The organism is Clostridium grantii DSM 8605, from assembly GCF_900129965.1.
GTDB classification, from domain to species: domain Bacteria; phylum Bacillota; class Clostridia; order Clostridiales; family Clostridiaceae; genus Clostridium_AF; species Clostridium_AF grantii.
Genome location: NZ_FQXM01000002.1, coordinates 57,672 through 115,342, shown reverse-complemented (window position 1 = coordinate 115,342; position 57,671 = coordinate 57,672). Strand labels below are relative to the sequence as shown.

The window sequence follows — 57,671 nt, the reverse complement described above, 5'->3', positions numbered from 1 at the left end:
TAAATCTTTCTCAATAATATCCTCCGGAACATAAAAAATATCTTCTTCTAAAAAGCTTTTTAAGGTTTTTGTTTTAGGATAAGAGAATACATCAATTACATTTCCTTCTTCTACCACTTCCCCTTGTTCCATAACAGCTACTTTATTGCACAAACTCTTTATAACCTTCATTTCATGAGTAATTACTACAATTGTTATATTATATTTTCTATTAATATCCTGTAGAAGATTTAAAATAGATTGAGTTGTATTAGGATCTAATGCTGAGGTAGCTTCATCACATAATATTATTTCTGGGTCATTAGCAAGTGCTCTTGCAATACCTACTCTTTGTTTCTGTCCCCCAGATAATTGTGAAGGATACGATTCTTTTTTATCAACCAAATCTACAATTTCCAGTAATTTATCTACTTTTTTATTAATTTGTTCTTTTTTCATACCTGATATTTTTAAAGGGAATGCAATGTTTTCATAAACAGTTGAATTCATAAGTAAGTTAAAGTGCTGAAAAATCATCCCTATTTTTTTTCTCATTTTTCTTAGTTCAGTAGCACTAACTTTGGTAATATCTTTACCCTCTATTAAAATCTCTCCACTAGTAGGTTTCTCTAACATATTAATACATCTTACTAAAGAAGATTTCCCTGCCCCACTCAACCCAATGATTCCAAAAATATCTCCTTTATCTACTTCCAAATTTATATTTTTGAGAGCTTCAAAAGATTGTTTTTCTGAAATATAAGTCTTACATAATTCTTTAATTTCTATCAAAATACTTCCTCCTTTTTCATAAGTTATAATAATAAAGCCCTCTTTCAACGAAGAAAGAAGACCTTATTTAATCATCTTTCAGCTAAGCTGTAGGAATTAGCACCATGCCATATATAGCTGGTTGCTGGGTTTCTCAGGGCCTATCCCTCCACCTCTCTTGATAATTTATCTTTGGTTTTTATTTGAATATATTTTTAAAAATAAAAAACTTCTTTCGCACTAAAAGAAGTTATGTTTTCGTAACATTATCTTTCAGCTAACGCTGTAGGATTTAGCACCATACGTTCATCGTTGGTTGCTGGGTTTCTTAGGGCCTATCCCTCCACCTCTCTTGATAATTAATATTCAATTTGATTTCTTTTAGATTATAAAAGATATTATTCTACTTGTCAACAAAAATATAAAATTAACATAAACAGTTATAACCTTTTTTCTCATACATTTTAGCATCAGCAATTTTAACCAAAGAATTGAAATCCTTACCATCTTTAGGATAAGAAGAAACCCCATAACTAAAACTAAAATTTATACTTTTATTCTCTAGTTCTACATTACTTTTCAAACACAACTCCCATAAATACTCCATCTTTTCTATTACTTTCTCTTCTTCTGAATAAAGCATTAAAGCAATAAATTCATCACCTCCCAATCTAGCTACTATATCCGAAGCCCTTAAGTTATTTTTAAGAAAACCTGAAAAAGCCTTCAGCACCTCATCTCCAACAAGATGTCCATATTTATCATTCACCGCTTTAAATTTATTTAAATCCATCAAAACTAAACTGAACTTTTCTTCATATCTAGAAGATCTTTCTAATTGTTCTTTGAACAAAGTTTCAAAATATCTTCTATTACATATACCTGTTAACTCATCAAACCTTGATAAAGTTATAGTTTTTTCATAAAGTAAATGTTTTTCAATAGCAAGAGCCGCTTGAACCCCTAAATACTCTAAAATTTCTAAATGTTCCTCATCAAATATATTTTTTTCTTCACTATCTATGCTTAGTAATCCATACATTTTGCCATTAATTTTTATTGGAACACTAATATTTGCATTAATACTAGTCTTACCAGCGCTATCGATAACACCTGGAAAAATAACTTCTTGCACTTCATTTATATCGTTTATAATAGTTGCTTTTTCTATTTTTCCATTAGTTTTTTTATATATAAAAGATTGTGATAAGTGTATTTTAAAATTTTCGGCTAATTCCTTTTCAAATCCTCTATATGCAGAAATAGTCAAATAATTATTTTCATCCAAAACTAAAATACTTCCAATAGTACTTTGTTGTATTGATTTCAATGCATTTTCTAGAATCAAATCAAAAAGCGTGTTTAATTCATTAATTTCCATTACTGAATGTAATATTTTTAAAACTGAATCTCTTATTTTTATCTCATCTTTTAATTTTTCATTCATTTCTTTATATTCTTTTAGCTCATTCTCTTGTTTTTGAATTTGTTCTTTATATTCTTTCAAATCAATCTACGCTCCCCTAATCTTTATAGTAAAATTATATCACAAACTATATGCAATATAAAAGTTATGAATTTAACTTATATATATATTGATATTTATATGACATTGTTGCTATAATAAGGTTAGTTTGTAATTCTACTTCCATTATAAATTTATTATGTAAAGGAGATTTTAATTTTCATGCCTCGTATATTATTTATATCATCAGAACTAACTGGTCATGGTCATAAAAGTATCACTGAAGCTATCTGCAATAAAATAGGAGTTATATCACCAGATACTGAAATAAAGATTATAGAAGGTTTCGATTTAGCTGGAAGACTTGGTCAAGTCGCGGGTAAATCATATATTCCTTTAACCATATACGCCAAACCTGTTTGGGGTGTTTTTTATAAGCTAGCTTCATTAAAATATGATAAAATAAATAACTTTACATCAAAAGTTATAAGGAAAAAATTTTTAGATATTATATATTCATTTAAACCTGATATGATAATTTCCGTCCATGCTGCCTTTGTAGGTTCTATTGTTAAAATTATTCAAGAAGAATCTTTAGATATTCCAGTTGTAACCCAAATAGCTGATCTAATTTCCATATCCCCTTTATGGACAGATCCAAATGCAATGTATACAATATGCCCTACTCTTGAAGCTGTAGAAAGAGTTAAATCCTACGGAGTTCCTGAGAATAGAATTATGCTATTTAATCTCCCTGTTAGAGATAACTTCTGCCAATTAAAAAAAGAAAAATACTCTTCTACAAATGAGAAAATAACTTTTTTAATCATGAATGGTTGCGAAGGTAATGGACATGTTAAAAATACTGCCGAAATCCTACTTTCAAATTTTAATTGTAAAGTAATCATTATTACTGGAAGAAATGAGAAATTAAAAAAACTATTAAATTTAACTTTAAAGTCAAATTATAAAGATAATATAGAAATTCTTGGCTATGTTAATAATGTTGAAAAATATATGATTAATTCTGATGTTTTAATCGCACGTGGCAGTCCAAATGTATTAATGGAGGCAATTAATTGTTGTCTACCTATCATTGTTTCAGGTACCTTTCCAGGACAAGAAAAAGAAAACCCTGAATTTATTCTTAATAATAAATTAGGTTTGTATTGTGACAACTTTAAAAACTTACCTTCCACTGTAAACCAATTAATAGATAATAATTGTATTCTATTAAACCAAATAAGACAAAACCAATCAAATTATAGAGATCTTCAGGTTTCCGAAAAAATATCTAAGTTTATAATTGATAACTTAGAAAAGGTCATATAATTTATAACAGTTAGGAGAATATTTATGGAAACAAAAATAAATATCCATGGCGCTCTTCCTTTGAAAGAAAACAAATATACATTGCTTTATTTGTTTTTTATTTCGAATATATTAAAATGTATTTATTTTCAATTTACTACTGGATTAAATAATCTTCCTTTAGTATCCAGAAGTAATTTTAATATGCTTTTAGGAACTCTCAGTTCACTATTCTTTATTTTTTTCTTAATAATACTCATCCCAAAAATAAATATAAATAAAAAAATTATTGTATTTTCTTTTTTAATATCAGTTTTGCTATTGGTGGACACTAATTTTTTTAGGTACTATAGAAAATTAATTAGTATACCTGTTTTTTCTAGCTTCGATTTCAATCTTGTTACTAGTGTTAATAATTCAATTTTAGGATTATTTAAATTCACTGATATTATTTACCTAATAGATCTACCTTTTTTATTTTACATAAGCAAAGAATTCAATAAAACTCATTTATATAGAAAAAGAATAAAATATTCGTTTCAATACTCATTTATTTTTTTGTGTATATCCTTTTTTCTATTTCAAACTAGTTACCACATATCTAACATTCAAAAACATACGGATAATTCTAGATATGTAACTAGGAAAATGGGTCTTTTATATGCTCATTATTATGATATAAAATATTATTTTGAAGACAAAACCAATAATACAATCGTTAGTAAGAGTGACTTGAGCCTCCTTAATAATTATTATGAAACTAAAAATTATAATTCACAAAATAAATATTACGGTATTGCCAAAAAAAAGAACTTAATTGTGGTACAAGTAGAAGCTTTACAAGAATTTATTATAGGTAAAACTATTAACGGCAAAGAAATAACCCCTAATATAAACAAACTTTTAAAAGAAAGCATCTATTTCAACAACTTGTATTATCAAATTGAAGACGGAAGTACTTCAGATGCAGAGTTTTTATGCAATACCTCTCTTTATCCTTTAAAAGAGGGTTCTGTGTACTATAGATACGCAGAAAATAACTATCCTTCCCTAGCTAAGTTAGTTAATGAAAATGGTTATAATTCATATGTATGCCATGGTTTTTCATCAATTTTTTGGAATAGGCGTCAAATGTACGAAACATTAGAATTTGATAAATTTATTGATTCCTCTTACTATAACATGGATGATCTTATGGGTTGGGACAACACTGCTTTAAGCGATATTTCATTTTTCAAACAAACCTTTGATAAGTTTGATACTTCCAAACCTTTTTACAGTTTTTTAATAACCCTTACTACTCATTATCCTTTTGAGGGATTTGAAGAGTACGGTTTTAACGTTGGTGCTTATGAAGGCACTTTCATAGGTGATTATATAAAAGCTGCTCATTACGCTGATCAATCAATAGGCGTATTAATAAACGAATTAAAAAATAGGGATTTATACGAAACCTCCGTCTTAGCAATCTATGGAGATCACTTTGCAGTACCCTTAAATAAAAAAACAGATTTATTGAATTATTTAAACTTGGAGTATTCTGATACGGAATGGATTAAGCTTCAAAAGGTCCCTTTAATTTTACATTACTCAGGTTTAAATGAAGGAAGTGTTAATAATACCACTGGTGGACAGATTGACATAATGCCCACTATGATAAATTTATTAGGTTTGGATTCTAAATACTCACTTGGTAAAGACTTATTAAACTGTACTTACGGTTATGCTGTTCTTCGTAATGGTTCCATAGTTACTGATGATTATTATTATTTCAGTGACAAAAAAATAGTTTATAATATTGAATCAGAAAAAGAATTAAATATATCTAATTACAAAAATATAATTGATAAATATCAACAAGAACTTAAAATTTCTGATATCATAATTTCAAAAAATCTTTTGGACAGGTTAAATTAAAATTTTCATTTCTGTAACAAATGTGACATTGTTTTTTTTATTTTTTATGTTATACTATATACATAATCCTCAGTTAAGCACTGGGAATTAAATAAAAAAGAAAAATACTAGGAGGTATTTCAATATGAAAATAGTAAAAGAAAATACAATTGGCGACGTAGTAAGAAATTATCCAGAAACAGTTCAAACTTTAATGAGTTTTGGTATGGGTTGTGTTGGATGTCCATCAGCTCAAGCTGAAACATTAGAAGAAGCTGCTGCAGTACACGGTTTAGACGCTGACAAATTAATAGAAGCTTTAAACAACGCTATAGCTTAATAATTACTAAACATACAAAGGCTTCCCTAAATATGGAAGCCTTTTTTATTTATTTAGTTCATATTCCCAAGTGTTTATCCCACCAAAATCATATACATTTCTATATCCTAAGTCTATAAGTTTTTTACTAGCAGTTTTACTTCTGTTGCCACTTCTACAATATACCAAGATTGTAGAATCTTTATTTGGTATTACTTTATCTACTTCTAGTTCTATATTGTCTACTGGTAGCAATACTGAATTTTTAATATTTCCCTCATTATACTCATCAATAGTTCTAACATCCAGTACAATTACATCTTGAGTATCCATCAACTTTTTAGCCAAAGCTTGATCTATTTTTATATAAGTTACATCTTCATTATCAATTATTTTATATAAATTTACTTTTAAAGGCCAACTCTCCATAACTTCTGCATCCGCTTCAAACTTAACCAAATTACCTACTTTAAAATCACTAGAAATATTATCCATAACTTCAATTTCATCAGTAATATTTAAAGAAATCAAATCTCCATTATTCAAATCCCTAACAATAAAATTGTATCCATCCGTTTTTTCTACTATCTTTCCTTGAAAAACCAACCCTTTTTTATTACTTTTTTCATTCCCAATATTATAGCTCTTGCATCCTACTACAAGGAAAGTTGAAATTATTAAAGTAAGCATAATTATTTTTTTCATAATCTCCCTCTTTTCTTTATATACTTAAATACAGGTTTTCTTTAAGAGTATTATACATTGTAGTTTTGTATTGTCAACTAAAATCCAATACACACTAAAACTCTATAATAAATTAAATATATATTAATTCAAATAATAAATTTAGTGAAATTTTCTTAAAAAAACTAATAATAGTATTTGACACTTTGAGAAAAAGGATTTATAATTAAGATAGTGCAAACGATTGCGCAACAAATTTAAAATATAATCTTTATTTTATGGAGGGGTATTATGAAAAAAACAAAAAGACTTTTAGCTTTAGTAAGTGCGTTAGTTTTATCTGTTGGGGTTTTAGCTGGATGTGGTAGTAATAATAGCAATAACTCAAACACAAAAAATGAAGGAGCTGAAACTGAAGCACCTGCTGAAAAAGTGGAATTTGATATTTTTCAGTTCAAAGTTGAATCTAAAGATGCTCTAGAAGCTGCCGTTGATACTTATGTTTCTGAAAACCCAAATGTTACAATTAATGTACAAACTGTTGGTGGTGGAGATGATTATGGTGCTGCTTTAAAATCTAAATTTGCTTCTGGTGAAGAACCTACTATTTATAACATTGGTGGAACACAAGATGCTTTGGATTGGGCTGAAAAACTTGAAGATTTATCATCAGAACCATGGATCTCCCAAGCTTTTGACGGTTCATTAGATGCTGTTTCTCTTGATGGAAAAGTAGTTGGAATGCCTTTTAATCAAGAAGGTTATGGATTTATTTACAATAAAGGAATATTTGAAAAAGCTGGAATAGATGCAGCTTCTATAAAAACTTTTGCTGATTTGCAAAAAGCTGTTGAAACATTAGATTCTAAAAAGGCAGATTTAGGACTTGATGCTGTTTTTGCTTTACCTGGTAAAGAAACTTGGGTAACAGGTTTGCATTTATCTAATGTAGCTTTCGCTAATGAATTTGATACCGTTGTTGATGCTTTTAATGCTAAAGAAATTGGATTTACTCAAAACGAAGGTTTACAAAAACTTTTAGATTTACAAATCAAATATGCATTTAAACCTGATGGTAAAAACGGTTCTATAAATAGCGTTGATTACTCAACTCAAGTAGAACAAAAATTCTCTTTAGGTACAGTTGCTATTATTCAACAAGGAAACTGGGCATTCGGTTCAGTTGATGGAATTGACTCAGAACTTGCTCAAAATATAGGAATTTTACCAATGCCTATCGATGGTGTAAAAGAAGGTTCTATTCCAGTTGGTATCCCAATGTATTGGGCTATAAATAGCACTAAAGATGATGCTCAAAAAGCTGCCGCTAAAGATTTCTTGAATTGGTTATATACCTCAGATGCTGGTAAAGATATGATTATCAATGATTTTAAATTTATACCTGCTTTTAAAGGTTACGAAGCTGATAATTTACAACCAAGTGATCCATTAGCTAAAGAAGTATTAAGATACTCTAACGAAGGAAATACAATGCCTTGGGTATTCATGGGATACCCTACTGGATGGGGTATGGATAAATTAGGTGCTGATATCCAACTTTATATCGCTGGCGATTTAACTTGGGACAAATTAGTAGAAAATGCTAAAGCAACTTGGGCTGAAGCAAGAAAATAATAAGAAAAGAATCAATTAACTAAAAGAAAATAATCCTGGATAAGTTTAATAAAGCTCCTCCAGGATTTTTCTAATAACAATAAATTAATTTTAAGTTAGGAGTGAGTGCATATGAGAAATAATAAGATCTCATTTTGGATATTCGTTGCACCTGTATTAATTGCTTTTACAGTAGTTCAACTTATACCACTACTTTCAGGCATATACTATTCTTTTACGGATTGGAATGGAATTAGTTCTTCTATTCATTGGATAGGCTTTGAAAATTATATAGTTGCTTTTAAAGATGCGACTTTTGGTAAATCTTTTTGGTTTACTACTAAATTTACAATAGCATCTGTTATAGTTTTAAATATTTTAGGATTTGGCTTGGCTTTATTGGTTACTAGAGAATCAAAATTTAGTAATGGCTTAAGAACAATATTTTTTATGCCAAATCTTATTGGTGGACTTATACTAGGATTTATATGGCAATTTATTTTTACTCAAGTATTTGCAACTCTTGGAAAAGCAACAGGTCAGAGTTGGTTATTGGGTTGGTTATCTAACGAAACTACGGGCTTTTATGGACTTATTATATTAATGTCTTGGCAAATGGCAGGATATTTGATGGTTATTTATATTGCTGCTTTACAAAATATTCCACAAGAATTAATAGAGGCTTCTCAAATTGATGGTGCTACATTACTTCAACGAACTAAGCATATAGTAATGCCTTTAGTTAGACCAGCTTTTACAGTAAGTTTATTCTTAACTTTATCAAACTCCTTTAAACTTTATGATCAAAACTTATCTTTAACAGGCGGTGGTCCAGCTAATCAAACTCAAATGTTGGCAATGAATATATATAACACTGCATTCAAATTTAACTTAATGGGAGTAGCTCAAGCTAAGGCTGTAATCTTCTTCTTTATAGTTGGATTAATAACAATTACTCAAGTATATATGTCAAAGAAAAATGAGGTGGAAGTATAATGAAAGAAAAAAAACAATTTAAAATAAAAAATTTACCAATAATACTTTTAAGCCTGATGTTAGCTTTATTATATCTATCCCCTTTCTATATAATTATATTAAATGCCTTTAAAACTAAGAAAGAGCTTTTTCAAAGTACTTTAGCTCTACCTTTAGCTTGGAATTTTGATAATTTTGTTGAAGCCTTTGATAGACTAGATTATTTAAAAGCATTAAGGAATTCTTTATTTGTTGTAATAACAAGCGTTATCGTCATAATATTATTCACTTCAATGGCAGCTTGGATGCTTGAAAGAACAAAATCAAAAGCAAGTTCTTTCATATTCTACTTGTTTATTTCATCAATGCTAATTCCCTTTCAAGCAGTTATGTTACCCCTTGTTAGAGTAATGGGTAAATTGAATTTATTAAATATGGGTGGTATAGTATTTATGTACTTAGGTTTTGGTACTTCATTATCCGTATTCCTTTACCATGGTTTTCTTAAAGGTATACCTAAAGAGTTAGATGAAGCTGCAATGATTGATGGCTGCAACAAATTTCAAACCTTTTGGAAAATTATATTTCCATTATTAAAACCTATTTCTGTTACAGTTGCAATTTTAAATACAGTTTGGATATGGAATGATTTCTTGTTACCTTCATTAGTAATAAACAAACCCGACACACAAACAATACCACTTAGAACCTTCTTCTTTTTTGGAGAATACACTAAGCAATGGCATTTAGCTTTAGCTGGATTAATACTAGCTATAATACCTGTTATTATTTTCTATGCTGTAGCACAAAAACATATAATAAAATCTATAACAGCCGGGAGCATAAAATAAGAGTTTTGTTTATCAAAACTCTTATTTTTTTACTGATTTTTAACTAAATTAATATTAATTAATTTTAAATTTATCTAAAATTCAAATATTTCTATTCTATTCTTAAATGAATCTTAATAAATATAATATGAAACATAATTTAGAAGGGCTTAAGTATCACTTTTATTTTCAGTTTTCTAGTATTGTTTTTTCATTTTACTTACTTTCTTACATAAGCATTAATCTTCTAATGTAACCCGATCTTACATCTATCAGAAAGGAGTGTTAATTTGAATTTTTCATTAGTAAAATTAGAAAAATCAAATATTTATCAAAAATCTAAACCCATAAAATATATTATTATATCCTTTATTTCAATCTTTTTTTTGCTATTTTTAATTATAGGATATCAATTATTAAATTATTATGAAGCATCAAAAATTTTGTCCAATATAGATTATTTAATTGAAACTAACAACTTCAATGATGCTTTTAACAAGTTACAACATTTTAATAATACTTATACATATAATACCCTTAATAATAAAGCCAATGATAAAATAAATAAACTTCAATCCATATCACAAACTGAGTTTATTAAAGGCATTAATTATATCAACATGACCTCTTCTTACGATTTAAATGAACTTGAATTGTTTTTAAAAAATTTTCAAGAAACCTACTCATTTTCGAATAATATAAGTGATATCAATGAATTATCCTCTCTTGTAATTGATTATAATTATAACAAAACCAAATTAGAGGAAAAGGAGCTTATAATAGAAAATTTAAATAAAAACGGTAATCTTGTAGACCTTATTGAAGAGTATATTACCGAGTCCGAAAAACTCTATTGTTTATCATCGGAATATTTAGAATCAAATAGCAAATCTTCCATACTTGAAATAATTAAATCCTTGGAAGAAAATTATTATTATTACGAAGATATGGAAATAAAAGTTGATGCAATTAAAACTTCTGATACATCAAACATATTTTTTACTAAGGAAGAATATGATTTAGTAAAGAGTTTAATTCACAGTTGTGTTTCACCTACTTTTGCTATATACGAAAATATATCACTGCTAGAAACTCCAAAACAATTGAATAAATCCATTAAAAATGATTTGAACCAGTACCACATTCTTAAACCTAAAGTAAATTCAGCTCTCAGTGATACAAAATCTTTTCTGGATAATATATATAAAGAAAGAGATCTATATCTTTTAAAAAAAGATTCTTCGTATAATAAGATCAAAAACTACAATTTCCAAAATTTAGTTAATTAATTTTGTATTTTGTCAAAATAAGTTTATTTTTTTTGTAACACTCATAAATAATCAGTAAATTCTGATATAAACATTGACATTTTTCTTTGCCCGTAGTAAGATATACAACAATAAACAAAATATTGTAAGTTTATACACTTCAATCAAAAGCCATGATAGGGATAAGTAAACATTTGATACTTTACAGAGAGTGGGGTTGCTGAGAGCCCATGAGTTATTTTTTGTTGAACCTCACCCTGGAGCTGCAAGCTGAAATTAATAGTAAGCTGTGCCGGCCTAGCCGTTATTCAAATAAGTTATAAATATGGGTGGTACCGCGATAGACTTCTCGCCCCAGAGACAGTCTGTCTTTTTTGCGTTCAATATAATTTTTATAAACACCTTTTATTTTATATTTTTTATTGATTAAGCAGTATAAATATAAACAATATCTATTTTCGGACTATTAAGAACAAGTTTATTAAAGGGGGATTATTATGAAAAGAAATAAAATCAAATGGAGGACATTAATATGATCGGTTCTGAAGCAATTGTAAAATGTTTAGAGAAAGAGAATGTTACTAAAGTATTCGGATATCCAGGTGTACCTGTGGTTCCACTTTACGAAGCTCTAAGAACGTCTAGTATAGACCATATTTTAGTAAGACATGAACAAGCTGCCGGTCATAGTGCTTCCGGATATGCTAGATCCACCCGAAGCATAGGGGTATGTATAGGGACTTCTGGACCAGGCGCAACAAATCTAATAACAGCTATAGCAACTGCTTATATGGATTCTATTCCATTGGTGGTTATTACAGGTCAAATTGAATCAAATCTTATAGGAAAAGATATTTTTCAAGAAGCAGATACAATTGGGGCAACCGCATCTTTTACAAAACATAATTACTTAATTAAAGATGTAAATGATATTCCAAGAATTTTTAAAGAGGCTTTCTACATTGCAGGAAGTGGTAGAAAAGGCCCTGTTTTAATAGATATTCCTCTAGACATTCAAAAAATGGAAATTAATTTTGAATATCCTGAAGAAGCCAACATTAGAGGTTATAAACCTACTACAGAAGGTCACAAATTACAAATACAACGAGCAATTCATCGTATAGAAAAAAGCAAAAAACCTCTTGTTTGTATTGGTGGTGGTATAATTTCTGCAAATGCTGAGGATGAGTTAAAAGAATTTATAAACAAATCCCATATTCCTGTAGTTCATACTTTAATGGCTAAGGATGGAATAAACTCTAACTCTAACTATTATATAGGTTTAATTGGCACTCACGGAAAAGCTCATGCTAACAAAGCAGTAAAAGAAGCAGATTTAATCATCTTGATAGGTACTAGAGTTGCTGATAGAGCCACTGGTGGCTCAACTTTCGCTAAAAATGCAGATCTTATACACATTGATATTGATCCTGCTGAAATAGGAAAAAATTTAGGAACTTCTATTCCTTTAGTCGGTGATTCAAAATATATTTTACAAGAAATAAATAAAGATATAAAAGTTATTGATACCGAGGATTGGATAAAAGAAATAAATTTAAACAAAAGAGAATCTCCAAATTTTGGAATGAATGATTATGTATGTCCTAAATTTGCTTTAAATCTTATATCAGATATGATTGAAGATGATGCAATAATAACTACAGATGTTGGACAAAATCAAATATGGACTGCTCATCATTTTCATATTTATGGCGAAAGAAGATTTCTAACTTCCGGTGGCTTAGGGACAATGGGCTATTCCATTCCTTCAGCTGTAGGCGCTAAAATTGGAAATCCTGACAAAAGAGTTGTAGCAATTTGTGGTGATGGTGGTTTTCAAATGTGTATGTTTGAATTAGGAACTATTCTTGCAAATAATTTAGATATCATCATATTACTCTTTGAAAATGGTGTGCTAGGCATGGTAAATGAATTTCAAAATAAAGTCTACAAAGCAACAAATGGAATTGATTTAATCAAAAATCCTGATTTTATAAAATTAGCTGAAGCTTACAATATAAAAGGACGAAAAGTATATGAAAATAGTCAATTAAAGGATGTAATCCATGAAGCTATGAATACTGAAGGCTCTTTTTTAATTAATTGCTTGGTATCAAAAGATCAAAAAACTCTTTAAGGAGGAAAATATGAATACTTACGTTTTATCTGTATTAGTAGAAAATCAACCTAGCGTTTTAACTAAGATCTCTGGCCTTTTCAGTAGAAGAGGATATAATATTTATTCATTAACTGTTGGTCCCACCGAGGACCCCTCCCTTTCTAGGATGACTATAGTTGTCATTGGTGATGAATACATGCTTGAGCAAATTAATAAGCAACTAAATAAATTAATAGACGTAATAAAAGTTGTTGTTTTAGAAAGTGATAAATCTGTTTATAGAGAGCTTGCATTAATAAAGGTTTCTGCATCTGATGCTGCTGCAAAATCCTCTATTAATGAGGCTGTAAATATATTTAGATGTAAGATAATAGATATGGATACAAAAAGCATGACTATTGAGGTTACTGGTGACCAAAACAAAGTAGAAGCATTCATAAATCTAGTTAGACCTTATGGTATAAAAAAGATTGCAAGAACAGGATTAACCGCCCTTGAAAGAGGAACTGCTTGCTCAAAATAACCTTTGACAAGATGTTTTACTTATGATAATCTTAATCAGTAAGTAAATTACAAATAAAATTTTTGGAGGCTTTACAATGAAAAACGGAATAGTAAAATGGTTTAACAACGAAAAAGGATTTGGATTTATATCAGTAGACGGAGAAGAAGATGTATTCGTACATTTCTCAGCACTTCAAGGAGATGGATTCAAATCTTTAGAAGAAGGTCAAGAAGTTCAATTCGAATTGACAAATGGCGCTAAAGGTCCACAAGCTGCTAACGTAGTTAAACTTTAATTATCATATAAATAATTAACACATTTATATATAAAAAGAGAAGGTAATGAAAATACCCTTCTCTTTTTATTATTTATTTATACTTTACTAAAACATAACCTTCTAAATAATCAATTAAAGTAACCTCTTCACTTTTTTTATTTCCACTAACATTAGTTATTATTACTTTAATTTCTATATCATTATTTTCATCCTTTATCATTAAATCTTCCTTTGGTATTAACTCATCTTCCCTATTAAATCCATACTTTTTATTTAGCTCATCTACAACTTGTGACAAGTTCAATGTGAAAATTTCACTACTACTACTACTACTACTAACTATCAGCTTATTATCCTCATCAATATTAAAACTTAAACCCTCTTTATTATTTGAAGATAATCCATTGTTATATTTATCAAATTTATATATTTCTGAAAATCCCTTTGTGTCTATTGGATAAACATCTGCTCTATAGTAATAGAAATTACCAATATTATCATTACTTCCATAATACTCTTCAAACCCAAATACCTTCTTCATATCACTCCTATTATAGTCATCTGGTAGATATTCTAACTTATCTAGGCTATGTGAACTATCAAAGTAACTAATTATCCCTGTGATTTCCTTTTGGTCTTTTTCTGATACCTTAGAATTTTGATGCATAACTTTTCCTTCATTTAACATATCATATTTAGAAACTATTTTATAAAATCTATTATTTTGACTTTTTATAGATATATTAAAAGCACTTAATGGTCCAACAACTGCTATGATGCATATTAACGCCAAACTAATAAACAAAACAATATTATTTTTTCCTTTATTAAAAGCTATAAAAATCATGGCAAAGGTTGCCCAAAGCCCTATAATTAAAATGAAATATCTATTTTCAGTTACTCCAAATTCGCTTATACGTATACTTATAGATACAAACATCATTGCTAGTAAAGGTAGAATTATTTTAGTTACTCCCTCTGTAAATATCCTTACCCATCTACTAAAATTCCTTAAAGGCCAAATCAAGAAAACTGTAACTATACTAATGGCTGCATAAAAAACAACTAAATAAGATACTATTCCACTAGGCCACACTCCTGTAATAATAATCTTAGCAAAATACAAATATAAAACCACAGTGTAAGCCGTAATTAACGGTAGTACTATATAAGATAATAGAATCTTTAAAACCATATTATAATCCTGGTCATCAAATTTATCTTCTATCTTAGGGTATCCATATAAAAAATAAATTGGTGCAAATATGTTCCATGCTATTATCCACGAATAAATATAAAGATTTTCACTCATTCCTTCATATAGTAAAGATTTAACTGCAAATAAAATTGCCATTAATCCCAAGCCTAATACAATTGTATAAAATATACTTATAAGTAACCTTGAAATAACTTTTGTTATATAGATCTCAAAGTTATTTTTACTATAGTAATAAGGCATGAGTAAAAAAACTAAACCAAATGCTACTGAAAGCAACAATAACCTTACCATCGGTTGCATTTCTATGTCTTTTAAAAGAAAAGAATAATAAAGATAAACAAATAAAATTTCACTAATCCATATTAAAGGAAAAATCCATTTAAATAATCTATTATAAAACCTTTCTATAATATTGCTAATTCCTAAGGTAAATGGAACTGATAAAAATAAAACAGCTGTTACCCTATCTAGTTTTTCAGAAATATCTTGAATCTTATCATAGGGGGTCTCTATGCGAAAAATAAAAATTGCTGCTAGTATTAAAAATATTATTATTGTACTAGGGAATCTATAAAACGTACTATAAACTGCTTTTGCTGATTTCATTATCCATTGCTTCATATTTAATCTGTTTTTTTTCATCTTTCTCACTCCTCGTGTGTTAAATATATAGTTATTGAAGTAACTGCTTTTATTCTGAATTTTCTTTTAATTCACCTTAATTATACCATATTGTTTTTAGACAATAAATAAAAGAGGAACAAAGTTCCTCTTTTATTTATACTTCAACATACTATTCCATATTTCACAAGCTTAATCCAGAAATAATCTACCTCATCAGGTAACATTTCTTTAACTGGTGATAATCTGTCTTCTTCACATTTTTTTATTGCTTCTTCTATTAACCCAATATATTCTTTAGGTACTATATTTTCAATTCTTTTTATATCTATTTTCATACCCTCTTTTAAAGATTTCACCACATGATCTTCTGCTGTTCGAATTTTCAAATCTCTTTCTTCTATAATCTCATCCATGGTTTTGCCCTCTGCAAACATTTCGTAAGTAATTATGTGCGTAGGTGTTTTATTACTTTTATAACCCTCTCTTACCTTATCGGAAGCGAAAGAATCTTCATAAATTCTTTTTCTAAAAGAACCAACATCTAAATCATTTTCGTTAATATAGGACTCTATTTCTTCAATGAATTTTTCTCCATATTTTTCATACTTAACTTCTCCAACACCTTTGACATTCAAAAACTCAGGTTTATTCAAAGGCATATATGTTGACATTTCTTTTAAGACAGCATCAGAAAACACAATATAAGGTGGTATAGACTCTTCTATTGAAATTTCTTTTCTTAAATTTCTTAAAATTTGGAATAAATCATTATCTTGTTCCAATTTTGCTTGAACCTTATTCATTTTCATAAAGACAGTTTCCTGATCTTTTAATACCCCTACTGCTTTATTCGTTAACTTTAAAACCGGGTAAGCATCGTTGGTTAAGTTTAGATAGCTATCTGCGGTTAAAACATTAATCATATCAACAATGTCTTTTTTTATAAACTCTTCCATTATACCGTAAGTAGATAAAGTATTTAATCTACTCTCAGTTATTTTTTTAGCCTTTGATCCTTTTAGAACATCGGCCACCATATTACTTCCAAATCTTTGTTGCATTCTATATATACAAGAAAATATTTTTTTAGCTTCTAATGTTATGTCAACCAATTCTCTTTCATCATTACAATTGCTGCAATTATCACAACTACTATTCAATGAAAAATCTCCAAAATACTCTAATATATATTTTCTTAAACAAGTAGACGTATGGCAATAATCCACCATTAATCTTAATTTTTCATACTCATTAGCTTTTCTTTCAGGAGATAAACCGCCCTCTTCTATAAAATATGATTGAAGTTGAATATCCCTAGGTGAAAATAGAAGTATACACTCAGAATTTTCCCCATCTCTTCCAGCACGACCTGCTTCTTGATAATAAGCTTCCATATTCTTAGGCAGATTATTGTGAATAACAAATCTAACATTGGATTTATCTATACCCATACCAAAAGCATTAGTTGCTACAATAACATCAATATCATCATAAGCAAATTTATTTTGCATATCATTTCTTTCCTCATCACTAAGTCCAGCATGATAAACTCCTGCTTTAATACTATTTTTTATCAACGAATTATAAATACTTTCTGCTGTTTTTCTAGTAGAAGTATATATAATACCCGTAGTTTTTTTGTTTTTGCTCAAATAATCCAATATAAAACTTTCATTATTTACACCTTTTAATACAGAAAATTTAAGATTTTCTCTATCGAAACCTGTAATATAAACTTCTGGATTTCTTAGTTCTAATAAAGATGCTATATCTTCTTTAACCTTTTCTGTAGCTGTAGCAGTAAACGCACCTACTACTGGTCTAGGGTTTATTTGTTTTATAAAATAGGAGATTTTTCTATAACTTGTTCTAAAGTCATGACCCCACTGTGAAATACAATGAGCTTCATCAACAGCAACAAAAGATATATCCATATTACACAAAGTATCAACAAAAACCCTTGATTCAAGCCTTTCCGGTGCTAAATAAACTAGCTTATAATCACCTGAAAGCATCTTAAATATTCTATTATTAACCTCTGTTGCACTCAAAGAACTATTTATATAAGTAGCTTTTATACCCACTTCCTTTAAACTATCCACTTGATCTTTCATCAGGGATATCAAAGGGGAAATAACTACCGTAATTCCAGGAAATAAAAGAGCCGGAACTTGAAAACAAATAGACTTACCTGCCCCCGTAGGCATTACGGCAACTACATCTTTATGGTTTAAAACATCTTCAATAACCTGTTCTTGTCCTTTTCTGAAGCTGTCATATCCAAAATGTTTTTTTAGTTTTTCTCTTGCATTTTCTATCACATTAATAACCTCTTTTTTATGGCAACACTTCTATGTTGCTGTATTTATTATTCATCAAATATCAACAAATAAATTAAAACAAAAATTCTACCTCAAAATTCTCGCACTTACTGTTTTCCCTTTAATCTTCGTAGTGGCAAATTGTTTTGCCACAATACTTCCTTTATTATTCAATATATCTACATGACTCATAGTATCTTGAACATCTATAATACCTATATCTTCTGGCAAAATTCCTTGCATATTAGATATAGCACCTAATATGTCTCCTGGTCTAATTTTCTTCTTTTTACCTGAGTTAATTCTGATTTTAGATATTCCTTTGTTTACTTGGCTATTTTTATTCTTCTTTAACTTAGGTTTAGCCATAATTTCTTGCTCATTTAATTCTTTAGCTTTTAAAAATTCATCTTCACTTGGTTCTTCTATTTTCTCTATAGGTACATTTACATAATCAATTAACTCGTTGAAGAATTTGTATTCATGGGGAGTAACAAAGGTTATTGCTTTTCCATTCTCCCCTGCCCTACCAGTTCTACCTATTCTATGAACATAACTTTCTTTTTCATATGGAACCTCATAGTTTATAACATGAGTTAATTCATCGATATGGATACCACGTGCTGCAACATCTGTAGCCACTAGATATTTAAATTCACCTCTTTTGAATTTTTCCATAATTTCAAGTCTATCTCTTTGTTCCATTCCTCCATGTAAAACATCAGATGAAAATCCTTTTCTTCTCATACTTCTGCCTACATAATCAACTTCTTCTCTGGTATTGCAAAATATAATAGAGCTAAAAATTCCTTCTGTATAAATAATTCTATTTAAAAGCGAGAATTTATTTTCTTTTTCAATTTCATAATAAACTTGAGTTATTTTTTCTACAGTTAAAGTGTTACTTTCAATTTCTATAGTTTTCGGTTCTTTCATATACTTAGTACATATTCTTTGAATCTTTTCTGGCATTGTCGCTGAAAAAAGCATAGTCACTCTATCTTTTGGCAATTTTTTTATTATACTCTCTACCTCATCAATAAATCCCATACTTAACATTTTATCCGCTTCATCAATAACTAAATACTTTATCTTATCTAAAACTATGTTTTTTTTCATAATATGATCAAAAGTTCTTCCTGGGGTCCCTGCTATAATGTGAATTCTTTGTTTTAGATTTCTTTCTTGAATGTGTATAGGCTGTTTTCCATACACTGCTGTAACTCTTATTTTTTTCAATCTTCCAATATTTGAGATGTCATCTTTCACTTGAATAGCTAGTTCTCTAGTAGGTGTAAGCACTAACACTTGAGGACTTTTTTCTTCAATTTCAATTTTATCACAAAGAGGAATTCCAAAAGCTGCTGTTTTGCCACTACCTGTTTGAGCTTTCACAATAAGATCTTTATTGTCTTTAAAATTTGAAAGTACTTTATTCTGAACTTCCGTTGGGTTTTTATATCCCAAATTCTTAATGGCTTTTAAAACTTCATCACTTAATCCGTAATTTTCGAAACTTAATTTATCCAATACAATTCAACCCCATTTTTCTTCATTTAAATATAATAACATGAACAAATGTTTGTTTACTCTTATTCAGTATTATTTACCATATTTTTTATATTTATACATATTGTTTTTAATAAAAATCAACAAATTTCATTATAACATAAACCGTTGAAAATTCCTTTATAATATTTTTTTGACTTAAGTAATGAAAATAAAAAATGCAACACCAAAGTGTCGCATTTTTTCAGTCTTAGTTTTCTTCCATCAAAGATTCAAAGCCTAAACCTTCACCCCAAACCGTTAAAATTGGAGTTAAGTATACAAAAGATTGTACATCTGTTTTTGATATGAATGTTTTAATCATAGTAGCTTCTCGTGGAGTACATATACAAGTTATTTTAACTTTACTTTTCCTTGTATAACCACCTTTAATTTCATAGGTGCTTATTCCACGACGTACTTCATTAATAATAAATTTAGAAATAACTTCACTTTCCTTACTGATTATTTCTATTTTTACTTTCCTAGAACCAAAACCAAATAAAATTACATCAATAGTTTTTGCAATTACTACTTGAGTTAATATTCCATAAAGTGCAGTTCTTAAATCAAATATTAAAGTGGATAGAAGTATTATAGAAATATCCGCACTTAAAATTATTTGACTTATTCCTACAAAGGGCAAATATTTTTTATGAATAATCTTAGCTATTGAATCAGTTCCACCTTGAGAATATCCAGTTTTTAATGTGATTCCTGCTCCAATTCCAATTAATATTCCAAAGTAAATACAAGAAAGAAAAATATCATTTTCAACAAACTTTAAATTCATCTTATCAAATACAACAATAGTAGATGGTAAAAGTATAGAATATATAGCTATCTTTTCTGCTTGTTTTTTTCCTAAGGTAAAATAAGTACTTATCAATACAATAATTGAAAGAAAGTAAAAAATATAAGTATAGTTGATATTTACTACTTTTTCTAACAATATTGATGCTCCCGTAACTCCCCCTGATATCAAATTATTAGGCTTCAAAATAGCAGTTATAGCAAACGCTATTATACTACAAGATGCTAATATTGAAATATACTCTATTACCGTCTTCTTTAAATTTTTCATCTTGGTAACACTTCCTATTCGTTTGCTTATTTATAACTATTTAAAATCCTAAAATATCAAGAATTTTATCTCCAAGCTTTCTATTTTTACCTTTATACGGATAACAATGAATATGAATTGCCGGGTTAAAATTCAACTCTATAATGCCATAGTTTTCTTCTTTATAACCTTCATTCAAATTCTTAATCATCATATCAACCCCACAAATTGTAGCTCCTACTGCTCTAGCAGCAGCTATAGCTACTTTCTTGTATCCATCTGGGATATCATCTGTATAATCTATACTATCTCCCCCAGTACTCACATTAGAATTTTCCCTCAAATATACTATTTGATTATCACCAGGAATATAATCAAAGTTAAATCCTTGCGCTTCTAAGAAAATTTCTTCTGCCTCACCAAGGTTTATTTTTTCTAAGGGGGTTTTATAACCTTTGCCTCTAAGGGGATCTAGATTCTTTTCGTAAACTAACTCTTTTATGGTTTTCTTTCCATCACCACAAATATTAGCTGGAACCCTATGTAAAATTCCTACAACTTGATCTCCTATTACAAATATTCTATATTCCTTACCTTCTATAAATTCTTCAATAATAACAGAAGAATCATGACTAAATGCAATATCTATTGCTCTATTATATAGATTTTGAGAAAACTCTTCTTTGAAAATAGTAATCCCTAATCCAAAATTAGTTGACTTAGGTTTTATTACAATAGCTTTTCCTTTGAACAATGAATAATCATCTTTTGCAAGTATAATTTCATCATAATTTTTTCCTTCTGGAACTCTAATATTGTTTTTTTCCAATACCATTTTTGTTACAGATTTATTTTCCATAATCAAAACAGTGCTATAGGAGTCCAAAGATGTTTTTGTAGCTTGTTTTATATACTCGACTTTATCATCTTTAGAAAGCATAATAAAGTTTTCATTTCTATCAATTACTTCTACTTTTGTTCCTCTTTTTATTGCATCTTTTAAAAGTATTTGAGTGGATAACTCTAAATCTTCATATCCTAATAAATTAAATTGATTTATTTGATTTAAAGCTGCATATTCAATGGCCTTACCCATATGATAATCTATATAGTTTTTTTCTTTTATACCTTCGTAAATAATTGATGAATTACTTTTATGTTTGTGTTTGATTTTATCTTCAGCATTTTTTATTATTAAAGAAAAATATTCATCATTAACCCCTATTTCTTTAACCATGTTTTTCATCTCATTAATAATATTTTTTGCCCAATCATCAAAAGATACTTCTTCATCTTTACTTATCTTAATTTGCATATCTTCCTGTCTTCCAAAAGAAGCTACTAAATCACTATTCTCAAGATGGAATAGTTCTATTTTTTTATTCTTTTCTTTTTTCAATAAAGAATAAATGATAAACAAATGTATAAATTGTAAAGTTTCCAAGTCAATTCCTATTTTACTTAAAGGATTTAAGTCTAAAAACCTCAATTCTACATAATCGATTCCTTTTTCTAGTAAATATTTTAGAATATTTTTATCCTTTTTTGTTTTTAATCTAATTGGACTATAATATTCTTTTGGACTTTGAATTAATTCTGCTTCCACTAAAGCAGTTATATCTCTAGCATAAGCTTCCACACTTTCATAAGATACTATAAATTTTTCTAAGTTTCTATATCCTTTATCACTATTTCTCATTGAAGTAGCCTTAGGAACAGCATAACTATCTTCGCTAATCTTGTCTAAATTTTCTAGCTCTCTTGAGTCAAAGCTACTATGCACAGATGGACTAGCTCCGAAAAGGTAAATCAATATAGGACTATATCTATAAAAGTTTCTACATATTTTAAGATAAACATCATCCTTAAAATTCTTGAAAGAGTCTTTTTCACCCAACCCCTTATACAATGTTTCTAAAAATTTATCTGCAAAAGAAAAATTATAATGTATCCCTGATATCAATAATTTCTTTTTACCATAAACTGCTGCAATATGGTCTCTATATAATCTTTGGTAATTCCCATCAGCATTATCTTCATAATTTGCTACTGGAATATATTCTTCTTCTGGCAAATTTGGTGGCATACTTTGTGGCCATAGGTATTCATCCTTCAACTCATTTAATACAATTCGGTGAATATTTTCTAAAAATTCATAGCATTCTTCTAATTTTGTAAAAGTAGGAGTTATCATCTCTATTTGACTTTCGGAAAAATCCGTTATTATATATGGATTAGTTAATTTACTTCCAAAAGCATTAGGATGAGGACTCAATGCTAAATAACCATTTTTATCTACACGAACATTTTCTTTTTCTATACCAAAATTCCCTTGAATTAAATCCTTTTCTATCCCTAACTTCTTTATACTTTTTAATAATTCAAATTTATCTTCACTCATATTATTTACTCCTTCATACAATTTCAATCACCTTTAATCATCATTAATTATTCATATATAACTGCAAAATTATATTTATTTTACTTTAAATAACTTTGTTTTCTTCAAATACTTCAAAAGTAAGTTTGTTGTTAATCCTACTATTATACCTGTGGCAACACCACTGACCATAAGAAAAGGTAGGTATAGTAGAATATTAAGGTTTTTTATGATAAAAGCTGCCATCAACAATTGACCCAAATTATGTGCTATTGCCCCTGCTACGCTTATACCTATAGTACTTATCTTATCCTTTAAAATAAAATACATAATAAACATAACTGCAAAACTAAGCACGGCCCCAGAAAAACTATATAAGAATGTTGAAAAAGACCCTAATACAAAAGCTGTCATTATAGTTTTTAATAACACCACTGAAAAAGCTTCCTTGAAAGGAAATAAATAAATAGCTGTTAAAGTAATAATATTAGCTAATCCTAGTTTCGCACCTGGTATTGTAGTAGGTAGTGGTATAAGTCTTTCAATAGCGCTCAGTACTATTGCTTGCGCTACAAGCAAAGCAATCAAAACAATATCTCTAACGGAATTTTTAGTCTTATATTTATTTTCTTCTTTAAGTTTATTCATAATACTCTCCTATAATTCTAAGTGTCCTCTTAAAAAATCTAAAAGGACACTTTTTATTAATACTAAGGTATTTGCAGAAATTATTTTTTTTCTTTTTCTTCCTTACTTAAAACCTTTTTACTAGAAATCAATTCATTACAACTATTGCAAAAATAACTTACCGACCCGCAACCCTTAATAATTTCAATTTCTTTTAAACATTTTGGACAATATTTTTTGTCTTCCATTTTATCACCTCTATAATCTATTTCTTCAATAATCTTAACATATTTCCACTTTATATTCTATAAATTCTTAATCTTTCATCTTTAATTATATCACAATGAATATTAATTCAATATGTTGATAATTTATTAATAAATTTTTATGTTTTTTTTAATAAATTCTTGATAAATGTTAATATCTTTAGTAATATAGTATCAATATATTAATTAAAACTTAGTGATGGTGATTAAATGACAAAAGGTCAAGTTGAATCAAAAATAAGTGAAGCTGTTAGCAAGTTCGAAATAGAGTATATGGGAAGAGGACCCAAACAAATAAACACAATGATTATACAGGATTTAATCATTATACGTTTAATTGGTTTCTTAAATCCCTCTGAAAAAAAACTTTCTGAAACTATTGCTGGAGTAGAATTAATAAAAAAAGTAAGAACTACATTATTCGAAAGTGCTAGGGAATATCTTGAAGATTTATTAAAGGAAATAATTGATGTAGATATTATTAGTACCCACTCAGATATTAGTACTAAAACTGGAGAAAAAATTATAATTATAACAGTCAGTGAAAATCTACAAGAGCTTTTAACAAAATAATACTTTTGGAAGACCATTAGAAGGGTTTAAACCAGTCTTAGCGTAAGCCAACACCTATCTTTTATTTTTACGGGACAGGTGTTGGCTTTTTTATTATATATGCTTCGAGAAAAACATATACATTGATTTTTTATAAAATTATAAACAAAGGAGAATTATATGATTAATTTCACACTAAATCCACCTGCAAATATAGGTATAATAGGTGGTGGACAGCTAGGTAAAATGCTTAGTATCAAGGCAAAAAGTTTGGGTTATACTGTTACTATACTTGATCCAAATCCCTTCGCTCCCGCCATGAGCGTTGCAGATCACAAAATAATTGCGAACTTTTCTGATGTGGAATCTATAAAAAAACTTGCTAATCTTTGTGAAGTAATAACCTATGAGTTTGAGCATATAGATGCTGATATTTTAATAGATTTAGAGAATACTGGGCATATTGTTATTCCCTCTGGTAAGACTTTAAAACTTATACAAGATAAATATGAGCAAAAATCCTTTTTAAAATCTATTAATATTACTGTGCCCGAATTTTATAAAGTAACAAATAAAGAAGATTTAATAAATTGTAGCAAAAAACTAGGCTTTCCCTTTATTTTAAAAAGTTCTAAAGGTGGCTATGATGGCAAGGGTAATTGTGTTATAAAGAGTCCTACAGACTTAGATTGGGGTTTTGAACAACTTAATAGTACAAATCTGTTAGCTGAAAAATATATAAATTATTCAAAAGAACTATCTATATTAATAGCAATTGGCAAAAATAAAGAGTGCAATCATTACCCTGTGGTAGAGAATATTCATGAGGATAGCATATTACGACTTACAAAAGCACCTGCAAAAATTAGCCCAAGTATAGAAAATAAAATCCATGAAATTTCAATGAAAATTGTAGAGTCTTTAGATGATATAGGTTTGTTCTGTATAGAGTTTTTTCTAACAGCAAATGGGGAGGTTTATATTAATGAAATCGCTCCTAGACCACATAACTCTGGACACTACACCTTAGAAGCTTGTGAAACTTCTCAGTTTGAACAATTGTTAAGAATAGTCACTGGCTTACCTCTAGGCTCCACAGACTTAATTTATCCTGCAGCCATGGTTAACGTCTTAGGAAATGAATATGTAAATGGAGCTTATCAATATGCAGGTTTAAGTAAAATACTCAAAGATGATAAAATTTATGTTCACTTATATGGCAAGAAAAATACTCATTATTTAAAAAAACTTGGTCATATTACTGTATGTGATTCTTCGTTATCCCTAGCTGTAGAAAAATCTTTAAATGCTTTGAAAAATTTAGAAATTAAATCAAATGATTAAGAAAGGAAGTATATTATGAGTTTAAAAGTAAGTATAATCATGGGAAGTAAATCTGATTTAAATGTAATGTCTGAAGCTGCTGAAACTCTTAAATTATTAAATATTGATTATGAAATAATGGTAGTTTCCGCTCATAGAACACCTAACTATATGTATGAGTATGCTAATTCTTGCGTAGAAAGAGGCATATCTGTTATAATCGCAGGTGCTGGTGGAGCAGCTCATTTACCAGGCATGGTGGCTTCATTAACTAATGTTCCTGTAATTGGTGTTCCAATAAAATCTAGTAACTTAAGTGGCATGGATTCACTTTTATCAATAGCTCAAATGCCTCCAGGTGTTCCTGTTGCTACTATGGCTATAAACGGTAGTAAAAATGCCGCTTTAATGGCCGCTAAAATTCTAGCCATTCACGATAATTCCATAACTATGGCTTTAAATAATTACAAAAATAACATGGAACAAGATGTTTTACAAAATTCAATTATAGATAACTAAATTTAATTGTATATGCAACAAAAATAAGAGAGGCTAAGGCATCTCTTATTTTTGTTTAAACTTGCATCACCAATTATCAACTTTTATTCTTAATCTGTATGAATTCTTAGCAACTTCATTAAGCTTCTTTATAAGGTTATAATTAGCATATCCCCCTACTACCGCTCCTATAACTGGAACTATTTGAAGCATTTTAGCTAAATCTATATAATCTCTGTACTCTTGTTGAAAACTTCTCCAGTCAAAGCTTTCAATGTCTAATGGCAGTGTTTTTGAATATTCTTCCCAATGTAAAATTTTATCATATACTTCAAGTCTTTTCTTGCCACTAGAAAATGCTAATTGAAAGATATAAAGAATATAAAGTCTTTCTCTATAGTCTCTCACGTCAAATCCATAAATACTAGCAACTTCATAAAGAAATTTTACCTTTAAGCTAAGAAGTATTGGAAAATCAGCTAATCCTAACAGTAATCCACCTGCTCCCGTACCAACTCCGGTGAGAGTCGCTGCCTTTTGATAAAAGTTAAACTTTTCTTCTACTATTTCTTCTCTTTTTTCTAGATTTAAATCCTCTAAAGGCAATCTAGAAGTATATTTAGATCCTAAAATCACTACCTTAACCATATTTTTAATAGTAGCCGTAATTATCTCATGCGCTTTTTCTGGTATTAAGCTATTCATCTTTTTTTGAGTATTTAAGGTGATATTATTTATTAAAGATGGTTTTTTACTTATTTTAATCTGCCAAATTTTCAATTCATTTTTAACTCGGTAATTGTATTCATTCATATATATCTCTCCAAATTCAATTTCTTTTAAATTATTTTTAAATACGAATAATACTTTTTTTACACAAATAAATCAATTAAATCTTCTTCATCCATTTTGGCTATAAAATTTTGCTCACTTGCTTCATCCATTACATTATTAAAAATTTCTTTTTTCTTTTCTTGAAGTTCAAATATTTTTTCTTCAATAGTTCCTTTTGTAATTAATTTTATTACCTCTACATTTTTCTTTTGTCCTATTCTGTGTGCTCTATCACTTGCTTGATCTTCTACCGCTGGATTCCACCACGGGTCATAGTGAATTACCGTATCTGCCCCAGTAAGATTTAACCCTGTTCCACCAGCTTTTAAAGATATTAAAAATATGCTGCCATAACCTTCATTAAATTCCTGAACTAAATTTATTCTATCCTGGCTTTTAGTTTTTCCATCCAAGTATAAGTATTTAATTTTTCTTTTCTTAATATTATCTTCTATAACCTTTAAAGCACTTGTAAATTGAGAAAATATTAGTATTCTGTGATTCTCTTCTATACTAGTTTCTATAAGTTCCATTAAAGCTTCCATCTTTGCGCTAGTTCCTTCAAAGTTTTCAATAAAAATAGATGGCTCACAACAAATCTGTCTTAATCTAGTTAAAGCAGATAATATTTTAATTCTACTTTTACCAAACCCATTTTTCCTTATTTCTTCATTTATTTCTTCTTTGTAGGCCGCTACATATGATGCATATAGTTTCTTTTGTTCTTCACTTAAATCAACTATTATTTTATGTTCTATTTTTGGTGGCAATTCTAAAGCTACATCTTTTTTTAATCTTCTTAATACAAATGGTTTTACATGCCTATTAAGTTCTAATAAAGCTTTATTATCACCATTTTTAACTATAGGTGTTTCATAAATTTTTGAGAACTTACTATGACTTAGCAAGTACCCTGGCATAATAAAATCAAATATTGACCATAGTTCTGTTAAAGAATTTTCAAGGGGTGTTCCCGTTATAGCAAAATTCACTTTTGAATTTATAGTTTTAACTGCTTTTGCACTTTGAGAATTAGGATTCTTTATGTTTTGTGCCTCATCAATAAATACTGCCGAAAAACAAATATCTTTATATAGTTCAATATCATTTCTAATAAGTGGATAAGAAGTAATTATAACATCCTCATCTTTAATGTCCTTTATAATTTTTTCTCTTAAATCCTTTGAGCCTGAAACCAAAGTAGTCTTCAAATCTGGTGTGAATTTTTTAAATTCACTTTCCCAATTGTACACTAAAGAAGTTGGGCAAATAACCATAAATATATTCTTGCTATTTTCTTCAATCTTTGAATTAATAAAAGAAGCTGCTTGTAGAGTTTTCCCTAAACCCATTTCATCAGCTAGTATTCCTCCAAATTTAAATTCATCTAAACTTCTCAACCATTTAAAACCTATCTTTTGATAGTCACGAAGGGTTTTTTCTAAGTTTTTTGGTACCTTAAAGTCATTTTCATATATTTCTTTGAAATTATTTATGGTTTCTCTGAAATTTTTATTTCTTTCCACAATTATTTCATTATTGTTTTTTAATTTTTCATTTAAATATAACGCATTATACTTTGGAAGAGTAACACTAGCATTCAATAAATCACTAGATTTTATATTTAAGTATTCTATAGTTTCAGATAAATCATTAATCCCTAAAGAATTCAACAGAATAAAACCACCATTTTTTAATCGACAATAGTTCTTTTTTATCTTAATTGCATCAAAAACATCTTTTAATTCGTTATTTTCCACTCCCTCAATATTAAAATCAAATTCCAATAAATCTTTATCATTTATACGAAGAGATGTTTTAACATTTGAGGATGAGTAAATTTTTATATTCTTAAAAGAATTTGAATAAAAAATTTCACATAGCTTTTCTAATTCTTCAATTCCTACACTTATAAATTCTAATAATTGTTCTTCCTCTTCTAAAAAATATTCTTTAGAATTTTTTTGAAAAGAATAATGTTTTAATAAATCAATTATTTTATTTTCATTGGTTAAATCCCTTATAGCCACTTTTTCAGTTTTTTCATTAGATTCATTTAACGGATTTATCTTTATATCTCCATAATTAAATATAAGTTCACAAGTTATAACATCATCAATTTTGTCAAAATAAATTTCAGCTTTTAAAGCTTCATCAATCAAACCTTCTTTTACATTGTTATCCATTGATACTTCTGTAGAAATATTTTTTATAGCAGGTATAATAAATTTTGCAACTTCTTCTATATAATCTTTATTGATAGAAATTTGACTTTCTTTTCTTAAAGAATTAAATAACCCTCTATACAATTCAATTTGGGTGTTACTAGGCTTATAAATAACTTCATTATAAAAAAAATACTTTCCATCTTTTGTAAAAGGAATGGGTAATTTATTTGTTTGATTAATAACAATATTATTTTTTTCATTCTTAATATTAAATTTTAAAGGAAGTTCTTCATTTACTATTTTACAACTAGGATAATCCTCATTATGAAATTTTAAATTAAAATTTTTGTTTTCTAAAATTTCCAAAACCCTTTTTAGATGATTTTCTGGCAAATATACTTTTTTACCTTTAAATAAAAAACCTTGACTACTACCATAGTAAGATTCATTTATAGCATTAAATTCATATATATCTTTTATTATCTCTATTAGCTTTAAATCTTTTTCATTAAAATAATGTTGCTTATGATTTAAAATAAAGTTTTTTCCAAACTCAAGTTCTTCTTTTTCATTAATACTATTAATAAACTTCTTCATGTTTTTAACAATATATTGCTGTTTTTCCCCAACTTTTAATTCCAATGAATAATTTTGTTTATTATAATCCTTCTCAACACAAAGTATCACATCCATATTAAGTTCTATTTCAGGAATACTTAAGTTCCCACTGCCATGTTTGATATTAGCTATTAATTTATCTATGCTTCTTCTATTTAGTTCAATATACATTCCCTTTGAATTGAAATGTAGCTTTATTAATAATGATATTATATGCTTGCAGTGCCCTTTATACCCATAGTTATTTTCGCAAGAACAATAAGACTGTAATATATTATTCTTTGAGACTATAACAGTTGTATAAAAATCATCTTCATCTAAATACCCTTCTACATTTGCTTTTAATTTATATAGTTCTTCGCCTAAACCCTCTATAATTTCAAAATCAAAGTCTTTAATTCGATTTTCTTCATAAGTTTGCATGGCCCTTTTATAAACTATATCATTTGTAAATGACTTAATTTTATCAATACTTAAGTTAATCATAGTTACACCTCGATATTTTATTATAACTATTATACATTATTGACTAGTTTTTTGACAAATAAACAACCACAACATTCCTCCATAATTATAATGGTTAACATTGTGGTTTACTTTTTATATTTAATTCTTAAGTAGTGTGTTTTTTAAAGTGTTTTTCCACATCTATTGCAAAATCTTGATCCTTTTATTACTCTATTGCCGCACTTGTGACATACTATAAACTGTTCTATATACTCTTGTTTAAATTCTTCATTATTCACTCTTTCAGGTTCAGCATACTTTGTTTCTTCTCTTTTCTGTTCTTTGAGTTTATCCTGAGGTTGATTATTTTCTTCCTCTTGTCTTTGTATTTCTTTTATTGGATTTTCAGTTCTTTGTGTACTATCACTACTATCCACTGATAATGATTCATTGGTAGCTTCCTCTACATCTGCTCCACATACAATACAAAATGAAGCCCCTGCTCTAAGTTTACTTCCACAGTTTCCACAATTCATTAATTTCATCCTTTCCTAATTAAAATCTAACACTAACTGATTCTCTCTCTCTTCCACTATTAACTTCAAAATACCCTAGGAATGTAAATCCGAAAATTCCTGCTAAAATATTAGTAGGGAAAGTTTGAATTTTAGTATTATATTTCATAACTATATCATTATAAAATTGTCTAGCAAAAGCAATCTTAGTTTCAAGATCTGATAATTCCTTTTGAAGTGCCATAAAATTTTCATTAGCTTTCAACTGTGGATAATTCTCTGCTATTGCAAATAAATGTGTCAACGCTTCTGTAAGCCCACCTTCTCCTGCTGTTCTTTGGTCCATATTTCCCGCGTTAGATATGGTTGCTCTTGCTTGTGCTATATTTGTGAATACTTCATTTTCATGAGAAGCGTATGCTTTAACAGATTCAACTAAATTTGGAATCAAATCAAATCTTCTCTTCAACTGTACATCTATTTGTGACCAACTATTGTGCACCATATTTTTTATACGAACTAGCTTGTTGTATACAGAGATTACCCATATTAATAAAAAAGTTATAACCAAAAAGATTGCTCCTGGTATTAAAAATTTCACTATAATTCCCCCTTGTTATTCATATTAGTTGTACTATATTCTTAAGCCGACCCTTTAATCTGCTCCAAAGCTGGATCCACCGCCGCCGCCTCCACCGCCACCTGAAAATCCGCCTCCTCCACCATCACTACTGGAAGAAGAACTAGCTTTATAAGAGTTTGAAATACTATGAATAGACTCTCCCAATGTAGCTATAGCTGTTGTAATACTGGCAACAGATTCTATATTAGCTAAATTATTATCATTATATGAAGTATTATTATACATCCCATACCAACCTGTTGGGTTTGTAGTTTGAGAATTGTTAATTTCTGGATAAGCATATGGTAATTGTTTTAATACCTGCTTTGCAACCCCTAAAGCTGTAGCATAAACCAAGTAATGTTCCCACAAAATCAACTGTGGTAGTTCTGCTTTATCTAAATTAGAAAAATCTTTTAAAAATGTTTTAAAAGCTTTCCACATCATAAGTTCCTCTTCTCCATAAGCTGTTCTTCTTGGGAAAGGTGTAGAAAATATCCAAAGCATTGATGCCCCAATTGGCACCCCAAATTTAAATTCTGTCATTTCAAATTTTATCACAACCACAACCCAGGCAACTATATAAATAACCCCTATAAATCTCAATAAAAACCTTGTTTTAAATGATTTTTCATCTTTAAAACTTTTCACTTTTTCTGTATTTTTAACTTTTTCACTCCATGTTACCCAAAAATAATTTGCTTTAGATTTATTTTTCTTGGAAAATACTTTTATTTCATTTATGGAAACAGTTTCTTTATTTTTTGAAACCGTACTAAATAAAAAGTTGAAAATATATTTTTCATGTTGTATTAAAGTTCCATTAATATTTTTAAGTTTATGAAAAATTACATCACTTTTCTTCCCTTGCCCTTGAATTTCCATTGAAATAAAACCCTTTCTAGCTAAATCCATTATAGTTGCTGATAAAGCTGGTGATGTAACTTTACCAAATGTCATCAACACAACCATTTCCGCAGGTGAATATTTCCCAGGTAATTCTCTGTAATAATCATATTTTACTTTTGGCTTTAATTTTTTTCCATTTTTCATATAAAGTACTATTATAATAACTAAAGTAACCACAACTAACACTAAATTTACTAACCCTAGCATCTTATGTTTTGCTCTTTCAGCATCTGCTTCATCCGCCCATACTTTTTCTTCTTCCATAATTTCATCATAGGCATTTTTATCTTCTTTATTTTGTGAATTAGGTACTATTTCTATTGGGAATAAAATTCTTGTTTCTAAAAATCTATTCTTTGGAAGATTTGTAGTCTTCCACATTGCTTCAGTTTCATTAATAATTGAGACCTGCCCCTGTAATGGTCCATGCCCAAAGACTTTTATGGCATCTTTATTTGCTCCCTGTGGCAAATGAACAATAACCTCTACTTCTTTAGCATCTACCGCATTTTCATCTCCAACAAAGTTCCAATATAACTCTGCTGTATCATTATAAACTTTTACAGCATCCACAACTAAATAATCAACATTAAAAACTTTTGTACCCTCCACTACGTTATAGTACCACTCGATATGATATTTATCATAGGTTTCTGATACATTGAAAAATCCATCAGGCCTATTAGTTATATCCTCAGTGTACTCATATATCTTGTCACCCTCTGAAATCGAAATATTTCTTAATTCATTACTTCCTTTCTTAGGTATATCAATAAATGCTCTAGTAAAAGGTCCATTTTTAAATGTTAAGGTTCTAGTTTCTCTTACTTGCATATTACCATCTTCCTGAACTGTAGCTTCTATATTCAAAAAATCTACTGAGAAACTTTTAGTATCTTTAATGCTATTGTATGCCAAGAATCCTATATAACAAACTGCTGCAAATATTATTAAATTTCTTATTACTCTAATAAATTTTCTCAAATTATCCCCCCTATTTTAATTTCCTAAAATATTTCCCACTTAACTAGTAACTAAGAATACTAAAACTATTCCTAGAATTATAACTAGCGAAGTTGTTATTAAGATTTTTAAAGATTCTCTACTCATATAACCAACTCCATCTTAAGCATTATATTATTACTTTAATTTTAGTTTATTTTCAAAAAAAATAAATCACCCTACGGGGTGATTTATGGTGTATTAGCTTTTTCTTTACTACTTAATGTTAATTGAAATAATTCTTTTCTATTTTTAACCTGTAATTTCTTATAAATATTCCTATTATGTACCTTCAATGTATTTTCACTTATAAATAATTCTTCTGTTATAGTTTTATTAGTATATCCTTTAAGCAAAAGTACTATTACTTCCATTTCTCTTGGAGTTAGTAATTTCACATTTGGTATTTCACCCAAATTAATTCCATATACAATATCTTTTTCTTTAAGCTGACATGATTTTTCTTCAACAAATTCAGTTCCACCAGATTTCTTTTTTGATATATTTTCTTCCTTTATATCTTTATGTAGCCTTTCATTTATCCAAGGTATTATATTGATGACCAAAAATAATATTATTAAAGAAAATACTCCCGTTAAAACCTTATAACTGCTGTCTATAGAAATTAATTTAGCACCTAATATACTACCCGCAAAAATCGAAATAACATTTGATGCAAGTATAATACCAAAAACATGAAATTCCCTTCCATAAATAGAAGCAACATCACCTAATAATGTCCAAAGAAATACATTCACAAAAGCGTATGCGAATTGTATAAATAATTCTATTAGTATATATCCTTGTATGGTACTTTCAAATATCATAAATGATAGAAAAGCTGCAAATATAAATACCACACACAAAACCAAGGGCAAAATTCTTTGTACCTTATCTCCAATAAAGTACATTATCATAAGTGCAATGATATATAAAATAGTTTCAAGGTATAAATGCAAATTCCAAAATTGTTCATAATGAGGATAAATCACCATACTCATAAATCCACAATTAATAAATATTCCAAAAGTTAAATTGCACATCATTAAAATAAATATATGAGGAATTGGTTTATTTATACTAATATTAATTTTAAAATACTCTTTATCCTTTGAAAATTTTATTCCAATCAAAACTATATTTATCAATAAAGGTGTTGTTGTGAATATAACGAGAGAATCAGTTCTCAAATATAAACTCAAAACACTTACTATGTAATAAAAAATGTTCCCAATAACAATTGTCATAGATATATACTTTATTCTATCCACAAATGAGGTTACCTTTGTATAATAATATCCAAATTTGATAACAATATCAGCAGATATAAAAGCCATTAATCCTAATGCTATATACCAAAATTTTATGTCAATCCATATTAAAGTAAAATTTAACAGTGAAAGCATAAGCATTTCTAAAAACAATAATTGTGCAGCTTTTAACTTTTCACTATTTATAAAAGGAATTATTAGTAAAGATAAAGCATGCACACAAATAAAAAATAAAGATAAATTCCCTAAATCCACCTTTTTATAAAGGCTATATGCCACTAGAACTGGTCCGTTCATAGGCAGAGACAGTAGCCATCCAAAAATCAATGCTAAAATCATCATAGGAAATTTATCAATATTTTTCATATATTACACCACTTTTCATAGTATTATGTTTTTTCAATTGTTTTATTTTCTAAATTATATCATAGATGTCATTAATATTCCAAAATACTTTTTCCCATTACTATTTTTTTTATTTATTTCTTGCTATTTATTTTTTAAAATACTCCAATACTAAATTTGCATCCATTTCCTTACCTCTCGGTACTGGTACATTTACACTATATGTTTGTCTTACATATTGGATAGGTACTGAGTAAGTAAACTGAATAATATTCTTCTCTTTTCCAGCATACCTAGCCTTTTTAAATCTTGCTCCAAAGCCCTCCCATACATGTAATTCACCATTTATAAAAACTCCACTAGAAGAAATATAAACTTCTCCAACTTTTTTCTTGTTTTTATTGTAAGTTAGCTTTGGAACTAAAAAAGCAACAAATGCTAGCACCATAACTAATAAAATCATAACTCCAAATACTGCTGGTCCAGCATCATCTGGATTGACTATTAAAAATACTAGTCCCACAAACAAAGCAATTACTCCTATCAATATTAACAAAGCTTTATTTCTTTCTTTCATCATTAAATAATTTTCTTCATTATATTTTTCCCAATTTTCTTCATCATAATACCAATGCACTAACAACTTTTCTTCTGTAAACATACCTTCTAATACTCTAGCTCTTTTATTAAATAAAGCCGCCACAACTAATCCTGAAATACATACAAATATTCCCAAAATTATAAGGGCTCCTCCACCATCCATCATATCTATTTCAAATAGGTTTACAGATAGCATCATAAACATTCCAATAGCTGAAATTATCAAAGAGATATAAACATTTTTCTTCTGCGGATTTTTGAACTTCTTCATGAAACCACACTTTCTAGCCATTGCTTTTTAACTTGTAAAAATTGTTCTTTGGTTAATTCTTTACTATTTATACACATCTCACCTTTTTTATTAGGGTAAAGATATAATAAATAGTTTGATTTAACCGTTGGTACTATACATTGTCTTGATATTGTACTGATATTATCTTCTTCAAAACTGTACAAATTTACTCCTATAAATCCTTGCCATATTTTCATAAATTCTTTTGCTGCTTTTATAGCTTTAGGCTCAAAGGATACAATTTCTTTTTCCACACCATCTTTTTTCCAAACTTTTATCCATTTATTTTCCTCTAAAAAATTAACTAATGCCCTTGTATTCTTATTCAAAAAATCCCCTTCATCAGGTAACATTTCTATTAACAATGACAGTGTCCATCTAATATCTCCACTATTTTTTGATAAATTGAAAGTTTCATTATATGACTCTAAAAAAAGAGCTGTATACTGTTTTGTACTGTAATTAAGCATACTTTCTAAATACATTCTTTTATAAGTATCCATTAGGTGTATTAGTGCAAATAATTCATTTGTGTTATTAACAGAGGAAAAAATATTCCCCTGTTTATTATCTTGAACACTTTCCTCATTACTATCATTTTCAACACAATAAATATTTGTCCACCATTCTGCATAATCGTTTTTATCTTGAAAGGATAATATAACATACTCTTCTTTTCTATTGGGCATTAAAACAACAACCTGATCATTATTTTCTATAAATAATGTGTGAAATTCATCAACTAAACCTTCTTTATTTCCTGTTTTATAACGAATTTTATATTTAGGGAAAAACAAAAATTCTAATATTTCATATCCCTCTTCACTATTAAAATAATCTTCTGCGCTTTGATCTAATTTTTGTTTTTTTCCTTTAAATTTGTTGTAGAAAGGGGACAATTCAATAGGATTGAGCCCCATGTTATATGCTAATGCTTCTATTAAGGATAAATCTACTTGTATTAAGTCAGGTGCTACCATTTTATCCAACTCCTTATTTTCTTATTTTATTTGAATTTTAAAGTTTTTAGAAATTCTAATCTTATAGATAACTTATCAGCAAAATCTACTGGTCCATCGAATCCTAATTTTCTAAGTTCAAAATCTCTTCTTGTAGGGGATAAATTATTATTTTTTATGATTTTTAAGCCTTCATTCATTTCTTTAGACATTGGCTTAATACTATATCTGCTATCTATTTTGCCCGTTCTAATCATGTCATTGTATTTACCTTCTATGCTCTTTGATAAATCTGACATCTTTTCTAGCTGAATTAAAGCTTCTTTCTGAGAAACCACATCCCCTTTATCCCAATAATGGGTAACTTTGTACTGCTCCATTTTACCTAATCCTTCAGCATCTACTAAAGTACCAGTTTCATTATTAATTTTCAAAATGGATTCTTCACTAACATCTGTTCCACGCAAAATCCCTTTATTTTGTTTGCTGAAGTCCACTGCTGCCTCTGGATCAAATACGTCTGTAGGTGTTTCTCCATGTATTTCTGCCCATTTTTTTAGTTTTGCTGCATCATCCATGCTATCCCAATCCACATTTTTGTATTTACCTTTAGCCATTTCCACATCGAATTTACCATCCTTTAATACATTAGTATTCTTTCCATATGCCTCAAAGTAATCATTTTTCCACTTATCTGCAGGTACTTCCTCCCATTTAAGTTTACCATCTGGTCCCATTACTTTTTTCATTAATACAATATCATTATCTGTATTTAAATCTGCTAAAGTATATTTTTTACCAGGGGTTCTAACTGACTGAACTTTATAGTCTTTAAGATTTCCTCCAAGTTTCTGTACAGCCTTTTCTCTTACTTCATCATAGGATGGTTTATATATTTTTTCATTCATAGCTTTATTTATCTCTTTTCTAACTTCCTCAGGTGTTGTCTTCACATCTCTCATGGTACCAGGATCTGATTTGATTTCTAGAATATCCTCTTTAGTTATATCCTTATTTTGAGCTTTATCAATTATCTTGTTCTTCCTAGCCTCAATGTCCTCTAGATATTTTTTATACTCAGCATCAGTTTCATCTATAGTTTTGGTATCAAAATCTTTCTTCTCATGCTGTTTATAAAAGTCTTCCTTTTTCTTATTTATTTCAGGTTCTTCAGTACTACTAGTTTGTTTATTATTCTTCACCTCCAACTCATCAACATTTGAACCAGCCTTTGTAGATTTTTTCACTTCAATGTCTGAATCCATTGTTGTTTTTTGTTTTGGGTTAACAGTGCTATTATCAACATCAATATTATTTTTACCTTTAGATTTCAAAACATTTTCAGCAATATCATCCCCATTACTTCCTATTACTTTAGTTGAAGTTTTAGTTGAAGCTTTTGCTCCTTGTTCTCCTAATTCAGATAATTGTTTTTCAATCTGTTTTACTGCCGCTTTAGCTGCTTTTTCGTCTATTAATCCTAATTTACCACTGAATTTTATATTACCCTTTTTAGCTGTAAGTATTATTTTTTCAGCAATTTCTCCTGCACTCTTTGTAAGTCCCGGACAGAATTCTTTTGCAATAAAACCTGCACTTTCTCCAACTATGCCTGCTCCTTTTACTACAACTCCTAGTCCACCTTCTACTATTCTTCCAGCACCTTCATCTACAACTACTTTAATTACAACATCAGTCATAATTTCTGTATAAGATTTATCTTTTTCTACTCCATCTTTTACAATTTCCATTCCTTCCGCAACAGTTAAAACATATTCTGATTGCCCTGAAGTTCCCACAGCAATAAGAATTCTAGCCCCCATCCCTAATACTGACATACTTCCATCTTCTTTTGTTCCTGTAACAACTTCTTTATAGGTTTTATTCAAACTATCTTTCATAGTAGAAGTATCTTTCCACCAATCTTCTTCTTCAAAAGGAACATAATCATCTTTGCCTATTGTTTTTCCATTAATACGATTCTTTATAATTTTTTTAATCTGATTTACTTTATCTTCATCGTATCCTTTTCCTTCAGTAATATCGTTTAAAATTTTACCAAGTTCCCCTGCTACATCACCTCTTCCATCTTCATCTCCAGTAAGCCCATTTCTTTCAGCTGCTTTCTTAGCTTGCTCAAGTTGTAATATGAATTTCATTCTTTCTGATTCAGCATCTTCTCTATTTTGCATTTTTTCAATATCTTCTGCCACTCTTCTTTTATCCTCTGCTAAATCTTCCTGCCATTTTTCAAATTTATCAGGGTCAAATGGGTTTCCTGATTCAGTATTTATCCATTCCCCTGTTTTTCTATCATATTTAAGATTGTATTCCCTTCCATCTGTAGCCCCAATTAAAGTTTTTTCTTCTCCGTCTTTTGGGAATCCATCATATTCTTCTGGAACTTCTAATTCTGAATCATCAGCAGTCTCTAGTTTATCAGTATCTTGTTTCTCCTGTTGTTCTTCTGATTCATCTGGTTCATTTGGTAAATCTGATTCATTTGGTTCTTCAGTTTCTTCTGGATACTCAGGTTCCTCTTGTTCTTCTGGATACTCAGGTTCTCCTTGTTCTTCTTGCTCTTCCGGATACTCCATTTCTTCGGAATCTTCTGAGTTTTCTGGCATTTCTTGTTCTTCTGGTAGCTCTGAGTCTTCTATTTCATCAGGCATTTCTTGTTCTTCTGGTATTTCAGGAGTCTCTGGTTTTTCTTCACCTTCAGGAAGTTTAGGTTTCTTATCCTGCAACTCTTTTAAGGCATCCATTCTTTCCTTTTTTAATCCTTTTAATTCATTAATTTCCTTTTGAAGCTTGTTGATTTCATCATTATAATTAGGGGCCTCATCTGTAAAATCAAAAGGATTGGTACTTCCTTCTTTTATATTTGCTATAGGTCCATTAAGTTCTGTTCCATGCACATCAATATCCTTTTCAGTTGGGGTATATGTGCAACTAGAATTAGTATCTACATCAAAAGGACTACCTTCCCCATTTACGTTATCATCTTGCTTCATGAACCCTTTTAGCTTATTGATTCTAGCCTGTTTATCATTGATTGCTTTATCTAATGCAGAAATTTGATCTTGAATTTCTTTAACTTGTTTATTCCAGTCGGCTAAAGATATTTCATGCTTCTTTTTATAATCTTTATGAACACCAAATTTGTCATAACCGCTTCTATTATACCCATCCTTATCATATCCATCTCTTCCATAACCCTCTTTATCAAAGCCTTCTCTATCGAAACCTTCTGAGTCATATCCTTCTGAATTAAAGCCTTCTCTGTCGAAACCATTTTTATCAAAACCTTCCGCATTAAATCCTTCTCTATCATAGCCTTCATTATTAAATCCTTTTTCATTAAAGCCTTCTTTGTCGTAGCCATTTTTATCAAAACCATGTCTATCATAGCCTTCCTTATTTAACCCATTGATATCAAATCCTTCTTTATCAAAACCATCTTTATTAAGTCCTTGAATATCATATCCTTGACTATCATAGCCATCTTTGTTAAAGCCTTGAGAATCATATCCTTCTCTGTTATAACCTTCATTATCAAATCCTTCTTTATTATAACCCTCTTTATCTATACCCTGTTTATCAAAACCAAACTTGTCATAACCCTCACTATTGTATCCTTGCCTATCATATCCATTAGAATTATACCCTTCTCTATTAAACCCATTATTGTCATATCCCTGTTGATTAAAGCCCTCTCGATCATATCCTCTACCATTAAAGCCATTTCTATTAAATCCTTCTTTGTCATAACCTAAAGTATTAAACCCATCTCTGTAATAACCCTCTCTATCCATAGCTCTTGAATTATAACCATCTGCCATATACCCATCTTTGTCAAATCCCTGTTTGTTAAAGCCTTCTTTATCGTAGCCCCTGCTATCATATCCTTCTCTGTCATAACCATCCTTATCCAGGCCTCTACTATTATAGCCCTGTCTATCTACTCCATTTTTATCGAATCCTTTTTTGTTATATCCAGCTAGATCATACCCTTCTCTGTCGAATGAATCTTTATCTCTTCCTTCAATGTTAAAACCATCTTTGTCATAGCCATTTTCATCAAACCCTCTAGAATCAAATCCGTCTTTATCATACCCATTTTCATTAAATCCATCTATACCATATTCATTTTCCATTTCATTATTATTCTCAACACTAGATTTTGGTTCTAAATCTGAAGTATCAATCCCAACATTATTCTTGTTTTTTCGGAAGTCGTATACAGATGCTTGACTTATATTACTTACATCGCCTACCTCGCTTACATTATTTACATCATCCTTAAGCGTGTTACCATTTTTCTCAATATCTTGATCCTTAAAATCTGAATTGTTTTTGTCAGGATTATAGATATTTCCAGTTTTATTATCTAACTCATTTGAATTACTCCCAGAATTTCCTTTTGAATTTCCTGATGTAGGTGTAGGATTATTGGAAATTGGGTTGGACATTCCGCCTCCACCAACTGGAGGTATTCCACTGGCTATCCCTGCCACAACAGAAATGGCAACTCCAACTACTCCTGGCACCACAACACCAACAACACTTTCTGTAGTATTTTCTGGTCCAGGTATAATACCTATACTTGCCACTCCACCTTGTGATTGATTATTAATAGGGGCCTCTTCCCTTAAATCATCAATATAAATATCATCATTCTTTTTTTGTTCATTAGTATCTTCCCCAATAGTATTAAAATTTGGAGTAGACATAACTGTTGACATTCCTCTACCTCCTGATTCACTATTTTGCGACCAAGTAGAAGGATCTGAATCAATAATTGTATAGGTTTCAGCTGGTAAAATAATATTAGGTGACACTTCCCAATAAAGCTCTCCATAAATCGTTACTTCCCAGGGTCCATAAGTATTCCCACTGCTATCAATTAACCCTATAGTCCCAGCGGGTGCTCCTTGTCCATAATTATAATGGTAATTTTTAATGTATGTTAATAAATGTGATTCATTTATAGTAAAAGTTGTTGGATTAGTTGGTCCATTTTGTACTGCAGCAATATTAACTGTATTGCACACTTCTATAGGCTCGTCTAATGGTTCTCCCTGAATAAGTGCTCCATCAATTGTTTTATCTGATTCCTGGGAAACATTTTCCTCCTCAATACCCGCTGCTGTATCTTCATCTGGTATTATAATAGTTCCTTTATCCTGTACTATCCCTACATTCACCATTTCACTTATCATAGTTTTATATATACTCTCCACTTCACTTCTTGCACTATTAAGATCTGACCCTAATACCGCTACTAAAGAGTAGTTTTCTGGAAAATCTAATGACCATGCTATAATATATCCGTATTCATAATCTTCAATTTCATAAACCGAGACTTCATATTCATTAATATTTTGCTTGAATTTCTTTAACACTTCTACTTCTCCATCTTGTACTGCTTCACTTACAATTCCATCAAGTAAAGCACTCTTAACCTTCTTTTTTTCATCTTCATTGATTTTAGTGCTTAATTCAATTACTACATTACTAGTAGCACCACCATAAACTTTACCTGAAATACCAAATTCAGATCCGTCAATTTCCTCAACATCAAAACCTGAAACTTGTGCACCTACTTTAGAAAGAACTTGTCTTTCCGCATCTTCTGCAAATGCCACACTTGATAAGCAAAATATAATATTAGTTATAAAGAAAAACATAAAAAATAATCCTGTTCTTCTCATAATTTTAGATCTACGATTTTTTATTCTTTTCATATCTTTTTCACCTCCTACATCCCTAAATTTGTCATAAAAGTCACTATAAACATCCATATAGTAGTAAAAACTGTTCCTATCAAAGTAGGAATAATCATAACTTTCCACCCTTTTATCCCTACTTTTGTTACTTCTGCTGATGCAGTTGTTATAATAGCTATTAGTCCTGTAGATGCAAAAGGCATTATAGTATTCCATTTTAAAAAAAATTGTGCTAAGAATGCAATTACAATGAATGGAACCATATTGATAACACTTTTGTTCAATATTTTATTAGAAATTATTCTGCAAGCTTCTACTCCATTCTTTGCCATCTGTCCACAATAAAAACTTTTTAAAGTTTTAATTAACAATACTCCTATTACTACCGAAATTATCACACTTAAAGTAGTTTTCAAAGATATTAAACTTGCTAAGTAACCTGGTTGCCATCCAAGCATTATACCAAAAGGAAGGAATATCAGTATATCCCTTAAAGTATTGCTAGTTTCATTCATAGTCTTGGCCGGGTATTTTTTAGAATTATTTTGTTTAACTTGATTCATATTACTCTCCCCCTAAACCCCTAGTTGACTTAATAAAGCCCAACCAAATAATAAAATTGTGCCACAAATAGTGGACAAAATCACACCAATAGTTGCATTCCCATTAGTCATATGACGAATAGTTGCCATCATAGGTCTTAATGCCCACAAAACCCCTGTTACCCCAAAAGCAACTGCGGTGTTCCAACCCAATAAAGAAGAAAAAATTAGTCCTGTTACTGCATATACTAATGTGCCACTATACCCCATTGCAAAAGTAGATATTGCCCACTTCATATCTTTAGTGGTTCCCATAGATTTAGTTATAAAAAAACAGATTATCGATAATCCCGTAACTCCGATAGTACCGTAAATTACACCAAGTAAACCCATTAACACTACCCTAATTAATCCTATTGATCCATTTCTAAATAAATCAATTCCTGTTTGTAGAAAAAATAATGAAAATGCACTTCCTGGAATAATAAGTGCTACTTGCCATGATACGCCTTGCATCTTTTTCTTTAAAATAGCTGCTGGATTTGTAATCATTATAATAGAATCCTTTAAACTACTCATAAAAGAATCATTTGCTTTAGCTTTTTGATTTACCATTCATTTACCCCCTACATAGTAGTTTTATTTGCTTTTGAATATAAAAACCCTTATTCTAATTATAATTTAAGGGTAGGATTAGAAAAATAACCCCTTAGGGTGATTTTTCTAATGAATTTCTTTTTATTAATAATAATTAATTCATTTCCTATTTTTGTATTGACAAATGATTCCTATAATGGTAGTGTGTATATATGATATATACGATGTGTTAACCTTAAAAGAGGTGAATAAATGAATATTTTTATGGACCACACTAGTGATTTACCTATGTATGAACAAATAAAACTCAGCATAAAAGAAAGCATTCTATCTGGTAATTTAAAATACAATGATTCTCTGCCCTCAGTTCGTCAGCTTGCTAAGGAATTAAATGTAAGTACCATTACCACCAAAAGAGCTTACCTGGAGCTAGAACGTGAAAATCTTATTTACTCTATTTCTGGACGAGGAACCTTTGTAAATAATGCAAATATCAACAGCTTAATAAAAGAAAAAAACCTTAAATTAATAGAAGAGTATAAAATAAGTACACTGGAACTAATGAAATCTGGATTAGAAAAAAAAGATATTATAGATATAATCGAAAAAATTTATAAGGGGGATTTATAAATGGAAAATATGTTAGAGATAATAAATTTAAGCAAAAATTTTGGTGATTTCAAATTAGATAATATCAATATAACTCTTGAAAAAGGATCAATAATGGGTTTTATCGGAGAGAATGGAGCAGGTAAAACTTCAACTATAAAACTTATTTTAAATGCAATAGCAAAAAACTCAGGCGAAATAAATATTTTAGGCAAAGATAATATCAAAGACGAAGAACTTGTTAAAAGCTGTATAGGATATGTACCCGATGAAGATTATTTTATTTTAAATTCAACTCTTAAAAATCACGCAAAAGCCCTCAAAATTTTTTATGATAATTGGGATAATCACACATTTCTTACTTTTGTGAAGAAATGGGAACTTCCTTTAAATAAAAAAATTAGCGAATTTTCTAAAGGAATGAAAACTAAAGCCATGCTGAGCCTAGCTTTTGCTCATAATCCCAAGCTGCTTATTTTAGATGAACCTACCGCAGGACTTGACCCTATGGCAAGAATAGAGGTATTAGACCTATTAAGAGATTTTGTATCTGATGGAGAAAAATCAGTGTTTTTTTCTACCCATATCACCTCTGATTTAGACAAAGTAGCTGATTTTGTAACCTTAATTAACAATGGGAAAATACTGGATAGTCTTTCAATTGATAAACTAGAAGAAAAATACCTAATATTAAATGGTGGTTTAGATGTTTTAAATGGCTTAGAAAAGGAATTTGTAGGCATCAAGAAAGGTGAGTTCTCCTTTGAGGGTTTAATTTCAAGAGATAAAGCCAATCTATATTTCAAGGATTTAAAAGGAAGTAAACCTAATATTGAGAATTTCCTAACTTTTAGTATATGGGGTGAAAAAAATGAAAAAGTTATTTAAAATCTTAAAATCTTATTGGATTATAAATTGTAGTGGTTCTAATGAGCTTTTCTTTGTATTCAATATAATTTTTATATTTATATCAATAGCAAATTGCTATATTCTAAAATTATCTATAAACGATTATATCAATAGTAATAATATTATATTTAATGGTTCCCTATGTTTTTTACTTATAGCTATTGTATTACCTTTTTCTTTAAGCCAAAATCTTTATAGAGATTATTCACACAAAAACAAGACACATAGAAGAAATTTCTCTAATGTTCTTATACAAGTCCCTATAAAAAAAATAGATATTTTGAATACTAATTTTTTTATACTTTTGGTTTCATCTTTATGTGGTTTAATAATCACTTTATTCCTTTTAATAATTAACATTTTCGTAGCGCCAACAGATATGATATCTGCTTATGCTGGTTTTTTTGTTTTAATCTTTATTTCTGCTTTTTTATTATTTTCTTTATCAACTGGATTAGACTCTATAGCTTCTGAAAAATATAAATTCATTAAATTTTTACCTGCATTCTTTCCTATACTTGTAATGTATCTCGGTATTTATAATTTAACTATGCATTTCCCTCAACCCAACACTAAGGTTACCCCGGAAAATATGTACAATGCTCTTGGCCCTTTATTCTCTCCATTTTTTAAAGCTTGCAGATATTTTGGAGGAGTACAGGGTTTACTGCTAATAATATTATCAGTTTTTACTGGATATTATTTATGTTGCAAACTTCCTTTAAAAATTTCTGAAAAGGTGGGATAAAATATGAAAACTTTATTAGATAATTACAAAAAACTTTTGAGATTTAATGGTTTTTATCAAACATTAGTTTTTATTATATTTATAATATTCCCCGCATTCTTACCTAAGTATGACTTTTTAAATATTATGGTAGCAACCTGTTGTTGTATAATTTTTCCTACTATTCTAGATAAATTATGCAGTGAAAATTATACTATTTTATCCATGGCACCTTTTAAAACAAAAGATATAATAAAGCTTTTATATTTACATACATATATTATTTTTGGTACAAGTTTTATTATTATCTTAATTATAAATCTAGTTAAGCCTTCAGAAACTTCAATATTCTACTTAGTTTATATTTCATGTTTCTTTATTTTTTCAAATATATTCTATCCTAACTTTACTTCAACAGAACTAAAATTAAGGTTAAATCAAGACAATAGAACAACAGCTTTGATTTTGGGTAATTATTTTTTCACATTTATTACTTGGATTATAATGCGCAGCATTCTTAGAGATGTGAATGCTATAAATGTTTTTTATTTTGAAATTTCTTTAATAATGTTAAATATCATCATTGCAATTTTTACACTAAAAAAATCTTATATATATACTTTGAAAAAAGTAATGAATTATAAGGCTTAATTTTGTGTATTGCTTATTATAAATCAAGTGGTAGAATAATAACTATAAGAAAATTTAGGAGTGTGATTTAATGATACATACATTTCAAGTTAAAACAAACAAAAGTACAGAGATGATAGATATAAGTAGTGAAGTGAAGAAAATCGTTAAAGAATCTGGTGTGAAAAATGGAATATGTATGGTATTTATTCCTCACACCACCGCTGCAGTTACTATTAATGAAAATGCTGATCCAGATGTAGTTAAAGATTTTGTTAAGGAAATGGATAAAATCGTTCCCCTTAATGATAATTATCTACATTATGAAGGAAACTCTGCTGCTCATATAAAATCTAGTATGATGGGTTTCAGTGAACATATTATAATTGATAATGGGCAATTAATTCTTGGCACATGGCAAGGAATTTATTTTCTAGAATATGACGGCCCAAGAACTAGAAAAGTTAATATTAAAATTATGGAAGGTTAAATAATATAGGTGGTTTAAATGCAAATATTAGAAAATAGTTGGCAACTTTTATTAGAAGATGAATTTAAAAAAGATTATTACCTGAAACTTAGAAAGTTCTTGATAAAGGAATATAAAACTCAAACAGTATATCCAGATATGTACCATATCTTTAACTCATTGAAGTTTACTGATTATAAAGATGTTAAAGTTGTTATTTTGGGTCAAGACCCCTATCATGGGGCTAATCAAGCACATGGCTTAAGTTTCTCTGTAAAACCAGATGTGGCTATTCCTCCTTCACTACTAAATATTTATAAAGAGCTTCAAAGTGATTTAAATTGTTTTATACCTAATAATGGGTACTTAGAAAAATGGGCTCGCCAAGGTGTATTACTTCTTAATGCTGTATTAACAGTTAAAGCTGGCGAAGCAAACTCCCACCAAAATATAGGTTGGGAGCATTTTACCAATAAAATAATTAGTTTATTAAACGAAAGGGAAAAGCCCATAGTTTTCATACTATGGGGAAAAAATGCTCAATCAAAACTAAAAATAATAACCAATCCAGCACATTATATAATACAGTCTGTTCACCCAAGCCCTTTATCTGCTTATAGAGGATTTTTGGGAAGTAAACCTTTTTCTGAAACAAATAATTTTCTTATGTCCATAGGTGAAAATCCTATTGACTGGCAAATAGAAAATATTAATTAATACTTTTGTTTTCTACCTTAAGTACCATATATGCATTCACTAAAGCAAGTATAGTCCCTAGGATAGCCATTATTTTGAAAGCAAAATTCAAAGAAACGCTATCCCCTATTTTACCTATTATAGGAAATACACATATCATAAGTAAGCTAAACACCATACTTTGAAAAGATAATATTGTAGCCCTATTTTCACTAGGTATTAACTTATTTATATAATCACTTGTTGCTACAAAAACAATGGATTCCGTAACACCTATTAAAATATAAAAAATTGGTGCACAGTTAGTTAAAGCAATTCCCCACATAGCTAAAACAATTATAAAAGGCATGTAAGCAATAATGCCTTTTTCTTTTATCACCTCTTCTAATTTATAAACCTTTGTAGCCATAAAACCCGCTAATAAAGAAGATATAGATAAAAATATAGCTATCTGAAATTCAGAATATCCCCCTACCTTCCAATAATTCTGAAGATAATAAAATAAACTTGTAACACTTAAAGCAATAATATTTATAAAAACAATTAAGAAACCAACCTTCTTGTTATTCCTTATTACACTCAAACTATCTTTAATTTGAGAAAAGAATATATTTTGATTTTTGTTTTCTTTATTTTCTATTGCAATGCTAGGTTCAACAAATAAAAATGCTTGTCCCATAGTTATTGCTGCTAAAATAGCACTAAACCCAAAAGCATATAAATAATTCTTAGATGCTAAGTATCCTCCTAAAAGTAAGGCAACAACTGAAGCGATTTGCATAAACATTTCATTTTTACCATTTACTTTTATATAATCATCTTCTAAATCTATTTCTTTCAAAGAATCATAAATCAGTGCCTCTCCAGCTCCTGATTCTAAATTAAAAGATATTGCCAAAATAGCAAAAGCTACCGCAAACATAAAGAAAGAATTGGAAAACATTAATACTATCATACTTACCATAGCAAAACCTCTTCCCATTATTCTACTTACTCTTCTTCCCCACAAATCAGCAACAACACCTGTAGGGACTTCCATGGTAAAGGAAACTAAATGAAAGATTCCTTCTAATAATCCAAGCTGCGTCAAAGTCATTCCCTTTACTGCAAGATATATCATCCATATTCCTTGGGTCAAATCTAATCTACTTAAGAATATAAAAATATAATTTTTTAAAATATTTCCTTTTAATTTGTGTTTATAATTGTCCATTAAGTATGTCTCCAATAAATTAATTTTTAAAAGTATACTGTGCCATAAAGTAGGCACAGTATACTTTTATTTAATAACTCCACAGAAGATTATAGCATAACCAAATATTGGTTTCAATTTATTTGAAACTCTTTACTTATATTAATGAAAAAAGGATGTCTCACTTTCGTAGGCATCCTTCTATAGTTATGATTAATTATTTACTTCCATTATATTTTTAGCTTTACCAGTTTTCCTATAAATGATCTCTTACATGCTATCTAACTAACCAGCCACCATCTATAGCAAGTATATGCCCATTCATATAATCTGATCCTTTTGATGCTAGAAAAACAACCACTGCCATTAAATCCGATGGTTCTCCCCATCTATTAGCAGGAATTCTTCCTAATATTTCAGCATTTCTTTTTTCATCAGCTCTTAATGGTGCAGTATTTGCTGTTGCAATATATCCAGGCGCAATAGCGTTTATTTGAATGTTTTCACAAGCAAGTTCATTAGCAAAGGCCTTGGTAATCCCTGCAATTCCATGTTTACTAGCTGTATAAGCAGGAACAAATTTTCCCCCTTGGAAAGAAAGCATAGAAGCGATATTAATTATTTTACCCCCACCTTGCTTAACCATAATTTTTGCAACATCTTGACTTAAGTAGTATGCCGCATTTAAGTTAAGATCAATAACTGCTTTCCAATCTTCATCTTTATATTCTAAAATTGGTGATCTTCTAATAGTCCCCGCATTATTTACTAAAACATCTATTCTTCCGTATTTTTTCATGCATTCTTCCACTAAAGCTGTAACACTTTCTCTTTTAGTTAAATCTGCTTGGAAAAATTCTATTCTTCTGCCTTCCTTTTCTACTAATTCTTTTGTTTCACTCCAATTAGTCCCATGAGTTGGTACAAACAAATCTGCTCCTGCCTTAGCAAGTGCAACTACAGCCCCTTGACCCAATCCAGTGTTTCCGCCTGTAACTATAGCTACCTTTCCTTTTAGCGAAAAATAATCCATAGAAAAGCTATCTAGTGACATTTCCATATTTTTATCTCCTCGTATAGTAAGTTTAATTGTAATCTTACAATTGTTTTATAAATTTACACTTTATTACCTTCGCTTTAAATTACAGTATTAAAAATATTACCTATAGTATCCCCTTCAAATAATTTTTCATTATTTACTTTAAGATATGTTCCCTGATAAACTGCAAACTTAATAAGTTTTTCCTTATCTTTAATAATTGAAATCCATCTTCCATCAGATTCTATACCATTATAATCTATAGTATTTTTTTCTGAGTATATAAATTGTTCAATATAGCTCTCTTTCTTGATTTCAACACCAATAAACCCTTGACCTTTAATTGATTTAACCTCTATTGATTCGTCTAAGAAAGTAGAATGAGGATATAATACATTTAAGAAATTCATATTCATTTCTTTGTTTTTATTCTCAATACAAAGAGTTTTCAATTTAATTTCTCTAACATCATCCGGTCTTTGTGGAGTCATTATCTCGCGAATTATAGTTTCCTCTACCTTACAATTTAATTCTTCTGGCCATACAGGATGTATATCTAGTGTTCCTTTACCATTTTTGATTTGAAATACATTTGTATCTGCCTTCTTCTCTGCAAATTGTTCTCCATGTAATCTCCAAGTATAAGCATGCTCACTTGAACTTTTAAGTTCATCTAAAATAATAAAATAACCCATTTCACTATAGATAATATTTCTTGCATTTCGATTTAAATTCATCTCTGGATAATATAGCTTGCTAGATTCTCCCACACAATAGGTATATCCGCCCTCACTTATATATTCTTCTACTTTAGCTATAGCTTCTTTTTTTACATCTCTCCAAACATTATAAATACCCTTACAGTTCAAATCAAATAATTCAGGATCTTCTAGTGTACCTTCATCCCATATTTTTTCTCCCACACAACCTGTATTATCTACAGTTATCATGTTGTGCACTTTAGCTCTAGATGTTCTATGAAAACCTTCATCAATAGCAAGAGGACTATTATTAGCCATTAAAATAAAACTGTTAAAATCCACATGATAGTGTGTCAAACTTCTAGTTCTCCATCCATTTTGAGTATCTAATTCCCAGGATTTTTCCCATTGAATATTACCACCTGGAGCACTTGATTTAAAAGAAAAATGTATTGCATCTTCATCCCAAGATGAGCGTATTACTACCAAACCTAAATCTGGAAAATATCTTGTTAATGGAAGATTATTTGGCTCTTCTTCACTAATACCTTTGTCATACCATATATATTCCAAGAAAGCTTCTGGCATAATGCCCGGGAAAATCTTGCTTTCATAAGCTTCTCTAAATAAGAACTTATTTTTAACTAAATTTCCAAGCCACTGTGCATGACCATTGTTATATTCACTAGCCATTTTATAGTATGCTGAGATAGAGTGAGAACTTTTTCTATCATGAACATCTGAAAAGTTAACATTTTCTTCCCAATTTGTAGCTGACTGATATAACCTATAATAAAATGTATTTTCCATAAATGAAGATTTAAAATGATCTATACCTTCATTCTCTTTTATTAAATCAGCTGCAGTTAATAAAAAGTTTATAGCGTATCTCCAATAACCTGTCCCTTCATAATTACTACCATCTTCTGGCATCCATTTAAATACCTTTTCAAAATTATCTTTGATAACATTTATCCATGTATTGGCTTCTTCATATTCAGGAGCAATAGCATAAGCTGTTGTTAATAATCCGGTATAATTAATCCAATTATGATTCTGCCAATAATCAGTTGACCAACAATTTCCTTCATTTTCTTCACCATAATCAAACATTTTATGCCCTTGTAAAATCAATTTATCAAGCATTGTTTTCTTTTCAGTAGGACTTAAATATTCACTAATCCAATTGTAAGATAAACCAAATCCATATAATAACCAAGAAGCACTTAAATCCACATCAACTAAAAATCCATATCCCCAACACTCATAATTACATGCAGAAAACATCCATCTCTTAGCTTCTTGTAAATAACTATCTTGTTTTGTTAATAAATAAGCTAAACTCAAATTTGCAGCTGCCATGCCCATATATGTAATACTTGTAGGTGGATGTTCATTTGAAATCTTTTGATTTTCATACATCTTGCATTGTTCTAATAACCTTGTAAAGTGAGTTTTTCTAAATGTTAATTTTTCCTCATTCAATTGTTCCATATTGCTATTTATCAATAAATATTTTTTCATAAAAAATTCTCCTTTTCATGGTATATTTTTCTTCAATGCTATGTAACGTTTTCATGAATGTAAAAAATTCTACACTCCTTAAGTTTATACACGAATAAAACTTTGATAAAACGTTTTATTAAATTTATATTATCCTTATTTAATCTTTATGTCAATAACTTATTGGTTTTTTTACTGCATAACTCTTGAATTCAACCTTATATATTTACATTTTTCTATATACTCAAAATATTATTTCAAAAATAAAAAAAAGGTTGAAATGAATAAATTCACTACAGCCTTTCTAAATATTATTTTTTTATTTTATTTATCTAAGGATTTACAAGATTCCCTAATCTTTAATTCACATGAAACAATTACTTTATTGTTTTCTCTTTCTTTTTTATGATTTATTTTCCATAATACCAATTCAGCTGCTTTTTGTCCTATCTCATAAGGTTTTTGATCTACAACTGTAATGGGAGTTTTGAAAAGATTAGCTAAAGGTAGTTCATCAAAACCAATTATTGATAAATCTTCTGGTACATTTATTTTATTCATATTACAATAATTAAGTAACTCTGCCGTTACAGAGGAATGCATTGAAAATATTGCTGTAGGCGAATTTTCACTTTTTAAGGCTTCATCAAAAGTCTTATTTAAATCTGAAAATCTATCCCAAATATTAATAAAATTTAAATTTAAAGCTATTCCATTTTTAATCATTGCTTCTTCATAGCCCAAAATTCTGTCCTGTCTTGAAGGTATATGTTCATATTCTTGTGTTATTAATGCAATTTTTTTATGGCCTAATTTTATCAAATACTCCGTTGCATTAAATGTACTTCCTTTATAATCTGATAAAACAGTACTTATATCCAAATCATCATATTCCATAAACACTTGAACAATACACGTTCCATTTTTATTTTCTTCATCCAATAGTTTATTATTTTTACCTGATGAAGCTATTATAATTCCATCTACTCTAAGCATTTTTAACATATTAATAGATTTCTTTTCAATTTCTGCATCATAGTCTGTATTATATATAATTACATTATAATTACTTTTTTTACAATAATCATCAATTCCACGTAGAACACTGCTTGTGAAATATCCTGCCATATCAAAAACAATTACTCCTATAGTTTTTGTTACATCTGTTTTTAAACTTCTAGCGATTGAATTAGGAATATAATTTAATTCTTCAATTGTAAGCCTTATTCTTTCCTTTGTATCCTTTGACATATACTTATATCTACCGCTCAAATACTGTGAAACAGTACTTATTGATACACCTGCTTTATCCGCAACGTCGATTAATTTTGCATGTTTCATCAGATTTCTCCTAAGTCTTTAATTTACTCATATTTTGTGTATATATTCAATCCATGTATTGACCTCGCCAATATTATACAATATGAAACCTCATATTGCAAAATCTTTTAAGATATTATCCACTACTTTTGTATTAATAATGTATATTTTTAGCATAGTTAATACGATTTTTGATAATCATGAAGATTTATTTTCTTGTTAAATGATAAAAAAATGATATAATTGTTAGAGTGGATTGCATTGTTTTAAGTTTAAACTGTGCAATTTTATTTTTCATAATATTACAAAAGCTTTAATAGAAATAAAAATAGGAGTGGACTAAATTGAAAAAAAGAACTGTATATGAACTTAACATAGAAGGCACTGAATTTCCTGGATATGGTGTTGCTTTTAAAGACAATAAAAAAATATTAATAAAAGGAACTTTACCAGGTCAAAAGGTTAAAGCTTTTGTAAAGAAATTCAAAAGTGGTAATGCTATTGCAAATTTAAACGAAATTATAGAAGATGTATATTATAAAATTGAACCTAAATGTCCTGTATTTAATATTTGTGGGGGTTGTACACACCAATTTATCTCCTACGAAAAACAATTAGAGTTTAAAAAAGATCAATTGTTGCAATTGTTCGATAATGCTGAAATAAAAGATTTTGAATTTCTTGGGGTTGAAGGTAGCCCTGAAATTTATGAATATAGAAACAAAATGGAATTCACTTTTGGCGACATGGAAAAAGGTGGAGAACTTTGTCTTGGAATGCATATGAAAGGTAGAAGCTTTTCAATTGTCACTGCTGATGAATGTAAAATCATAGATGAGGATTTCAACTTATTACTTAAAACAGTTTTAGATTATTTTAGAAAAAAAGATTTTAAACATTATAAAATCATGGCTAGAGAAGGTTATTTAAGAAATTTAGTTATTAGAAAAGGAAAAAACACTGGCGAATTGATGGTTGCTATTGTTACCACCTCTCAAGAAGACTTTAGTATGGATGAGCTAACAGAAATCCTAAAAGGTTTAAACTATAAAGGAAAACTAAGAAGTCTTTTACATATTATTAATGATTCTCTTTCTGATACAGTTCAAGCAGATGAGATTAAGGTTTTATATGGTGAAGACTTTATAACAGAAGAAGTTTTAGGCTTAAAATTTAAAATCACTCCATTCTCATTTTTTCAAACAAATACGCTGGGTGCAGAAAAACTTTACAGCTTAGTTAGAGATTTTATGGGTAATTCTGAAAATAAAACTGTGTTTGATTTGTATTGTGGAACCGGAACAATTGGTCAAATAGTAGCACAAAAAGCTAAAAAAGTAATAGGTGTAGAATTAATAGAAGAAGCAGTGGAATCAGCAAAAGAAAATGCAAAGTTAAATAATTTAAATAATTGCCAGTTTATCGCTGGTGACGTTAAAAATGTAATTCAAAACCTCAAAGAGAACCCAGATATAATTATATTAGATCCTCCAAGGCCTGGTGTTCATCCAGTGGCTTTAGATTATGTGTTGAAATTTAATGCAAAAGAAATAATTTATGTTTCTTGTAATCCTAAGACCTTGGTTAATGACTTAAAAGTGCTTCTGGGGAGCAAATACAAAATAACTCAAGTAATAGGCATGGATTTATTTCCCAGCACACCTCACTTAGAAAGTATTGTTAAGCTTGTAAAAATATAGACTTTTGCAAAACGGTATATTCTCACTTTTGTTAAATAACTCATATGGCAACCATATGAGTTATTAGTTTCTTTTTCATTTTGTTTTTTTCAGTGGAATATCAAAAACCTTTCAAAAGATCCTCCAACTCATCTCTTTTCCGTATAATCACCACTGAACCATCTTCTTTGATAAGAATTTCTGCTGGTCTAAGTCTATTATTATAATTAGAACTCATCACATATCCATAAGCTCCACTATCTAAAACCCCTATAATATCCCCCTCAAATATTTCTGGCAATGTTCTATCTTTAGCAATTATATCTCCGCTTTCACATATGTTTCCTACTATATTTACCTTTTCCATTTTCTTAGAAGGCATTGAATTCTCTCTCATAACTTCTATATCATGATGAGAATCATAAATTACTGGCCTTGATAAAACATTAAAACCCAAATCTGTTCCTATATATTTTATATCATAATTTTCTTTTACAGCAAAAACTGTTCCCAACAAAACTGCACTTTCTGCAACCACATATCTACCTGGTTCAACTTTAATAGTTACTTCTTTACCATAATTCTTCACCCATTGTTTAATAATCTCATCTAGCTTTCTTCCTAAAGAAGCTAAATCTAAATTAGTTTCTTTATTCTGTTTTCTATAAGGAATTCCAAATCCGCCTCCAATATCTACAAACTCTAAATCTTCAAATTTTTCTGCTATAGATAGAATAGCTTTTACACCTTCAATATAAGGTGTTTTCTCCATAAATAAAGAACCTATATGTTGATTTATCCCTACTAATTTAAGCTCATATTTTTGGATTATTTTTTTTACTTCTTCAATAAAATTCTCATCCACGCCAAATTTTGTATTTTTACCACCTGTAACAACTTTTTCACTATGTCCTGCACCTATTCCAGAATTAAATCTAATTGCCACTTTTCCACCTTTATTGATAGATCCGAAAAGTTCTAACTGTGATAATGAATCCACACTCACTAAAACATTTTTTTCAATAGCATACATCATCTCTTCTTTAGAAACATTATTACATATATAAAAAATTTGTTCGGGTTTAAAACCAGCTTCTAATTGTACAAATATTTCACCTGGAGACATGGCATCCACATTTAATCCTTCATCCTTAATAATTTTTAATAAATGTAAATTACTATTGGCTTTTGCTGAGTAATTAACTGAAAAATTGGGGTAATTTATTAATGCTTTTATAGCTCTGCATTTTTCTTTAATTATTCTCTCATCATAAACATATAAAGGACTTCCATACTCTTTAATTAGTTCTATAGCATTATTTCCCCTGTAAAAATCTATTTTATCTGTAATTTCCGTAAAAATATTATTCATACTCATTCCCCTTTTCTTTAATTTTGTTATAATTATTATAGGAATTAATTGATACCATTGTAAGTTACAGTTTTAGAGTTTTTTCAAGGGACAGATGAACATTATATATAAACTACTTCGAAAGGATAAATTATGATTAATCTTATACCAAACTTAGATACAACTTCATCAAAACCATTTTATATGCAAATTTATGAACATGTAAAAAAAGAAATTCTTTCCGGAAATCTAGCAGCAAATTCCAAATTGCCTTCTATAAGAGATTTTTCTTCAAATACGAACCTGAGCAAAAATACTATAGACGCAGCTTATCAGCAACTTATTGCTGAGGGATATATACGAAGTAAGTCTAAATCAGGATTTTTCGTTGAAAATATAGAACAGATACCTGAAAATCTTTCTTCAATGGACTACAACTCTTCATTAAAACAAAGTAAAATAAAAGAAGAGTTTTGTCTTTATGATTTTACTAATGGACAAATAGACCTAGATTCTTTTCCTTTATCTACCTTAAGAAAAATCATTAATGAAAGTTTATTAACTACTGAAAAGGATTTGCTTTTTTACGGTGAACATGTTGGAGACAAAGGGCTTAGATTTGAAATTTCAAAGTATATTTATCAATCAAGAGGAGTATTAAGCTCTCCTGAACAAATTATAATAGGGTCCGGTACTCAACAATCATTAAGTTTACTTAGTTTAGTTCTTCAAAAATTCGATAAAAATCTTGCTTTTGAAGATCCAGGCTATATTGGTGCTAGAAATGTTTTTGAGCACTATGGATTTGATATTGCTTCTATTCCTGTTGATGAAAATGGTATTTGTATAAATAAGTTAAAAGAATCCAAAAGTAAAATTGTCTACATCACTCCTTCTCATCAATTCCCCCTTGGTAGAGTTATGCCTATTAAAAGAAGAGTTGAATTATTAAATTGGGCATT

47 protein-coding genes, 2 riboswitches and 1 other annotated feature (2 of these 50 cut by a window edge) are annotated in these 57,671 nt (G+C 29.0%); of the genes, 21 read left to right on the top strand and 26 right to left on the bottom strand.

Features of this window, described 5'->3' with window-relative positions; genetic code table 11:
• On the bottom strand, nt 1-771 hold the 5' portion of the coding sequence (locus BUB83_RS00495; protein WP_073335887.1) for a methionine ABC transporter ATP-binding protein. The gene continues 243 nt to the left of window position 1, outside the view; the window shows 771 of its 1,014 coding nt (coding positions 1-771); it begins with the start codon at nt 769-771; its stop codon lies beyond the left edge, outside the window.
• Between the two features lie 68 nt (nt 772-839).
• Nucleotides 840-938, bottom strand: a riboswitch (SAM riboswitch).
• Between the two features lie 75 nt (nt 939-1,013).
• A riboswitch (SAM riboswitch) is annotated at nt 1,014-1,112 on the bottom strand.
• Between the two features lie 65 nt (nt 1,113-1,177).
• A complete protein-coding gene (locus BUB83_RS00490; protein ID WP_073335885.1) occupies nt 1,178-2,257 on the bottom strand; it encodes a sensor domain-containing diguanylate cyclase in 1,080 nt (359 codons plus the stop codon).
• A 180-nt stretch (nt 2,258-2,437) separates the two neighbouring features.
• On the opposite strand from BUB83_RS00490, the gene BUB83_RS00485 reads away from it, so the two are divergent.
• From BUB83_RS00485 to BUB83_RS00475, 3 genes are all read left to right on the top strand, one after another.
• Complete coding sequence (locus BUB83_RS00485) at nt 2,438-3,547, top strand: MGDG synthase family glycosyltransferase (RefSeq protein WP_073335883.1); 1,110 nt, start codon at nt 2,438-2,440, stop codon at nt 3,545-3,547.
• 24 nt (nt 3,548-3,571) lie between these two features.
• Nucleotides 3,572-5,443 (top strand): LTA synthase family protein, encoded by a 1,872-nt coding sequence (locus BUB83_RS00480; protein ID WP_073335881.1) that lies wholly within the window; start codon nt 3,572-3,574, stop codon nt 5,441-5,443.
• 124 nt (nt 5,444-5,567) lie between these two features.
• Nucleotides 5,568-5,762: a DUF1858 domain-containing protein gene (locus BUB83_RS00475; protein WP_073335879.1), complete on the top strand. Its 195-nt coding sequence runs from the start codon at nt 5,568-5,570 to the stop codon at nt 5,760-5,762.
• A 45-nt stretch (nt 5,763-5,807) separates the two neighbouring features.
• On the opposite strand, the gene BUB83_RS22345 is transcribed toward BUB83_RS00475, so the two are convergent.
• Nucleotides 5,808-6,446, bottom strand: a complete 639-nt coding sequence (locus tag BUB83_RS22345; RefSeq protein ID WP_242950609.1) for a rhodanese-like domain-containing protein — start codon at nt 6,444-6,446, stop codon at nt 5,808-5,810.
• 270 nt (nt 6,447-6,716) lie between these two features.
• Between BUB83_RS22345 and BUB83_RS00465 the strand changes: the two genes are divergently transcribed.
• From BUB83_RS00465 to BUB83_RS00435, 7 genes are all read left to right on the top strand, one after another.
• Nucleotides 6,717-8,060 carry an ABC transporter substrate-binding protein gene (locus BUB83_RS00465; protein ID WP_073335877.1) on the top strand — a complete coding sequence of 448 codons (1,344 nt, stop codon included), beginning with the start codon at nt 6,717-6,719 and terminating at the stop codon, nt 8,058-8,060.
• A gap of 111 nt (nt 8,061-8,171) precedes the next feature.
• Nucleotides 8,172-9,035 carry a carbohydrate ABC transporter permease gene (locus BUB83_RS00460; protein ID WP_073335875.1) on the top strand — a complete coding sequence of 288 codons (864 nt, stop codon included), beginning with the start codon at nt 8,172-8,174 and terminating at the stop codon, nt 9,033-9,035.
• A complete protein-coding gene (locus tag BUB83_RS00455; RefSeq protein ID WP_073335873.1) occupies nt 9,035-9,865 on the top strand; it encodes a carbohydrate ABC transporter permease in 831 nt (276 codons plus the stop codon). Before BUB83_RS00460 ends, BUB83_RS00455 begins: the two co-directional genes overlap by 1 nt.
• Nucleotides 9,866-10,134: 269 nt before the next feature.
• Nucleotides 10,135-11,133 carry a hypothetical protein gene (locus BUB83_RS00450; RefSeq protein WP_073335871.1) on the top strand — a complete coding sequence of 333 codons (999 nt, stop codon included), beginning with the start codon at nt 10,135-10,137 and terminating at the stop codon, nt 11,131-11,133.
• Nucleotides 11,134-11,276: 143 nt separating this feature from the next.
• Nucleotides 11,277-11,472 (top strand) — a binding site (T-box leader).
• A 172-nt stretch (nt 11,473-11,644) separates the two neighbouring features.
• Nucleotides 11,645-13,249 (top strand): biosynthetic-type acetolactate synthase large subunit, encoded by a 1,605-nt coding sequence (ilvB, locus tag BUB83_RS00445; protein ID WP_073335869.1) that lies wholly within the window; start codon nt 11,645-11,647, stop codon nt 13,247-13,249.
• Nucleotides 13,250-13,259: 10 nt separating this feature from the next.
• The gene (gene ilvN, locus BUB83_RS00440; RefSeq protein WP_073335867.1) at nt 13,260-13,754 is read left to right on the top strand and encodes an acetolactate synthase small subunit; all 495 of its coding nucleotides are present in this window, start codon (nt 13,260-13,262) and stop codon (nt 13,752-13,754) included.
• Nucleotides 13,755-13,830: 76 nt separating this feature from the next.
• Nucleotides 13,831-14,031 carry a cold-shock protein gene (locus BUB83_RS00435; protein ID WP_073335865.1) on the top strand — a complete coding sequence of 67 codons (201 nt, stop codon included), beginning with the start codon at nt 13,831-13,833 and terminating at the stop codon, nt 14,029-14,031.
• Between the two features lie 73 nt (nt 14,032-14,104).
• Here the strand turns inward: BUB83_RS00435 and BUB83_RS00430 are convergent, their stop codons facing one another.
• From BUB83_RS00430 to BUB83_RS00400, 7 genes are all read right to left on the bottom strand, one after another.
• Nucleotides 14,105-15,874 carry a DUF4153 domain-containing protein gene (locus BUB83_RS00430; RefSeq protein WP_073335863.1) on the bottom strand — a complete coding sequence of 590 codons (1,770 nt, stop codon included), beginning with the start codon at nt 15,872-15,874 and terminating at the stop codon, nt 14,105-14,107.
• A gap of 143 nt (nt 15,875-16,017) precedes the next feature.
• On the bottom strand, nt 16,018-18,177 hold the full coding sequence (gene recQ, locus BUB83_RS00425; RefSeq protein ID WP_073335861.1) for a DNA helicase RecQ: 2,160 nt from the start codon (nt 18,175-18,177) through the stop codon (nt 16,018-16,020).
• A gap of 87 nt (nt 18,178-18,264) precedes the next feature.
• Complete coding sequence (locus BUB83_RS00420; RefSeq protein ID WP_073335859.1) at nt 18,265-19,707, bottom strand: DEAD/DEAH box helicase; 1,443 nt, start codon at nt 19,705-19,707, stop codon at nt 18,265-18,267.
• Between the two features lie 229 nt (nt 19,708-19,936).
• Nucleotides 19,937-20,809, bottom strand: coding sequence for a YitT family protein (locus tag BUB83_RS00415; protein ID WP_073335857.1), 873 nt, complete (start codon nt 20,807-20,809; stop codon nt 19,937-19,939).
• Between the two features lie 40 nt (nt 20,810-20,849).
• On the bottom strand, nt 20,850-23,189 hold the full coding sequence (gshAB, locus tag BUB83_RS00410) for a bifunctional glutamate--cysteine ligase GshA/glutathione synthetase GshB (protein WP_073335855.1): 2,340 nt from the start codon (nt 23,187-23,189) through the stop codon (nt 20,850-20,852).
• A 75-nt stretch (nt 23,190-23,264) separates the two neighbouring features.
• Complete coding sequence (locus tag BUB83_RS00405; protein ID WP_073335853.1) at nt 23,265-23,816, bottom strand: Gx transporter family protein; 552 nt, start codon at nt 23,814-23,816, stop codon at nt 23,265-23,267.
• 80 nt (nt 23,817-23,896) lie between these two features.
• Entirely contained in the window at nt 23,897-24,043 is a 147-nt protein-coding gene (locus BUB83_RS00400) for a YfgJ family double zinc ribbon protein (RefSeq protein ID WP_073335851.1), read from the bottom strand.
• 228 nt (nt 24,044-24,271) lie between these two features.
• Between BUB83_RS00400 and BUB83_RS00395 the strand changes: the two genes are divergently transcribed.
• The 3 genes from BUB83_RS00395 (at nt 24,272) to purE (ending at nt 26,455) form a co-directional block, all read left to right on the top strand.
• A complete protein-coding gene (locus tag BUB83_RS00395) occupies nt 24,272-24,634 on the top strand; it encodes a Na-translocating system protein MpsC family protein (RefSeq protein WP_073335849.1) in 363 nt (120 codons plus the stop codon).
• Nucleotides 24,635-24,793: 159 nt separating this feature from the next.
• Nucleotides 24,794-25,957, top strand: a complete 1,164-nt coding sequence (locus tag BUB83_RS00390; protein WP_073335847.1) for a 5-(carboxyamino)imidazole ribonucleotide synthase — start codon at nt 24,794-24,796, stop codon at nt 25,955-25,957.
• A 15-nt stretch (nt 25,958-25,972) separates the two neighbouring features.
• Nucleotides 25,973-26,455: a 5-(carboxyamino)imidazole ribonucleotide mutase gene (purE, locus tag BUB83_RS00385; protein WP_073335845.1), complete on the top strand. Its 483-nt coding sequence runs from the start codon at nt 25,973-25,975 to the stop codon at nt 26,453-26,455.
• A gap of 66 nt (nt 26,456-26,521) precedes the next feature.
• On the opposite strand, the gene BUB83_RS00380 is transcribed toward purE, so the two are convergent.
• The 11 genes from BUB83_RS00380 to BUB83_RS00330 all read right to left on the bottom strand — a co-directional run bounded on the left by BUB83_RS00380 (nt 26,522) and on the right by BUB83_RS00330 (nt 43,902).
• Nucleotides 26,522-27,247 (bottom strand): EcsC family protein, encoded by a 726-nt coding sequence (locus tag BUB83_RS00380; RefSeq protein ID WP_073335843.1) that lies wholly within the window; start codon nt 27,245-27,247, stop codon nt 26,522-26,524.
• 59 nt (nt 27,248-27,306) lie between these two features.
• Nucleotides 27,307-30,540, bottom strand: coding sequence for an SNF2 helicase associated domain-containing protein (locus BUB83_RS00375; RefSeq protein ID WP_242950608.1), 3,234 nt, complete (start codon nt 30,538-30,540; stop codon nt 27,307-27,309).
• Between the two features lie 143 nt (nt 30,541-30,683).
• Entirely contained in the window at nt 30,684-31,037 is a 354-nt protein-coding gene (locus BUB83_RS00370) for a zinc-ribbon domain-containing protein (RefSeq protein ID WP_073335841.1), read from the bottom strand.
• A gap of 19 nt (nt 31,038-31,056) precedes the next feature.
• Nucleotides 31,057-31,617 (bottom strand): LemA family protein, encoded by a 561-nt coding sequence (locus tag BUB83_RS00365; RefSeq protein ID WP_242950607.1) that lies wholly within the window; start codon nt 31,615-31,617, stop codon nt 31,057-31,059.
• 54 nt (nt 31,618-31,671) lie between these two features.
• Nucleotides 31,672-33,531: a DUF2207 domain-containing protein gene (locus BUB83_RS00360; protein WP_073335839.1), complete on the bottom strand. Its 1,860-nt coding sequence runs from the start codon at nt 33,529-33,531 to the stop codon at nt 31,672-31,674.
• Nucleotides 33,532-33,740: 209 nt separating this feature from the next.
• Complete coding sequence (locus tag BUB83_RS00355) at nt 33,741-35,186, bottom strand: LuxR family transcriptional regulator (RefSeq protein WP_073335837.1); 1,446 nt, start codon at nt 35,184-35,186, stop codon at nt 33,741-33,743.
• A gap of 127 nt (nt 35,187-35,313) precedes the next feature.
• A complete protein-coding gene (locus BUB83_RS00350; RefSeq protein ID WP_073335835.1) occupies nt 35,314-36,036 on the bottom strand; it encodes a hypothetical protein in 723 nt (240 codons plus the stop codon).
• Nucleotides 36,033-37,037 carry a hypothetical protein gene (locus BUB83_RS00345; RefSeq protein ID WP_073335833.1) on the bottom strand — a complete coding sequence of 335 codons (1,005 nt, stop codon included), beginning with the start codon at nt 37,035-37,037 and terminating at the stop codon, nt 36,033-36,035. Before BUB83_RS00345 ends, BUB83_RS00350 begins: the two co-directional genes overlap by 4 nt.
• Before the next feature lie 26 nt (nt 37,038-37,063).
• The gene (locus tag BUB83_RS00340) at nt 37,064-42,763 is read right to left on the bottom strand and encodes a hypothetical protein (protein ID WP_073335831.1); all 5,700 of its coding nucleotides are present in this window, start codon (nt 42,761-42,763) and stop codon (nt 37,064-37,066) included.
• 14 nt (nt 42,764-42,777) lie between these two features.
• Nucleotides 42,778-43,308 (bottom strand): hypothetical protein, encoded by a 531-nt coding sequence (locus BUB83_RS00335; protein ID WP_073335829.1) that lies wholly within the window; start codon nt 43,306-43,308, stop codon nt 42,778-42,780.
• Nucleotides 43,309-43,320: 12 nt separating this feature from the next.
• Nucleotides 43,321-43,902 carry a hypothetical protein gene (locus BUB83_RS00330; protein ID WP_084133329.1) on the bottom strand — a complete coding sequence of 194 codons (582 nt, stop codon included), beginning with the start codon at nt 43,900-43,902 and terminating at the stop codon, nt 43,321-43,323.
• Between the two features lie 234 nt (nt 43,903-44,136).
• Here BUB83_RS00330 and BUB83_RS00325 point away from each other — a divergent pair, with 234 nt between their 5' ends.
• The 6 genes from BUB83_RS00325 (at nt 44,137) to BUB83_RS00300 (ending at nt 47,945) form a co-directional block, all read left to right on the top strand.
• Nucleotides 44,137-44,514, top strand: coding sequence for a GntR family transcriptional regulator (locus tag BUB83_RS00325; protein WP_073335827.1), 378 nt, complete (start codon nt 44,137-44,139; stop codon nt 44,512-44,514).
• On the top strand, nt 44,515-45,381 hold the full coding sequence (locus BUB83_RS00320; protein ID WP_073335825.1) for an ABC transporter ATP-binding protein: 867 nt from the start codon (nt 44,515-44,517) through the stop codon (nt 45,379-45,381).
• The gene (locus tag BUB83_RS00315; protein ID WP_073335823.1) at nt 45,365-46,150 is read left to right on the top strand and encodes a hypothetical protein; all 786 of its coding nucleotides are present in this window, start codon (nt 45,365-45,367) and stop codon (nt 46,148-46,150) included. The genes BUB83_RS00320 and BUB83_RS00315 overlap by 17 nt, the downstream gene beginning before the upstream one ends.
• A 3-nt stretch (nt 46,151-46,153) precedes the next feature.
• Nucleotides 46,154-46,780: a hypothetical protein gene (locus tag BUB83_RS00310; protein ID WP_073335821.1), complete on the top strand. Its 627-nt coding sequence runs from the start codon at nt 46,154-46,156 to the stop codon at nt 46,778-46,780.
• Nucleotides 46,781-46,850: 70 nt separating this feature from the next.
• Nucleotides 46,851-47,249, top strand: a complete 399-nt coding sequence (locus BUB83_RS00305) for a secondary thiamine-phosphate synthase enzyme YjbQ (protein WP_073335819.1) — start codon at nt 46,851-46,853, stop codon at nt 47,247-47,249.
• Nucleotides 47,250-47,267: 18 nt separating this feature from the next.
• Nucleotides 47,268-47,945, top strand: a complete 678-nt coding sequence (locus BUB83_RS00300) for a uracil-DNA glycosylase (protein WP_073335817.1) — start codon at nt 47,268-47,270, stop codon at nt 47,943-47,945.
• Here BUB83_RS00300 and BUB83_RS00295 read toward each other — a convergent pair.
• The 4 genes from BUB83_RS00295 to BUB83_RS00280 all read right to left on the bottom strand — a co-directional run bounded on the left by BUB83_RS00295 (nt 47,938) and on the right by BUB83_RS00280 (nt 53,700).
• A complete protein-coding gene (locus BUB83_RS00295; protein WP_073335815.1) occupies nt 47,938-49,137 on the bottom strand; it encodes an MFS transporter in 1,200 nt (399 codons plus the stop codon). The two genes, BUB83_RS00300 and BUB83_RS00295, sit on opposite strands and share 8 nt — an antisense overlap.
• Before the next feature lie 256 nt (nt 49,138-49,393).
• Nucleotides 49,394-50,176: a 2-dehydro-3-deoxy-D-gluconate 5-dehydrogenase KduD gene (gene kduD, locus BUB83_RS00290; RefSeq protein ID WP_073335813.1), complete on the bottom strand. Its 783-nt coding sequence runs from the start codon at nt 50,174-50,176 to the stop codon at nt 49,394-49,396.
• A 77-nt stretch (nt 50,177-50,253) separates the two neighbouring features.
• Nucleotides 50,254-52,380 (bottom strand): DUF4962 domain-containing protein, encoded by a 2,127-nt coding sequence (locus tag BUB83_RS00285; protein ID WP_073335811.1) that lies wholly within the window; start codon nt 52,378-52,380, stop codon nt 50,254-50,256.
• Between the two features lie 303 nt (nt 52,381-52,683).
• Nucleotides 52,684-53,700: a substrate-binding domain-containing protein gene (locus tag BUB83_RS00280; protein ID WP_073335809.1), complete on the bottom strand. Its 1,017-nt coding sequence runs from the start codon at nt 53,698-53,700 to the stop codon at nt 52,684-52,686.
• A 323-nt stretch (nt 53,701-54,023) separates the two neighbouring features.
• Between BUB83_RS00280 and rlmD the strand changes: the two genes are divergently transcribed.
• Nucleotides 54,024-55,379, top strand: a complete 1,356-nt coding sequence (rlmD, locus tag BUB83_RS00275; protein ID WP_073335806.1) for a 23S rRNA (uracil(1939)-C(5))-methyltransferase RlmD — start codon at nt 54,024-54,026, stop codon at nt 55,377-55,379.
• A gap of 100 nt (nt 55,380-55,479) precedes the next feature.
• Here the strand turns inward: rlmD and lysA are convergent, their stop codons facing one another.
• Complete coding sequence (gene lysA, locus BUB83_RS00270) at nt 55,480-56,730, bottom strand: diaminopimelate decarboxylase (RefSeq protein ID WP_073335804.1); 1,251 nt, start codon at nt 56,728-56,730, stop codon at nt 55,480-55,482.
• Nucleotides 56,731-56,862: 132 nt separating this feature from the next.
• On the opposite strand from lysA, the gene pdxR reads away from it, so the two are divergent.
• Nucleotides 56,863-57,671, top strand: partial view of a MocR-like pyridoxine biosynthesis transcription factor PdxR gene (gene pdxR / locus BUB83_RS00265; RefSeq protein ID WP_073335802.1) — the 5' portion only. It continues 598 nt past the right edge of the window; 809 of the gene's 1,407 nt are visible here — the first part of the coding sequence; the start codon lies at nt 56,863-56,865; its stop codon lies beyond the right edge, outside the window.

Coding starts and splice junctions, on each gene's coding strand:
- BUB83_RS00485 (WP_073335883.1), top strand. CDS start 2,438: ATGCCTCGTATATTATTTATATCATCAGAACTAACTGGTCATGGTCAT.
- BUB83_RS00480 (WP_073335881.1), top strand. CDS start 3,572: ATGGAAACAAAAATAAATATCCATGGCGCTCTTCCTTTGAAAGAAAAC.
- BUB83_RS00475 (WP_073335879.1), top strand. CDS start 5,568: ATGAAAATAGTAAAAGAAAATACAATTGGCGACGTAGTAAGAAATTAT.
- BUB83_RS22345 (WP_242950609.1), bottom strand. CDS start 6,446: ATGAAAAAAATAATTATGCTTACTTTAATAATTTCAACTTTCCTTGTA.
- BUB83_RS00465 (WP_073335877.1), top strand. CDS start 6,717: ATGAAAAAAACAAAAAGACTTTTAGCTTTAGTAAGTGCGTTAGTTTTA.
- BUB83_RS00460 (WP_073335875.1), top strand. CDS start 8,172: ATGAGAAATAATAAGATCTCATTTTGGATATTCGTTGCACCTGTATTA.
- BUB83_RS00455 (WP_073335873.1), top strand. CDS start 9,035: ATGAAAGAAAAAAAACAATTTAAAATAAAAAATTTACCAATAATACTT.
- ilvB (WP_073335869.1), top strand. CDS start 11,645: ATGATCGGTTCTGAAGCAATTGTAAAATGTTTAGAGAAAGAGAATGTT.
- ilvN (WP_073335867.1), top strand. CDS start 13,260: ATGAATACTTACGTTTTATCTGTATTAGTAGAAAATCAACCTAGCGTT.
- BUB83_RS00435 (WP_073335865.1), top strand. CDS start 13,831: ATGAAAAACGGAATAGTAAAATGGTTTAACAACGAAAAAGGATTTGGA.
- BUB83_RS00430 (WP_073335863.1), bottom strand. CDS start 15,874: ATGAAAAAAAACAGATTAAATATGAAGCAATGGATAATGAAATCAGCA.
- BUB83_RS00415 (WP_073335857.1), bottom strand. CDS start 20,809: ATGAAAAATTTAAAGAAGACGGTAATAGAGTATATTTCAATATTAGCA.
- gshAB (WP_073335855.1), bottom strand. CDS start 23,189: ATGAGTGAAGATAAATTTGAATTATTAAAAAGTATAAAGAAGTTAGGG.
- BUB83_RS00405 (WP_073335853.1), bottom strand. CDS start 23,816: ATGAATAAACTTAAAGAAGAAAATAAATATAAGACTAAAAATTCCGTT.
- BUB83_RS00400 (WP_073335851.1), bottom strand. CDS start 24,043: ATGGAAGACAAAAAATATTGTCCAAAATGTTTAAAAGAAATTGAAATT.
- BUB83_RS00395 (WP_073335849.1), top strand. CDS start 24,272: ATGACAAAAGGTCAAGTTGAATCAAAAATAAGTGAAGCTGTTAGCAAG.
- BUB83_RS00390 (WP_073335847.1), top strand. CDS start 24,794: ATGATTAATTTCACACTAAATCCACCTGCAAATATAGGTATAATAGGT.
- purE (WP_073335845.1), top strand. CDS start 25,973: ATGAGTTTAAAAGTAAGTATAATCATGGGAAGTAAATCTGATTTAAAT.
- BUB83_RS00380 (WP_073335843.1), bottom strand. CDS start 27,247: ATGAATGAATACAATTACCGAGTTAAAAATGAATTGAAAATTTGGCAG.
- BUB83_RS00375 (WP_242950608.1), bottom strand. CDS start 30,540: ATGATTAACTTAAGTATTGATAAAATTAAGTCATTTACAAATGATATA.
- BUB83_RS00370 (WP_073335841.1), bottom strand. CDS start 31,037: ATGAATTGTGGAAACTGTGGAAGTAAACTTAGAGCAGGGGCTTCATTT.
- BUB83_RS00355 (WP_073335837.1), bottom strand. CDS start 35,186: ATGAAAAATATTGATAAATTTCCTATGATGATTTTAGCATTGATTTTT.
- BUB83_RS00350 (WP_073335835.1), bottom strand. CDS start 36,036: ATGAAGAAGTTCAAAAATCCGCAGAAGAAAAATGTTTATATCTCTTTG.
- BUB83_RS00345 (WP_073335833.1), bottom strand. CDS start 37,037: ATGGTAGCACCTGACTTAATACAAGTAGATTTATCCTTAATAGAAGCA.
- BUB83_RS00340 (WP_073335831.1), bottom strand. CDS start 42,763: ATGAAAAGAATAAAAAATCGTAGATCTAAAATTATGAGAAGAACAGGA.
- BUB83_RS00335 (WP_073335829.1), bottom strand. CDS start 43,308: ATGAATCAAGTTAAACAAAATAATTCTAAAAAATACCCGGCCAAGACT.
- BUB83_RS00330 (WP_084133329.1), bottom strand. CDS start 43,902: ATGGTAAATCAAAAAGCTAAAGCAAATGATTCTTTTATGAGTAGTTTA.
- BUB83_RS00325 (WP_073335827.1), top strand. CDS start 44,137: ATGAATATTTTTATGGACCACACTAGTGATTTACCTATGTATGAACAA.
- BUB83_RS00320 (WP_073335825.1), top strand. CDS start 44,515: ATGGAAAATATGTTAGAGATAATAAATTTAAGCAAAAATTTTGGTGAT.
- BUB83_RS00315 (WP_073335823.1), top strand. CDS start 45,365: ATGAAAAAGTTATTTAAAATCTTAAAATCTTATTGGATTATAAATTGT.
- BUB83_RS00310 (WP_073335821.1), top strand. CDS start 46,154: ATGAAAACTTTATTAGATAATTACAAAAAACTTTTGAGATTTAATGGT.
- BUB83_RS00305 (WP_073335819.1), top strand. CDS start 46,851: ATGATACATACATTTCAAGTTAAAACAAACAAAAGTACAGAGATGATA.
- BUB83_RS00300 (WP_073335817.1), top strand. CDS start 47,268: ATGCAAATATTAGAAAATAGTTGGCAACTTTTATTAGAAGATGAATTT.
- BUB83_RS00295 (WP_073335815.1), bottom strand. CDS start 49,137: ATGGACAATTATAAACACAAATTAAAAGGAAATATTTTAAAAAATTAT.
- kduD (WP_073335813.1), bottom strand. CDS start 50,176: ATGGAAATGTCACTAGATAGCTTTTCTATGGATTATTTTTCGCTAAAA.
- BUB83_RS00285 (WP_073335811.1), bottom strand. CDS start 52,380: ATGAAAAAATATTTATTGATAAATAGCAATATGGAACAATTGAATGAG.
- BUB83_RS00280 (WP_073335809.1), bottom strand. CDS start 53,700: ATGAAACATGCAAAATTAATCGACGTTGCGGATAAAGCAGGTGTATCA.
- lysA (WP_073335804.1), bottom strand. CDS start 56,730: ATGAATAATATTTTTACGGAAATTACAGATAAAATAGATTTTTACAGG.